General features: G+C 72.7%; 44 protein-coding genes and 2 pseudogenes (2 of these 46 running past the window's edge). 27 read left to right on the top strand and 19 right to left on the bottom strand.

Going from position 1 to position 57,671, the window contains the following annotated elements:
* Together ACH4B3_RS01200 and ACH4B3_RS01205 are read left to right on the top strand one after the other, a co-directional pair.
* Positions 1-1,818: the 3' portion of an ABC transporter ATP-binding protein gene (locus ACH4B3_RS01200; RefSeq protein ID WP_398460621.1), read on the top strand. It extends 141 nt beyond the left edge of the window; 1,818 of the gene's 1,959 nt are visible here — the last part of the coding sequence; its start codon lies beyond the left edge, outside the window; its stop codon occupies positions 1,816-1,818.
* 163 nt (positions 1,819-1,981) lie between these two features.
* A complete protein-coding gene (locus ACH4B3_RS01205) occupies positions 1,982-2,857 on the top strand; it encodes an alpha/beta fold hydrolase (RefSeq protein ID WP_398460622.1) in 876 nt (291 codons plus the stop codon).
* A gap of 198 nt (positions 2,858-3,055) precedes the next feature.
* Here ACH4B3_RS01205 and ACH4B3_RS01210 read toward each other — a convergent pair whose 3' ends face one another.
* On the bottom strand, positions 3,056-3,631 hold the full coding sequence (locus tag ACH4B3_RS01210) for a DinB family protein (RefSeq protein WP_398460623.1): 576 nt from the start codon (positions 3,629-3,631) through the stop codon (positions 3,056-3,058).
* A 406-nt stretch (positions 3,632-4,037) separates the two neighbouring features.
* On the opposite strand from ACH4B3_RS01210, the gene ACH4B3_RS01215 reads away from it, so the two are divergent.
* From ACH4B3_RS01215 to glgB, 8 genes are all read left to right on the top strand, one after another.
* Entirely contained in the window at positions 4,038-6,320 is a 2,283-nt protein-coding gene (locus ACH4B3_RS01215) for a M4 family metallopeptidase (protein WP_398460624.1), read from the top strand.
* A gap of 386 nt (positions 6,321-6,706) precedes the next feature.
* Positions 6,707-8,371 (top strand): M4 family metallopeptidase, encoded by a 1,665-nt coding sequence (locus ACH4B3_RS01220; RefSeq protein WP_398461543.1) that lies wholly within the window; start codon positions 6,707-6,709, stop codon positions 8,369-8,371.
* A 293-nt stretch (positions 8,372-8,664) separates the two neighbouring features.
* A complete protein-coding gene (locus tag ACH4B3_RS01225; RefSeq protein ID WP_398460625.1) occupies positions 8,665-10,338 on the top strand; it encodes a M4 family metallopeptidase in 1,674 nt (557 codons plus the stop codon).
* 210 nt (positions 10,339-10,548) lie between these two features.
* On the top strand, positions 10,549-11,748 hold the full coding sequence (locus ACH4B3_RS01230) for a serine hydrolase domain-containing protein (RefSeq protein WP_398460626.1): 1,200 nt from the start codon (positions 10,549-10,551) through the stop codon (positions 11,746-11,748).
* 270 nt (positions 11,749-12,018) lie between these two features.
* Positions 12,019-14,022: a maltotransferase domain-containing protein gene (locus ACH4B3_RS01235; RefSeq protein WP_398460627.1), complete on the top strand. Its 2,004-nt coding sequence runs from the start codon at positions 12,019-12,021 to the stop codon at positions 14,020-14,022.
* On the top strand, positions 14,019-15,812 hold the full coding sequence (gene treS / locus ACH4B3_RS01240) for a maltose alpha-D-glucosyltransferase (RefSeq protein ID WP_398460628.1): 1,794 nt from the start codon (positions 14,019-14,021) through the stop codon (positions 15,810-15,812). Before ACH4B3_RS01235 ends, treS begins: the two co-directional genes overlap by 4 nt.
* 451 nt (positions 15,813-16,263) lie before the next feature.
* Positions 16,264-17,802 (top strand): phosphotransferase, encoded by a 1,539-nt coding sequence (locus tag ACH4B3_RS01245; protein WP_398460629.1) that lies wholly within the window; start codon positions 16,264-16,266, stop codon positions 17,800-17,802.
* A 177-nt stretch (positions 17,803-17,979) separates the two neighbouring features.
* Entirely contained in the window at positions 17,980-20,460 is a 2,481-nt protein-coding gene (glgB, locus tag ACH4B3_RS01250; RefSeq protein WP_398460630.1) for a 1,4-alpha-glucan branching enzyme, read from the top strand.
* Between the two features lie 120 nt (positions 20,461-20,580).
* Here the strand turns inward: glgB and ACH4B3_RS01255 are convergent, their stop codons facing one another.
* Positions 20,581-21,351 (bottom strand): DUF3515 domain-containing protein, encoded by a 771-nt coding sequence (locus tag ACH4B3_RS01255; RefSeq protein WP_398460631.1) that lies wholly within the window; start codon positions 21,349-21,351, stop codon positions 20,581-20,583.
* 326 nt (positions 21,352-21,677) lie between these two features.
* The gene (locus ACH4B3_RS01260) at positions 21,678-23,126 is read right to left on the bottom strand and encodes a cation:dicarboxylate symporter family transporter (RefSeq protein ID WP_398460632.1); all 1,449 of its coding nucleotides are present in this window, start codon (positions 23,124-23,126) and stop codon (positions 21,678-21,680) included.
* Between the two features lie 142 nt (positions 23,127-23,268).
* On the opposite strand from ACH4B3_RS01260, the gene ACH4B3_RS01265 reads away from it, so the two are divergent.
* From ACH4B3_RS01265 to ACH4B3_RS01290, 6 genes are all read left to right on the top strand, one after another.
* Positions 23,269-25,194, top strand: coding sequence for an ATP-binding protein (locus tag ACH4B3_RS01265; protein WP_398460633.1), 1,926 nt, complete (start codon positions 23,269-23,271; stop codon positions 25,192-25,194).
* A 230-nt stretch (positions 25,195-25,424) separates the two neighbouring features.
* Positions 25,425-26,111, top strand: a complete 687-nt coding sequence (locus tag ACH4B3_RS01270; RefSeq protein ID WP_398460634.1) for a response regulator — start codon at positions 25,425-25,427, stop codon at positions 26,109-26,111.
* 135 nt (positions 26,112-26,246) lie between these two features.
* The gene (locus ACH4B3_RS01275; RefSeq protein WP_398460635.1) at positions 26,247-27,605 is read left to right on the top strand and encodes an ABC transporter substrate-binding protein; all 1,359 of its coding nucleotides are present in this window, start codon (positions 26,247-26,249) and stop codon (positions 27,603-27,605) included.
* Positions 27,602-28,552 (top strand): carbohydrate ABC transporter permease, encoded by a 951-nt coding sequence (locus ACH4B3_RS01280; protein WP_398460636.1) that lies wholly within the window; start codon positions 27,602-27,604, stop codon positions 28,550-28,552. Before ACH4B3_RS01275 ends, ACH4B3_RS01280 begins: the two co-directional genes overlap by 4 nt.
* A gap of 62 nt (positions 28,553-28,614) precedes the next feature.
* Positions 28,615-29,451 (top strand): carbohydrate ABC transporter permease, encoded by an 837-nt coding sequence (locus tag ACH4B3_RS01285; RefSeq protein WP_398460637.1) that lies wholly within the window; start codon positions 28,615-28,617, stop codon positions 29,449-29,451.
* Between the two features lie 84 nt (positions 29,452-29,535).
* Positions 29,536-30,237 (top strand): helix-turn-helix domain-containing protein, encoded by a 702-nt coding sequence (locus tag ACH4B3_RS01290; RefSeq protein WP_398460638.1) that lies wholly within the window; start codon positions 29,536-29,538, stop codon positions 30,235-30,237.
* Between the two features lie 92 nt (positions 30,238-30,329).
* Here ACH4B3_RS01290 and ACH4B3_RS01295 read toward each other — a convergent pair whose 3' ends face one another.
* On the bottom strand, positions 30,330-31,460 hold the full coding sequence (locus tag ACH4B3_RS01295; protein ID WP_398460639.1) for a hypothetical protein: 1,131 nt from the start codon (positions 31,458-31,460) through the stop codon (positions 30,330-30,332).
* Positions 31,451-32,686, bottom strand: a complete 1,236-nt coding sequence (locus tag ACH4B3_RS01300; protein WP_398460640.1) for a hypothetical protein — start codon at positions 32,684-32,686, stop codon at positions 31,451-31,453. The genes ACH4B3_RS01295 and ACH4B3_RS01300 overlap by 10 nt, the downstream gene beginning before the upstream one ends.
* A gap of 138 nt (positions 32,687-32,824) precedes the next feature.
* On the opposite strand from ACH4B3_RS01300, the gene ACH4B3_RS01305 reads away from it, so the two are divergent.
* Positions 32,825-33,505 carry a helix-turn-helix domain-containing protein gene (locus ACH4B3_RS01305; protein WP_398460641.1) on the top strand — a complete coding sequence of 227 codons (681 nt, stop codon included), beginning with the start codon at positions 32,825-32,827 and terminating at the stop codon, positions 33,503-33,505.
* 346 nt (positions 33,506-33,851) lie between these two features.
* Here the strand turns inward: ACH4B3_RS01305 and ACH4B3_RS01310 are convergent, their stop codons facing one another.
* Complete coding sequence (locus ACH4B3_RS01310) at positions 33,852-34,862, bottom strand: quinone oxidoreductase family protein (RefSeq protein WP_398460642.1); 1,011 nt, start codon at positions 34,860-34,862, stop codon at positions 33,852-33,854.
* A 173-nt stretch (positions 34,863-35,035) separates the two neighbouring features.
* Here ACH4B3_RS01310 and ACH4B3_RS01315 point away from each other — a divergent pair.
* A pseudogene (locus tag ACH4B3_RS01315) lies at positions 35,036-35,215 on the top strand (DDE-type integrase/transposase/recombinase); the annotation flags it as partial.
* Positions 35,216-35,455: 240 nt separating this feature from the next.
* On the opposite strand, the gene ACH4B3_RS01320 reads toward ACH4B3_RS01315, so the two are convergent.
* Together ACH4B3_RS01320 and ACH4B3_RS01325 are read right to left on the bottom strand one after the other, a co-directional pair.
* The gene (locus tag ACH4B3_RS01320) at positions 35,456-36,301 is read right to left on the bottom strand and encodes an alpha/beta fold hydrolase (RefSeq protein ID WP_398460643.1); all 846 of its coding nucleotides are present in this window, start codon (positions 36,299-36,301) and stop codon (positions 35,456-35,458) included.
* A gap of 91 nt (positions 36,302-36,392) precedes the next feature.
* Positions 36,393-37,418, bottom strand: a complete 1,026-nt coding sequence (locus tag ACH4B3_RS01325) for an ATP-dependent 6-phosphofructokinase (protein WP_398460644.1) — start codon at positions 37,416-37,418, stop codon at positions 36,393-36,395.
* 296 nt (positions 37,419-37,714) lie between these two features.
* Here ACH4B3_RS01325 and pta point away from each other — a divergent pair, with 296 nt between their 5' ends.
* The 3 genes from pta (at position 37,715) to pyk (ending at position 42,699) form a co-directional block, all read left to right on the top strand.
* Complete coding sequence (gene pta, locus ACH4B3_RS01330; protein WP_398460645.1) at positions 37,715-39,859, top strand: phosphate acetyltransferase; 2,145 nt, start codon at positions 37,715-37,717, stop codon at positions 39,857-39,859.
* A gap of 199 nt (positions 39,860-40,058) precedes the next feature.
* Positions 40,059-41,213, top strand: a complete 1,155-nt coding sequence (locus ACH4B3_RS01335; protein ID WP_398460646.1) for an acetate kinase — start codon at positions 40,059-40,061, stop codon at positions 41,211-41,213.
* A 61-nt stretch (positions 41,214-41,274) separates the two neighbouring features.
* The gene (gene pyk / locus ACH4B3_RS01340) at positions 41,275-42,699 is read left to right on the top strand and encodes a pyruvate kinase (RefSeq protein WP_398460647.1); all 1,425 of its coding nucleotides are present in this window, start codon (positions 41,275-41,277) and stop codon (positions 42,697-42,699) included.
* A gap of 242 nt (positions 42,700-42,941) precedes the next feature.
* Here pyk and ACH4B3_RS01345 read toward each other — a convergent pair whose 3' ends face one another.
* The 4 genes from ACH4B3_RS01345 to ACH4B3_RS01360 all read right to left on the bottom strand — a co-directional run bounded on the left by ACH4B3_RS01345 (position 42,942) and on the right by ACH4B3_RS01360 (position 47,115).
* Complete coding sequence (locus tag ACH4B3_RS01345) at positions 42,942-44,315, bottom strand: hydrogenase expression protein HypF (RefSeq protein WP_398460648.1); 1,374 nt, start codon at positions 44,313-44,315, stop codon at positions 42,942-42,944.
* Positions 44,290-44,862, bottom strand: a complete 573-nt coding sequence (locus ACH4B3_RS01350; protein WP_398460649.1) for a DUF6114 domain-containing protein — start codon at positions 44,860-44,862, stop codon at positions 44,290-44,292. The genes ACH4B3_RS01345 and ACH4B3_RS01350 overlap by 26 nt, the downstream gene beginning before the upstream one ends.
* A gap of 117 nt (positions 44,863-44,979) precedes the next feature.
* Positions 44,980-45,597 (bottom strand): DUF6230 family protein, encoded by a 618-nt coding sequence (locus tag ACH4B3_RS01355; RefSeq protein WP_398460650.1) that lies wholly within the window; start codon positions 45,595-45,597, stop codon positions 44,980-44,982.
* A 558-nt stretch (positions 45,598-46,155) separates the two neighbouring features.
* Entirely contained in the window at positions 46,156-47,115 is a 960-nt protein-coding gene (locus ACH4B3_RS01360) for a tetratricopeptide repeat protein (RefSeq protein WP_398460651.1), read from the bottom strand.
* A 261-nt stretch (positions 47,116-47,376) separates the two neighbouring features.
* On the opposite strand from ACH4B3_RS01360, the gene ACH4B3_RS01365 reads away from it, so the two are divergent.
* Positions 47,377-48,015: a TetR/AcrR family transcriptional regulator gene (locus ACH4B3_RS01365; RefSeq protein WP_398460652.1), complete on the top strand. Its 639-nt coding sequence runs from the start codon at positions 47,377-47,379 to the stop codon at positions 48,013-48,015.
* 127 nt (positions 48,016-48,142) lie between these two features.
* Here ACH4B3_RS01365 and ACH4B3_RS01370 read toward each other — a convergent pair whose 3' ends face one another.
* From ACH4B3_RS01370 to ACH4B3_RS01385, 4 genes and pseudogenes are all read right to left on the bottom strand, one after another.
* Positions 48,143-49,843 (bottom strand): methylmalonyl-CoA mutase, encoded by a 1,701-nt coding sequence (locus ACH4B3_RS01370; protein WP_398460653.1) that lies wholly within the window; start codon positions 49,841-49,843, stop codon positions 48,143-48,145.
* Between the two features lie 74 nt (positions 49,844-49,917).
* Positions 49,918-50,250: a DUF3817 domain-containing protein gene (locus ACH4B3_RS01375; RefSeq protein WP_398460654.1), complete on the bottom strand. Its 333-nt coding sequence runs from the start codon at positions 50,248-50,250 to the stop codon at positions 49,918-49,920.
* A gap of 200 nt (positions 50,251-50,450) precedes the next feature.
* A pseudogene (locus tag ACH4B3_RS01380) lies at positions 50,451-50,948 on the bottom strand (MarR family winged helix-turn-helix transcriptional regulator); the annotation flags it as partial.
* 159 nt (positions 50,949-51,107) lie between these two features.
* Entirely contained in the window at positions 51,108-52,424 is a 1,317-nt protein-coding gene (locus ACH4B3_RS01385) for an MFS transporter (protein ID WP_398460655.1), read from the bottom strand.
* Between the two features lie 80 nt (positions 52,425-52,504).
* On the opposite strand from ACH4B3_RS01385, the gene ACH4B3_RS01390 reads away from it, so the two are divergent.
* A complete protein-coding gene (locus tag ACH4B3_RS01390; protein WP_398460656.1) occupies positions 52,505-53,488 on the top strand; it encodes a DUF5937 family protein in 984 nt (327 codons plus the stop codon).
* Positions 53,489-53,586: 98 nt separating this feature from the next.
* On the opposite strand, the gene ACH4B3_RS01395 is transcribed toward ACH4B3_RS01390, so the two are convergent.
* Positions 53,587-53,880, bottom strand: a complete 294-nt coding sequence (locus ACH4B3_RS01395) for an MTH1187 family thiamine-binding protein (RefSeq protein WP_398460657.1) — start codon at positions 53,878-53,880, stop codon at positions 53,587-53,589.
* Positions 53,877-54,221: a DUF3817 domain-containing protein gene (locus ACH4B3_RS01400; RefSeq protein ID WP_398460658.1), complete on the bottom strand. Its 345-nt coding sequence runs from the start codon at positions 54,219-54,221 to the stop codon at positions 53,877-53,879. The genes ACH4B3_RS01395 and ACH4B3_RS01400 overlap by 4 nt, the downstream gene beginning before the upstream one ends.
* A gap of 222 nt (positions 54,222-54,443) precedes the next feature.
* Between ACH4B3_RS01400 and ACH4B3_RS01405 the strand changes: the two genes are divergently transcribed.
* From ACH4B3_RS01405 to ACH4B3_RS01420, 4 genes are all read left to right on the top strand, one after another.
* On the top strand, positions 54,444-55,076 hold the full coding sequence (locus tag ACH4B3_RS01405) for an AIM24 family protein (protein WP_398461544.1): 633 nt from the start codon (positions 54,444-54,446) through the stop codon (positions 55,074-55,076).
* A gap of 115 nt (positions 55,077-55,191) precedes the next feature.
* The gene (locus ACH4B3_RS01410) at positions 55,192-55,842 is read left to right on the top strand and encodes an AIM24 family protein (RefSeq protein WP_398460659.1); all 651 of its coding nucleotides are present in this window, start codon (positions 55,192-55,194) and stop codon (positions 55,840-55,842) included.
* Entirely contained in the window at positions 55,839-56,561 is a 723-nt protein-coding gene (locus tag ACH4B3_RS01415) for an AIM24 family protein (protein WP_398460660.1), read from the top strand. The genes ACH4B3_RS01410 and ACH4B3_RS01415 overlap by 4 nt, the downstream gene beginning before the upstream one ends.
* Positions 56,562-56,655: 94 nt before the next feature.
* Positions 56,656-57,132, top strand: a complete 477-nt coding sequence (locus ACH4B3_RS01420) for a MarR family winged helix-turn-helix transcriptional regulator (RefSeq protein ID WP_398460661.1) — start codon at positions 56,656-56,658, stop codon at positions 57,130-57,132.
* 10 nt (positions 57,133-57,142) lie between these two features.
* Here ACH4B3_RS01420 and ACH4B3_RS01425 read toward each other — a convergent pair whose 3' ends face one another.
* Positions 57,143-57,671: the 3' end of a sensor histidine kinase gene (locus ACH4B3_RS01425; RefSeq protein ID WP_398461545.1), read on the bottom strand. Its footprint extends 812 nt past the window's final position; only the last 529 of its 1,341 coding nucleotides appear in the window; the start codon falls outside the window, past its right edge; the stop codon is at positions 57,143-57,145.

A 57,671-nucleotide genomic window follows, 5' to 3' on the forward strand; every position in this document is an offset into this window, starting at 1 on the left:
CCGGGCTCCTCCCCGGCCTCCGGGCCGGACGGCGCCTTCGACCACGATGTGCTGCCCGCGCCCGAGGGCGCCTCCCGCGACCTGCTCCGGTCGCTGCTGGCCCCCCGGCACGGCCGGGTCTGGCTGGCCGCGGTGCTGCTGCTGCTCCAGCAGGCCGCCGTGCAGGCCGGTCCGCTGCTGGTGGCGTACGCCATCGACAGCGCGGTGCCCGCGCTCCGCCGCGACGACAACGGCCCGCTGATCGCGGTCGGCGTGGTCTATCTGGGCTGCGCCGCGGCCTCCGGCGCGCTCCAGTACACGTTCATCCGCGTCTGGGCGGGCATCAGCCAGGACGTCCTGCTCGACCTGCGCGGACGCATCTTCCGGCACGCGCAGGCACTCAGCGTGGACTTCCACGAGCGGTACACCTCCGGGCGGCTGATCTCCCGCGCCACCACGGACGTGGAGTCGCTGCGCGAGCTGCTCAACGAGGGCCTGGAGGAGCTGCTCGCCGTCGGCCTGTCGGTGGTGTACATCTCCGCCATGCTGCTGTACCTGGACTGGGGGCTGGGCGCCGCGGCGGTGCTGTCCTTCTGGCCGCTGCACCTGCTCATCCGGCGCTTCGACCGGCGCTCGAACCGGGTGCACCGGAAGAAGTCCACCGCGATGGCCGCGGTGATCGTGAAGTTCACCGAGACCATGAACGGCATCCGCCCGGTGCAGGCGTTCCGCCGGGAGCGGGCCAACGACGCGCACTTCGACGAGCTGAACCGGAGCCACGAGCGGGTCAACGGCGACGCGATCCTGGAGATGGCCCGTTACGTGGTCGGCTCCCGGCTGGTGGCGAACACCGGACTGGCGGTCATCGTGCTCTGGGGCGCCCACCGGGTGGCCTCCGGCGACCTGGCGCTGGGGGCGCTGGCCGCGGCGGCCCTGTACCTGCGCCGCCTGTACGACCCGATCGACCGGCTCGGCATGTTCCTCAACTCCTACCAGGCGGCGGCCGCCTCGCTGGAGAAGATCGCCGGCCTGCTGGCCCAGCGGCCCTCCGTACCCGAGCCCGCGGAGCCCCGTCCGCTGCCGGAGCGGCCCGCCGGCCGGCCGGGCCGGGAGGTGGTGTTCGAGGACGTCCGGTTCGCGTACCGGACCGGTGGCGAGGTGCTGCCGCGGTTCGGGCTGACGGTGCCCGCCGGGCAGACGGTGGCGGTGGTGGGTTCCACCGGTGCGGGCAAGTCGACGCTGGCCAAGCTGCTCGCCCGGTTCTACGACCCCTCCGGCGGCCGGGTGCTGCTCGACGGGGTGGACCTGCGGGAGCTGGCCACCCCGGAGCTGCGGCGGGGGGTGGTGATGGTGACCCAGGAGGCGTTCCTGTTCTCCGGCACGGTGGCCGACAACATCGCCATCGGCCGGCCGGACGCCACCCGGGACGACATCGAGCGGGCCGCGAAGGCGATCGGCGCGCACGACTTCATCGCCGCGCTGCCGGACGGGTACGACACCGACGTCCGCAAGCGCGGCGGCCGCATCTCGGCCGGGCAGCGCCAGCTGGTCGCCTTCGCCCGGGCCCTGCTCGCCGACCCGGCCGTCCTCATCCTCGACGAGGCCACCTCCTCGCTGGACATCCCCGGTGAGCGGGCGGTCCAGCAGGCCATGCACACGGTGCTCAGGGGCCGTACCGCCGTGGTGATCGCGCACCGGCTGTCCACGGTGGAGATCGCCGACCGGGTGCTGGTGATGGCGGACGGGCGGATCGTCGAGGACGGCGCCCCGGACGAACTCGTCCGCGGTGAGGGGCGGTTCGCGGCGCTGCACCGGGCGTGGCGGGACAGCCTGGTGTGAGGTTCCTCCTGGTGTGAGGGTCCCCGGCCGCCGCGAAGGCCGGCCGGGGGCCCCAGCCCGCCCCAACCCCAACCCTAACCCTTGAACCTTCGTTGACAAGTTAGACGGAGGTGGTGTTGCCTTGCCCTCGGCCAACCACTCAACGCATCTACAGGGGTTAGACATGCCGGTACATCCGGTCCACCACCGCACCGTCACCGTGCACGGGCACGAGATCTTCTACCGGGAGGCGGGTGCCCCGGACGCCCCGGCACTCCTGCTGCTGCACGGCTTCCCGACCAGCTCGCACATGTTCCGGGACCTCATCCCGCGACTGGCCGGCCGCTTCCGGCTGATCGCCCCGGACCACCTCGGGTTCGGCTATTCGGCGGCGCCTCCGGCGACCGAGGCGGACTACTCGTTCGCGCACCTCGCGGAGATCACCGCCGAGTTCACCCGGCGGCTGCGGCTGGAGCGCTTCGCGCTCTACGTCCAGGACTACGGGGCCCCCATCGGTCTGCGGCTGGCCCTCGCGCACCCCGAGCGGGTGACCGCGATCATCACCCAGAACGGCAACGCCTACCGGGAGGGACTGGCGGCGCAGGCGTGGGCCCCGGTCCTCGCCTACCTCGACGACCCGTCACCGGAGAACGAGGCGGCCGTCCGGGGGTTCCAGAGCCCGGAGAGCATCCGCTGGCAGTACACCCACGGGGTGACCGACCCGAGCCTGCTCAGCCCGGACGCCTGGCACCACGACACCGCGCTGATGGCCCGGCCCGGCCAGGACGCCGTCCAGCTGCGGCTGATCGGCGACTACGGCAGCAACCTCGCGCTGTACCCGGAGTTCCAGGAGTACTTCCGCGGCAGCCAGGTGCCCCTCCTCGCGGTCTGGGGCGCACATGACGAGATCTTCCTCCCCGAGGGGGCGACCGCCTTCCGGCGCGACCTGCCGGAGGCGGAGGTCCATCTGCTGCCGACCGGGCACTTCGCACTGGAGACCCACGGGGCGCAGATCGCGGACCTGATCGGGGACTTCCTGCACCGCCGGGTGGCGGCCTGAGCCACCGGACCGGGCCCGCGCGACCGACCCGGCGCACGACCGACCGTGCGCGACCGGCCCGGCGCGCGACCGGCCCCGGCGCCCGGCTGACCCGGCGCCCGGCCGGCCGGCCGGGCGCACCGGAGTCGGGCCGGCGGGCGCGCCGGAGCCCCCGGCCGCGCCCCATCCCGGACGGGGACCGGGGCGCGGCGGGCGGGGTCACCCGCCCGCGGGGCCGGGGCCGCCGTCGCGCCGCGGCGGGGTGGCCGCCGCCTCGCCGACCCGGCCGTCCGCCAGTTCCCGCACCACGTCGAGGTGGCCGGCGTGCCGGGCGTACTCCTGGAGGACGTGGAAGAGGATCCAGCCGAGCGGGGGTGCGTCCGCCTCGGCCGGGAAGCGGCCGCCGACCGCCGACCGCCGTTCCGCGGGGATCCCGGCGACCAGCGCACGGGAGTGCGCGCAGGCCTCCTCGAAACGGGCCGTCAGGGTGGCGAGGGTGTCCTCCTCCGAGACGTGCCAGCGGCCGTCGGGCCCCCGGTCGCCCCAGGGGTCCGGGAATGGGCGGGCGGCGAAGCCCCACTGGAACCAACGGCGCTCGACCCACGTCAAATGCCCCAGCAGTTCGAGGGGGGTCCAGCCGGACGGCAGTCTGCTGTGGCGCAATTCGTGCTCCGACAGCCCGTCCAGCTTCCGCAGCACCACCGCCCGGTAGTAGTCGAGGTAGGCATCGAGCAGCTCACGCGGGTCGCCGAGCGAATGCGGCGGCTCGGTCAGGGATTTGGCGTCTTCCGTCATGGCCGGATCCTACGGATGCGCGGTCCTGGCGGGGGCCGCCGCGGGCCCGCACCGGACTCCGCAATACGAACACGACTGGTCCGTCAACGGACAGATTCCGGCCAACTTCCGGCAGCACTCCTGACACGTACATGGCGGAGATGGCACTCTTCCGGGAACCGATGCGCGGCTCCCCCACAGCACCCGCCGCGTCCCGGGGAACGTTCCGTCAGGTGCCGGTCGGCACCCGCACACTCCCCCACGCCTCGGGCCCTTCGGCCCGGACCGCTCCGGATCGCCTCACCGGAGTGCTCCGGCCGCGTGCCCGGGATGCACCGTGTTCTGCCTCGCTCTGCCCGGACGGCGAACCAACCGCCCGGTCTGATCCGGTCCGCGTAACCCGCGCGGCCACGCAGAAGGAGACAGCGTGAGATCCACCCCCCATCGGCGTACCGTAGCCACCGGCGCGCTGGTCGCCGTGACGGCCATGCTCGCCGTCGGCATCCAGTCAGGTTCCGCCTCGGCCCGCCCCGACACGCCGCCGGCCACCGCCGGCAAGGTCGTCGCCAAGGCCCGCGCCGGCGCGCTGCCGGTGAAGCTCACCCCCGCGCAACGGGCCGAGCTGCTCCGGGAAGCCAACGCCACCAAGGCCGACACCGCCAAGACGCTGGGCCTCGGCGCCAAGGAGAAGCTGGTCGTCCGGGACGTCACCCGGGACGCCGACGGCACCACCCACACCCGGTACGAGCGGACCTACGACGGGCTGCCGGTGCTCGGCGGCGACCTGATCGTCCAGGAGACCCGCGGCGGCACGGTCGAGACCGTCGCCAAGGCCACGAAGACCCGGGTCAAGGTCGCCACCACCAGCGCCAAGGTCACCCCGGCCGCCGCCGAGAAGGCCGCGGTGAAGGCCTCCGTCGCCGAGGGCTCGAAGAAGACGGCGGCCGAGCGGGCCCCCCGCAAGGTGATCTGGGCGGCCGACGGCACCCCGACCCTCGCCTGGGAGACGGTCGTCGGCGGCCTCCAGCAGGACGGCACGCCGAACGAGCTGCACGTCATCACCGACGCCGCCACCGGCAAGAAGCTCTTCGAGTACCAGGCGGTCCACAACGGCACCGGCAACAGCCAGTACGGCGGCCAGGTCACCCTCGGCACCGCGGGCAGCTCCGGTTCCTACACGCTGACCGACTCCACGCGCGGCAGCCACAAGACCTACAACCTGAACCGGGGCACCTCCGGCCAGGGGACGCTGTTCTCCGACGCGGACGACGTGTGGGGCGACGGCACGCCGTCCAACACCCAGACCGCGGGTGTCGACGCCCACTACGGCGCCGCCCTCACCTGGGACTACTACAAGAACGTGCACGGCCGCTCGGGCATCCGGGGCGACGGCGTCGGCGCGTACTCCCGGGTCCACTACGGCAACAACTACGTCAACGCGTTCTGGCAGGACTCCTGCTTCTGCATGACGTACGGCGACGGCGAGGGCAACGCCAAGCCGCTGACCTCGATCGACGTCGCGGCGCACGAGATGACGCACGGCCTCACCTCGGTCACCGCCAAGCTGGTGTACAGCGGCGAGTCCGGCGGTCTCAACGAGGCGACCTCCGACATCTTCGCCGCCGCGGTGGAGTTCGCCGCGAACAACAGCAAGGACGTCGGCGACTACCTCGTCGGCGAGAAGATCGACATCAACGGCGACGGCACCCCGCTGCGCTACATGGACAAGCCCTCCAAGGACGGCTCGTCCAAGGACAGCTGGTACTCCGGCATCGGCAACATCGACGTCCACTACTCCTCGGGCGTCGCCAACCACTGGTTCTACCTCGCCTCCGAGGGAAGCGGCCAGAAGGTCGTCAACGGCGTCAGCTACGACAGCCCGACCTCGGACGGGCTTCCGGTCACCGCCATCGGCCGGGCCAACGCCGAGAAGATCTGGTTCAAGGCGCTGACCCAGCGGATGACGTCCAACACCAACTACGCGGGCGCGCGGGACGCGACGCTGTGGGCGGCGGGCGAGCTGTTCGGCGTGGGCAGCACCACGTACAACAACGTGGCCAACGCCTGGGCCGGGGTGAACGTCGGTGCGCGGATCTCCGACGGGGTCACGGTGACCCCGCCCGGCAACCAGACCAGCATCCTCAACCAGGCCGCCAGCCTGCAGATCCAGGCGACCAGCAGCAACCCGGGCGCGCTGGGCTACACGGCGACCGGGCTGCCGGCCGGCCTGTCGATCAACTCCTCCACCGGCCTGATCTCGGGCACCCCGACCGCCACCGGCACCAGCAACGTGACGGTCACGGTGACCGACTCGGCCGGCAAGAGCGGCACCGCCTCGTTCACCTGGACGGTCAACACCAGCGGCGGCAACGTCTTCGAGAACACCACCGACGTCCAGATCCCGGACGCGGGCGCGGCGGTCACCTCGCCGATCAACGTCACCCGGGCGGGCAACGCCCCGAGCAACCTCCAGGTGGGTGTGGACATCGTGCACACCTGGCGGGGCGACCTGGTCATCGACCTGGTGGCGCCGGACGGTACGAGCTACCGGCTGAAGAACTCCAGCTCCTCGGACTCGGCCGACAACGTCAAGACGACGTACACCGTCAACGCCTCCTCCGAGGCCGCGAACGGCACCTGGAAGCTGAAGGTGCAGGACGTCTACTCGGCGGACACCGGCTACATCAACAGCTGGAAGCTGACCTTCTGACACTCCGCCGGGAGGCAGCGCGCTGACCGGCCGAACTGAACCAGGCGCCGCCCGAGGCGTGGTACCGGCCGTCCGGAGAGGGACACTCCCGGACGGCCGGGCCCCGGGCGGCGCCTTCGCGTCCGCTCAGGCCGGCTCCGGGCCGGCTCCGGGCCGGCTCCCCGGGGGCGCCGGCCACCGGGCCGGGCGCCCGGTATCCGGAATTCCGGCGGCACCCAACGGACAATTTCCGGCCTACCTCTCGCAATTCACGTGACATGTACGCAGCTTGTGTGACAGTCTGCCCACGCTAATCGCACCTCTTGTTCCGGACCGGACGGCACCCGCTGCCGCCCGGCCCAACCCCCCACAGCAACGAGGAGTACAGCGTGAGCAAGTCCTCTCGCATGCCCATATCCGGCACGGCGTCCCACGCGAGCGGCAAGCGCCGCCGCACCGCCGCGGCCGCCGGGGCGGCGGTCGCCGCCGCCGCGCTCATCGCCACCGGCATGACCACCGGCTCCGCCGGTGCCGCCCCCTCCGGCACGGACGGTGTCGACACCGGCGCCCTGTCCGTCAAGCTCTCCGCCTCCCAGCGGGCCGAGCTGCTCCGCGGGGCCGACGCCACCACGGCGCGGACCGCCGAGGCGCTGCGGCTCGGCGCCAAGGAGAAGCTGGTCGTCAAGGACGTCGTCAAGGACGCCGACGGCACCCTGCACACCCGCTACCACCGCACCTACGACGGCCTGCCGGTGCTCGGCGGCGACCTGATCGTGCACCGGTCCGGGGCCGGCAAGATCAAGGGCGTCACCAAGGCCACCAAGGCCACCGTCGCCGTCGCCTCCACCACCCCGAAGCTGGCGCCGGACACCGCCGCCCGCTCCGCGGTGAAGCTGGCCAAGGCCGACGACACCACCCAGGCCAAGCCCACCCGCAGCCCGCGCAAGGTGATCTGGGCCGCGACCGGCAAGCCGGTCCTGGCCTACGAGACCGTGGTCGGCGGTGTCCAGCAGGACGGCACCCCCAACGAGCTGCACGTCATCACCGACGCCGCCACCGGCAAGAAGCTCTTCGAGTACCAGGGCATCGAGAACGGCAGCGGCGAGAGCCAGTACAGCGGCAAGGTGGAGCTGGGCACCAGCAAGGAGGGCGCCGGCTTCACCCTCACCGACGCCGACCGCGGCGGCCACCGGACCACCAACCTGGACCACGGCCAGAGCGGCGAGGGGGCGGCGTTCTCCGACGAGGACGACGCCTGGGGCAACGGCAAGGGCGACGACCCGCAGACCGCGGCCGTCGACGCCCACTACGGCGCCGCCCTCACCTGGGACTACTACAAGAACGTGCACGACCGCTCGGGCATCAAGAACGACGGCAAGGGCGCCTACTCCCGGGTCCACTACGGCGACAACTACGTCAACGCCTTCTGGGACGACAGCTGCTTCTGCATGACCTACGGCGACGGCCAGGGCAACAGCCACCCGCTGACCTCGATCGACGTCGCGGCGCACGAGATGACGCACGGCGTCACCTCCAACACCGCGGGCCTGGAGTACAGCGGGGAGTCCGGCGGCCTCAACGAGGCGACCTCGGACATCTTCGCCGCGGGCGTGGAGTTCGCCGCGAACAACAGCACCGACACGGGTGACTACCTGGTCGGCGAGAAGATCGACATCAACGGCGACGGCACCCCGCTGCGCTACATGGACAAGCCCTCCAAGGACGGCCAGTCGCTCGATTCCTGGGACGAGAACGCCGGCGACGTCGACGTCCACTACTCCTCGGGCATCGGCAACCACTTCTTCTACCTGCTGTCCGAGGGCAGCGGCCAGAAGGAGATCAACGGCGTGCAGTACGACAGCCCGACGGCCGACGGGTCCAAGGTCGAGGGCATCGGCCGGGACAAGGCCGAGAAGATCTGGTACAAGGCGCTGACCACCTACATGACGTCGACGACGGACTACCACGCGGCCCGTGAGGCCACGCTGAAGGCCGCCACCGACCTGTTCGGCGCCGACAGCGCCGAGTACAAGGGCGTGGAGAGCGCCTGGGCCGGCGTCAACGTCAAGTAGCGGCCGGACCGTCCCAGGAGCCGGCGGTGCGCCCTGGGCCACGGAACCGCTGAACCGCTGATCCGACGAGCGGTGTCCGGAACTTACCCTTCCGGGCACCGCTCGTCGTGTTTTCGCGGATTTGATCAGCCCTTTACCGGACGTTTCCGGCGGTTTCGAAAATATCGCCCGTGACATGAACGTGTGTTTGATGGCAAGGTCTGGCTCCATGCGGCACCGCCGCATCTTTTGTTTTGGTTGGGGGGGCCGACCAAGCCCGCCCAACTCCCCACACAAAAACAGGGAGTCCTCGCGTGCCTTCCGGTTCCATATCCGGTCCGAGACACCGCCGCACCGCCCTCGTCGCCTCCGCGGCGACCGTGGCAGCAGCCCTCATCGCCGCTGCCGCCGCCACCGGCTCCGCCGGCGCGGCCCCCGCCGAGTCCGCCGCGACCGGCGCCTCGGCCACCACGCTCTCCGCCTCGCAGCGCGCCGAGCTGATCCGCACCGCCGGCGCCGGCACCGCCGACGCCGCCCGCTCGCTGCGCCTCGGCGCCAAGGAGCGACTGGTCGTCCGCGACGTCGTCAAGGACGCGGACGGCACCACCCACACCCGCTACGAGCGCACCTACGACGGCCTGCCGGTGCTCGGCGGCGACCTGGTCGTCCAGCGCTCGGCGGACGGCGAGACCGAGGACGTCACCAAGGCCACCTCGGCCGCCATCAAGGTCACCGACACCAAGGCCGCCGCCTCCGCGGCCGGTGCCGAGAAGACCGCCCTGGGCGCCGCCAAGGCCGCCGGCGGCGAGCAGGCGGACGCCGACCGGGCGCCGCGCAAGGTGATCTGGGCCGCCACCGGCAAGCCGGTGCTGGCCTACGAGACCGTCGTCGGCGGTTTCCAGGAGGACGGCACCCCGTCCCGGCTGCACGTCATCACCGACGCCGACACCGGCAAGAAGCTGTACGAGTACCAGGCGGTGGTCAACGCCACCGGCACCGGATACAGCGAGTACAACGGCACGGTGTCGCTGACCACCGAGAAGAGCGGCAGCCGGTACGTGCTGAAGGACACCGCCCGCGGTGGCCACCTCACGTACAACCTGAAGAACATGGGCAGCGAGGACGACTACCTCGACGTGCCGAAGTGGCGGTACTACGACGCCGACAACAAGTGGGGCAACGGCTCCCCCGCGAACGGCCAGACCGCCGCCGTCGACGCCCACTACGGCGCCGCGATGACCTGGGACTACTACAAGAAGGTCCTGGGCCGCAACGGCATCAAGAACAACGGCAAGGCCGCCCCGTCCCGGGTCCACTTCGGCAGCGAGTACGTCAACGCCTTCTGGGACGACGAGTGCTTCTGCATGACCTACGGCGACGGCGTGGGCAACCGCAACCCGCTCACCTCGCTCGACGTGGCCGCGCACGAGATGACCCACGGGCTCACCTCCGCCACCGCCGGCCTGGTCTACAGCGGTGAGTCCGGCGGCCTGAACGAGGCCACCTCCGACATCTTCGGCACCGCGGTGGAGTTCTACGCCAAGAACACCAAGGACGTCGGCGACTACCTCATCGGCGAGAAGATCGACATCAACGGCGACGGCACCCCGCTGCGCTACATGGACAAGCCCTCCAAGGACGGCGCGTCCTACGACTACTGGAAGCGCGGCATGGGGGCGGACGACCCGCACTACACCTCCGGCCCCGCCAACCACTTCTTCTACCTGCTGGCCGAGGGCAGCGGGCGGAAGGTCATCAACGGGGTGACCTACAACAGCCCGACCGTGGACGGCCGGACCGTCAAGGGCATCGGCCGGGACAAGGCCGTGAAGATCTGGTACAAGGCCCTGACCTCGTACATGACCTCGTCCACCACCTACGCCCAGGCGCGCTCCGCGACGCTGAAGGCGGCCAAGGCGCTGTACGGCCTGAACAGCACCGAGTACAAGGCGGTCAACAACGCCTGGGCCGGGATCAACGTCAAGTGACCCCGGCGGCCGCGGCGCGGTAGCGCCGCGGCACGGCCACCGCACCACGGGGGTGTCCGGACCGACGCGATCGGTTCCGGGCGCCCCCGTCCCGCTTCCCGCCCGGCCGGCCACGCCGGCCCCGGGGCCCGGGTCGGGCGGCCGTCCGAGCGTCCCGGGCCGGGGTGTCGCTCGCGGACCCGGCGGGCGGGGCGGTGCCATGATGCGCAGATGGGTCGCCGGATGGTCGTCGATGTGCAGACGCGGGTCAGTGGGCTCCTCGCGGAACTGGTGGACTCCGGCCGGGAGACCGGCCTGCAGGCCGCCGCCTACCTGGACGGCGTACCGATCGTGGACGCCTGCGCGGGCGCGGCCGGCCCGCCCGGTGGCGGCCCGCTCGGCCCCGGCTCCCTGATCCACAGCTTCTCCACCGGCAAGGGCTTCACCGCCACCCTGGTCCATGTGCTCGCCGAGCGCGGGCTGATCGGCTACGACACGCCCGTCTGCGACTACTGGCCGGAGTTCGCCGCCCACGGCAAGGACCGGATCACCGTTCGTCATGTCCTGACCCACACGGCCGGCGTACCGCAGCTCCCGGCCGGGGTCACCGCGGCCGAACTGTGCGACTGGGACACCATGTGCGCGCTCGTCGCGGGGCAGGAACCGCTGTGGGAGCCGGGCACCGCCACCGGATACCACGGCTGGACCTTCGGCTGGATCCTCGGCGAGGCCGTGCGCCGGGTCACCGGGCTGACCCCGGGTCAGGCCCTGCGCAGGTACGTCGGCGAACCGCTCGGCGTGTCCGGCGAGCTCCACTTCGGCCTGCCGGCGAGCGCACTGGACCGTACCGCTCCGCTGGTGGAGGGCAACTGGGCGGCGTGGCTGGCGTCCCTCCCCGCGTCCGCGCCGTTCCGCCGGCTGGTGGTGCCCAACCCCGAGGTGTGGACCACCGCCGAGCTGGCCAACCGCCGCGCCTACCTGCTCGCCGACCTGCCCGCGTGCGGCACCACCACCGCGCGGGCGGCCGCGCGCATGTACGCCGCGCTGCTGGGCGAGGTCGACGGGGTGCGCCTGCTCACGCCGGAGCGGCTGGAGGCCGCGGCGGGCGTCGCCGTCGACGGCAGGGACCGGATGCTCCTCGGCCGGTACGCCAAGGGCCTCGGCTACTTCCTGGGCCTGCCCGAGATGGCCGGTGAGGTGACGGCCTTCGGCCACCACGGCAGCGGCGGCAGCATCGCCTTCGCCGACCGCCGGCGCGGGCTGGCCTTCGCCCTCACCCGTACCCGCCTGGTCGGTGGCGCGGCGGACACGACGGCCCGTCTGGTGGCCGACGAGATCCGGTCCCTGCTGCCCGCGCCCGGCTCCCGGCGCACCCCCGCGGGGCGGCGGCGCGGCGGCCCGTCCTCCGACCGGGGCCCCTCCGGCGGCTGACCCGCGCCCCGGCCGCCTCTGGCGGAATCCGCACGGCCGGCCCGCCACGAAACGCGCGGGTCCCGGATTGCCCTCCCGCGCCCCGTGGAAGGCTTTCCTCCTGACCGCTTGAGGAAGAGGGCCGGAACTCTCATGGCCCACCCCATCCGCCCACCAGAGTGAACGCGGACAGGAGCAGTCATGCCCGCAACCTGTCGTCGGACAGTTGAGCAGATACAAAGGACAAACGCCTTCAAAGACCATAAACCCGCGACGCCGCCAGGTGATCCCATGATCGGACGTATCCCCGTCCTGGACATCCGCCCGCTCATCGACTGCGGGCGCCGCCCCGCCAAGGCGGTGGCCGGCGAGACCTTCCAGGTCAGCGCCACCGTGTTCCGGGAAGGCCATGACGAGGTCAGGGCCAATGTCGTGCTGCGCGACCCGTCCGGGCGGTCCGGCCCGTGGACGCCCATGCGCGAGCTGGCGCCCGGCACCGACCGCTGGGGCGCCGACGTCACCCCCACCGCCGAGGGCCACTGGACCTACACCGTCGAGGCGTGGAGCGATCCGGTGGCGACCTGGCGGCGGCACGCCGGGATCAAGATCCCAGCCGGGGCCGACACCGGACTCGTCCTGGAGGAGGGCGCCCGGCTGCACGAACGGGCCGCCGCCGGGGTGCCCAAGAGCGACGGGCGGGAGGCGGTGCTGCGCGCGGTCGACGGGCTGCGCGACGAACGCCGCACGGCCGCCGACCGGCTGGCCGCGGCGCTCGCCGCCGACGTGGTGGAGGCGCTGGACCGGCACCCGCTGCGCGAACTGCTCACCGCCTCCCGCGCGATGCCGCTGCGGGTGGAGCGGGAGCGGGCGCTGTTCGGCTCCTGGTACGAGCTGTTCCCGCGCTCGGAGGGCGCGGTGGTCACCGCCGGCGGGCCGCCGGTGAGCGGCACCTTCCGCACCGCCGCCGAACGGCTGCCGGCGGTGGCCGCGATGGGCTTCGACGTGGTGTACCTGCCCCCCGTCCACCCCATCGGCACGACCTTCCGCAAGGGCCCCAACAACACGCTGACCGCCGGTCCGCACGACGTGGGGGTGCCGTGGGCGATCGGCTCCGCCGCGGGCGGCCACGACGCGGTCCACCCCGACCTGGGCACCCTGGAGGACTTCGACCACTTCGTCACCCGGGCCCGGGAGCTGCGGATGGAGGTGGCACTGGACTTCGCGCTCCAGTGCTCCCCGGACCACCCGTGGGTGACCGCCCATCCGGAGTGGTTCCACCACCGGGCGGACGGCTCGATCGCGTACGCCGAGAACCCCCCGAAGAAGTACCAGGACATCTACCCGATCGCGTTCGACGCGGACTTCCGGGGCATCGTCCGGGAGACCGAGCGGGTGCTGCGGTTCTGGATGGACCACGGAGTGCGGATCTTCCGGGTGGACAACCCGCACACCAAGCCGGTGGTGTTCTGGGAGAAGGTCATCGGCGACATCAACCGCACCGACCCCGACGTGATCTTCCTCGCCGAGGCGTTCACCCGGCCCGCGATGATGCACACCCTGGCCGCGATCGGGTTCCAGCAGTCGTACACCTACTTCACCTGGCGTAACACCAAGCGGGAGCTGACCGACTACCTGCTGGAGCTGACCGGGGACGCGGCCTCGTACATGCGGCCCAATCTCTTCGTCAACACTCCGGACATCCTCCACGCCTATCTGCAGGAGGGCGGACGCCCCGCGTTCGAGGCGCGGGCCGTGCTCGCCGCCACCCTCTCCCCCTCCTGGGGCGTGTACGCGGGGTACGAGCTGTGCGAGAACACCCCGCTGCGACCGGGCAGCGAGGAGTACCTCGACTCGGAGAAGTACCAGCTACGGCCGCGTGACTGGGCGGCGGCCGAGCGCGAGGGGCGCACCATCGCCCCGCTGATCACCCGGCTGAACCGGATGCGCCGGCGCCACCCGGCGCTCCGCGGACTGCGCGGTCTGCACTTCCACCACGCCGACAACGACGCGGTCATCGTCTACTCCAAGCGGGCGCCCGGGCCGCGCGGCGACTGCGTGCTGACGGTGGTCAACCTCGACCCGCACCACACCCAGGAGACCACGGTCTCGTTGGACATGCCGGAACTCGGCCTGGACTGGGACGAGTCCTTCCCCGTGCGCGACGAGCTCACCGGGGAGACCTACCACTGGGGCAGGGACAACTACGTGCGCCTGGACCCGAGCCGGGAGCCGGCTCCGGCACACGTGCTGTCGCTGCGACCGTCCTCACCGATCGGAGGGTCACCCACCGCATGATCGTCAACGAGCCCGTCCCGGACAAGTTCGAGGACACCCCCGCCAAGGACCGGGACCCCGAGTGGTTCAAACGAGCCGTCTTCTACGAAGTGCTGGTGCGCTCCTTCCAGGACAGCAACGGCGACGGCATCGGGGACCTCAAGGGACTCACCGCGAAGCTGGACTATCTGCAGTGGCTGGGCGTCGACTGCCTGTGGCTGCCCCCGTTCTTCGCCTCGCCGCTGCGCGACGGCGGCTACGACGTCTCGGACTACACCGCCGTGCTGCCGGAGTTCGGCGACCTGGCGGACTTCGTGGAGTTCGTGGACGCCGCCCACCAGCGCGGCATGCGGGTGATCATCGACTTCGTCATGAACCACACCAGCGACCAGCACCCGTGGTTCCAGGAGTCGCGCAGCGACCCCGAGGGCCCCTACGGCGACTACTACGTGTGGGCCGACGACGACACCGGCTACCCCGACGCCCGGATCATCTTCGTCGACACCGAGGCGTCCAACTGGACCTTCGACCCGGTGCGCAAGCAGTACTACTGGCACCGTTTCTTCTCCCACCAGCCCGACCTGAACTTCGAGAACCCGGCGGTCCAGGAGGAGGTGCTGGCCGCCCTGCGCTTCTGGCTGGACCTGGGCATCGACGGCTTCCGGCTGGACGCGGTGCCCTACCTGTACGCCGAGGAGGGCACCGACTGCGAGAACCTGCCGCGCACCCACGAGATGCTCCAGCGGGTGCGGGCCGAGATCGACGCCCACTACCCGGACACCGTGCTGCTGGCCGAGGCCAACCAGTGGCCCGAGGACGTGGTGGACTACTTCGGCGACTTCGAGTCCGGCGGCGACGAGTGCCACATGGCGTTCCACTTCCCGGTCATGCCGCGCATCTTCATGGCGGTCCGCCGGGAGTCCCGCTACCCGGTCTCGGAGATCCTCGCCAAGACGCCCGCCATCCCCTCGGGCTGCCAGTGGGGCATCTTCCTGCGCAACCACGACGAGCTGACCCTGGAGATGGTCACCGACGAGGAGCGCGACTACATGTACGCGGAGTACGCCAAGGACCCGCGGATGCGCGCCAACATCGGCATCCGGCGGCGGCTGGCCCCGCTGCTGGACAACGACCGCAACCAGATCGAGCTGTTCACGGCGCTGCTGCTGTCGTTGCCCGGGTCGCCGATCCTGTACTACGGCGACGAGATCGGCATGGGCGACAACATCTGGCTGGGCGACCGGGACGCGGTGCGCACCCCGATGCAGTGGACGCCGGACCGGAACGCGGGGTTCTCCTCCTGCGACCCCGGCCGGCTGTACCTGCCGACCATCATGGACCCGGTCTACGGCTACCAGGTCACCAATGTGGAAGCGGCGATGAGCAGCCCGTCCTCGCTGCTGCACTGGACCCGGCGGATGATCGAGATCCGCAAGCAGAACCCCGCGTTCGGCCTCGGCAGCTACACCGAACTGCCGTCGAGCAACCCGGCGGTGCTCGCCTTCCTGCGGGAGACCCCGGCGACCGGCGGCGGGCCGGACGACCTGGTGCTGTGCGTGAACAACTTCTCCCGCTTCGCCCAGCCCACCGAGCTCGACCTGCGGTCCTACGCCGGCCGGCATCCGGTGGAGCTGATCGGCGGGGTGCGCTTCCCGGCCATCGGGGAGCTGCCGTACCTGCTGACGCTGGCGGGCCACGGCTTCTACTGGTTCCGGCTGCGCCGCAGCGATCCCGCCCCGGCGGTCGCCGCGGCTCCGGCGGTGGTCCGCCCCGGACCGGCCGCGCCGGCCGGCCCCGCCGCCGCCGGCTGACCCGGCGTCAGCCGGTGGCGGCCGCCCGCACGCCTCCGCCCGGGGCGCGTGCGGGCACGCCCCGCACCGCCGCCGAGGGCTGACCGCGCGCCACCCGGCGGCCGGCCCCGCCGGGGCGGCTCGATCCGGCTGCCCCGGCGGGCGTTTTCCGCCCCTGGGCGGACGGGGGCGTTTTCCCCCCGGGGCGGGGGGAAGTCTCCCGGTATCACCCCGGGCCGGGCGAACCGTTTCACCGAACGCGCCACGCGCCGTCTCCGAGGTCTTCGCTTCAGGTTCGCCGTACGGATGTTCGGGCGATCCCTCGTCCGGCCCGTTCCCGGACCCCCGTCCGGGAAGACCGCTCCCCGGACTCCGTCCGGGGGTACCGTCACCGCGCCGTCGCACTGCTAATGCCACAATCCGGGACACTTTTCGCTATCTGTCGTGTGCCCCGGGGAAAGGACGCGACGCCATGCCGGAAGCTCCCTTCACCCGGAGGACAGAGCACTCTCAGACGGTCGCACCGCGGGCCGCCGCAGTGACGCACGCCCATGGCCCGGCCGGGCTGCTGCCCTCGCTCGCACCGCTGCTCGCCGAGTGGCTGCCACGCCAGCGCTGGTTCGCGGGGAAGGGCCGTCCGGTCACCGGCTTCACGCTCGTCTCCGCCACCGAGCTGCTGCCGTGCCCCGCGGGCGGCGCCACACCGGGCCTGCTCCATCTGCTCGTCCGGGCCAAACAGCCCGGCTCCCTCGCGGGGGAGCCCTCCGCGGACTGCTACCAGATCCTGCTGGGCGTGCGCGCCGCCCTGCCGCCGCGGCTGGCACCCGCCCTGATCGGCCGGCCCGTCGGCGGCCCGCTGCACGGCTACACCGTCTACGAGGGGCTGTGCGACCCCCGGCTCGCCGCGGTGCTGCTGGAGCGGCTGCGGGTGCCGGGCCGGCTGGGTCCGCTGCTCTTCGTCCGCGAACCGTCCACCACCATCCCCTCGGTGCTCACTCCGAGGATGATGACGGCGGAGCAGTCCAACTCCTCCGTGGTCTTCGGAGAAACGTACATCCTCAAGGTGTTCCGCCGGGTCAGCCCCGGCGAGAACCCGGACCTGGAGCTGCCGCTCGCCCTCGCCCGCACCGGCTGCTCCCGGGTGCCCTCGCCCGCCGCGTGGTTCGAGACCGCCCCGGCCTCGGGCGGGTCCGCGCCGTACACCCTCGGGGTGCTCCAGCCGTATCTGGCGGGGTCGACCGACGGATGGCAACTGGCACTGGGCGCCCTGGCGCGGCACGCCGACTTCGGCTCCGCCGCGCACGCCCTGGGCCGGGCCACCGCCGAGGTGCACCTGGCGATGGCGGACGCCCTGCCGACCGCCGTGCTGCGGCGCCCCCAGATCGAACGCCTGGCGGCGGCCATGTCGGCGCGGCTGGACGCGGCCGCCGCGGCCGTGCCCGCGCTGCACCCCTACCGTCCCCGGCTGCGCACCGCCTTCGACGACCTGGCCGGGCTCGGCCGGGCCGGCCGCACCTGGGCGGCCCAGCGCATCCACGGCGACCTCCATCTGGGCCAGGTGCTGCGGACCTCCGAGGGCGGGCCGTGGTCACTGATCGACTTCGAGGGCGAGCCGTCCCGGCCGCTGGCCGAACGCCGCCGCCCGCAGCCCACCGTGCGCGACATCGCGGGCATGCTGCGTTCGTTCGAGTACGCGGCGGCGGTGGCCGGCCGGGGCCGGGCGGAGCCGGGCGGGAGCCGGCCCGGCTCCGGGCCGGAGGCGGGCCGGAGCGGAGCCGGCCGGGCCGGCGACGACTGGGCCCGGCTCACCCGCGCCGCCTACTGCGCGGGCTACGCCGAGGCGTCCGGCGCCGACCCCCGCGACGAGCCGGAGCTGCTGCGCGCCTACGAGACGGACAAGGCCGTCTACGAGGTGCTCTACGAGGCCCGGCACCGCCCCGACTGGCTCTCCGTCCCGATGTCCGCGATCCGCCGGCTCTCCGGCTTCACCCGTCCGGCCGGAGACCGCTGAACCGTTCCGCCACCCCTCTCGCTCCCCCGCCCCACCACTCCTCTCACTCCCCCGCCCCGTCTCCCTCGCTCCCCCGCCCCGTCTCCCTCGCTCCCCCCGCCCCACCCTTGCCCCCCACGTCCGCTTCCGCCACCGACCCCCGGCCCCGCCCGGCCGGGCCCCAGGAGGACCACCCCCGTGACCGCACCCCCGCCGTCCCCCGACCCGTCCGACGAGGTCACGGCCCCCGAGGCCGCCGCGTCCGGAGCCGACGCCGTGGCCGTGGCCCGGCCGGCCGCGCGCCACCGCTCCTCCTCGTACTCCGAACCCCCGGCCCCGCGGGCCCCGCGCCCGCCCGGCGCCGAGGTGCCCGGCGCCGAGGTGCCCGGCCCCGCCCCGGCACCCGGGGCCCGCCCGCTCACCGGGCGCCCGCCCGGCGCCGGCGCCGCCGCCCCGGCCCCGGCGCCCGCCGGGCACGGTCGCGGCACCCGGCCCGCCCCGCCGCTGGCCCCCGCCGACCGGGACCGGCTGCTCGACGGCTCGCACCACGACCCGCACTCCCACCTGGGCGCCCACCCGGTACCGGGCGGGGTCGCCTTCCGGGCGCTGCGGCCGTTCGCCCGTTCGGTCGCGGTGACCGCCAAGGGCCTGCGCGCCGAGCTGCGCCCGGAGGGCGACGGGTTCTTCGCCGCGGTGCTGCCGCTGAGCGAGGTGCCCGACTACCGGCTGCTGGTCGGCTACGACGGCGCCGAACTGGAACTGCACGACCCGTACCGCTTCCTGCCCGCCCTCGGCGAGTTCGACCTGCATCTGATCGGCGAGGGGCGGCACGAGCAGCTGTGGCAGGCGCTCGGCGCCCGGCCGATGACCCACCAGGGCGTCACCGGCACCCGTTTCACGGTGTGGGCCCCCAACGCCCGGGGGGTCCGGCTCATCGGGGACTTCAACTACTGGGACGGCACCGCCTTCCCGATGCGGTCGCTGGGCCGCAGCGGGGTGTGGGAGCTGTTCCTCCCCGAGGTCGGCGAGGGGGCGCTGTACAAGTACGAGATCACCGGCCGGGACGGCGGACGGTCCCGGCGGGCGGACCCGATGGCCCGGCGGACCGAGTGCCCGCCGGCCACCGCCTCGGTGGTCTACGCCTCGCACCACCGCTGGCAGGACGACGCCTGGCTGGCCGGCCGTACCGCCCGCCGGGTGCACGAGTCGCCGATGTCGGTCTACGAGGTGCACCTGCCGTCCTGGCGCCCGGGGCTGAGCTACCGGCAGCTGGCGGAACAACTCCCCGCCTACGTCCGGGACCTGGGCTTCACCCACGTGGAGTTCATGCCGGTCGCCGAGCATCCGTTCGGCGGCTCCTGGGGCTACCAGATCACCGGCTTCTACGCCCCCACCGCCCGCATGGGCGGCCCGGACGACTTCAAGTACCTGGTGGACGCGCTGCACCGGGCCGGCATCGGCGTCCTGGTGGACTGGGTGCCCGCGCACTTCCCCCGCGACGACTGGGCGCTGGCCGGTTTCGACGGCACCCCGCTGTACGAGCACGGCGATCCGCAGCGCGCCGCGCACCCCGACTGGGGGACCCTGGAGTTCGACTACGGGCGCACCGAGGTGCGCAACTTCCTGGTCGCCAACGCGGTCTACTGGTGCGAGGAGTTCCACATCGACGGCCTGCGGGTCGATGCCGTCGCCTCCATGCTCTACCTGGACTACTCCCGCGAGGAAGGGCAGTGGACGCCGAACGCCCGCGGCGGGCGGGAGGACCTGGACGCGGTCGCCTTCCTCCAGGAGATGAACGCCACCGTCTACCGGCGCTGCCCGGGCGTGGTCACCATCGCCGAGGAGTCCACCGCGTGGAACGGCGTCACCCGCGCCACCCACCATGTGGGGCCGGACGGCTTCGGCGGGCTCGGCTTCGGGCTGAAGTGGAACATGGGGTGGATGCACGACTCGCTCGGCTACGTGGCCCACGAGCCGGTGCACCGCAAGTACCACCACCACGAGATGACCTTCTCCATGGTCTACGCCTACAGCGAGAACTACGTCCTGCCGATCTCGCACGACGAGGTGGTCCACGGCAAGCAGGCGCTGGTGTCGAAGATGCCCGGCGACTGGTGGCAGCGGCGGGCCACGCACCGCGCGTACCTGGGCTTCATGTGGTCCCACCCCGGCAAGCAGCTGCTCTTCATGGGGCAGGAGTTCGCCCAGGGGGCGGAGTGGTCGCACGAGCACGGACCCGAGTGGTGGCTGCTGGACGACTCGTACCACTCGGCGGGCGACCACCGCGGGGTGCGCCGGCTGGTGCGCGACCTGAACCGGCTCTACACCGCGAACCCCTCGCTGTGGCAGCGCGACACCGTGCCGGACGGCTTCGCCTGGGTGGCCGGCGACGCGAGCGAGGACAACGTGTTCGCCTTCCTCCGGTTCGACGCCCAGGGGTCGCCCCTGCTGTCGGTCAGCAACTTCTCCCCCGTCGTCCGCCACGAGTACCGGCTCGGCGTGCCGGAGCGGATCGCCGCCTGGCGCGAGGTGCTGAACACCGACGCCGAGGAGTACGGCGGCGGGGGCGTGGCCAACACCGAACCGCTGAAGGCCGAACCGGTGCCCTGGCACGGCCGCCCCACCAGCATCCAGGTGGTGCTGCCGCCGCTCGCCACGCTCTGGCTCCGCCCGGGCTGACGGAGCCGGCCCCGGAAGCGGCCGGCGCGGGCCCCGGTCACCGAGGCGGCTCCGCGCGGCGGCCGCGCGGAGCCGGGGCCGGACCGGACCCGGGAGCGACCGCCACCGGGGGCGACCCGCTCAGAGCCCGGCGGGGATGGTCGTCCGTACCGCGTCCCCCAGCTCCACGAGCGCTTCGACGTCGCGGTACGCCGCCGGGATCGACACCTCGACGTAGACGCTGCGGAGGGCGGTGGTGCAGCGGTGGCTGCCGTCGTCCGGGCTCTCCAGCATCCAGTCCACGCCCTTGAGCCGGGCGCCCGGCGCACGGGGGTTGTTCATCTCGTCGGGCCGCGGGATACCGCACCGCAGGACGATGGCCGGATCGCCCCAGGCGGCGGTGTACCGCGTCGCCGGCCGGGTCTCGCGCCGCTCGGCACCGCCCAGTTCGTCCGGCACCGCGTCGATCAGCTCCGCGCACCGCCCCTCGGTGCCCGCCTTCGGCACGGGGGCGGCCACCCGCACCGCGTCGTCGGCGAACAGCCGGTTCCGCACCGCGTCACCGAAGGCGACGTACCCCGCCGCGAGCAGCAGCAGGGCCACGACGGGGGCGCCGCGTACCGCGAGGCGGCGCCGTCGCACCGCCCCGGCGTCCCCGGCCCGCGCGGTCGTCCCGGCGTCGGCGGCGCCCCCGCCCTTGGTGGGTTCTCCGGTGTCCCCGGTGTTCCCGGTGTTCCCGGTGTTCCCGGCGGTTCGGGCTTCTCCGGCGCTTCCGGTGCTCCCGGCCCGGGTGGTGTCCCCGGCGTCCCCGGCGGCTCGGGCTTCCCCGGCGTCCGCGGCCGAGGTCGGGGCGTGGTCGTCGGGCGGCCGCCCGGGCTCGTCGTCCGCCGGACCGGACTCACCGCGCGTCATCTCTGCTCCCTCCCCGGGCCGTGGTGGGGCGACCGTCCCCCGGGACGACTCGGCTGCCCGCGGCTGATCGTAGCCACCGTCCGGGAGCCGCCCGGCGCCCGGTCCCGCGGCCCGCGGCCCGGCGCTCGGGACGGCCGCGGGGACGGGGGACGGGCGGGCGGGGACGCGAGGGGCGAGCAGGCCCCCGGTGCGGTGGACACCAGTGGCCTGCCCGCCCTCGGTCGGGCCGGCCGGCTGCCTCGTCGTGAGCGGCCAGGCAGCCGGCCGGCCGGGCGGCGGGCATGTGCCGAGTGGGGCGGCGCACACCCGCGTGGCAGGGGTCGCGGTCAGAGGGCCGCGGTCGTCTCCTTGGACGCCGCGCCGCCGCGCGCAGTTCCGTTCCCGTCGCTCTTGATGATCTCCGGAGGGCCGTCCTGACCTGCGGCGCCGTCGTACGCCGAGGTGGCGTGGACGTCGTCCACGAGCGTCGTCTCGTCGAACGGCAGCCGGCCGGCGAGGACTTCGCCCATCCGCTCCTTGTCGATCTCCTTGGTCCAGGTTCCGACCAGGACCGTCGCCACCGCGTTGCCGGCGAAGTTGGTCAGGGCGCGCGCCTCGCTCATGAAGCGGTCGATGCCGACGATCAGGCCGACGCCGTCGACCAGTTCGGGCCGGTGCGACTGCAGGCCGCCGGCCAGGGTGGCCATGCCCGCACCGGTGACCCCGGCCGCCCCCTTGGACGCGATGATCATGAAGAGCAGCAGCGAGATCTGCTGTCCGACGGAGAGCGGGTCGCCCATCGCCTCCGCGATGAACAGCGAGGCCATCGTCAGGTAGATGGCCGTGCCGTCCAGGTTGAAGGAGTAGCCGGTGGGCACGGTGATGCCGGCCACCGGCTTGCTGACGCCCGCGTGCTCCATCTTGGCGATCAGGCGCGGCAGGGCCGACTCGGACGACGAGGTCGACAGGATCAGCAGGAACTCGCGGCCGAGGTACTTCAGCAGCGCGAAGATGTTGATCCCGGCCACCAGCCGCAGCACCGCGCCGAGCACCAGGAAGACGAAGAGGGCGCAGGTGACGTAGAAGCCGATCATGATGACGGCGAGGGACTTCAGCGCGTCCGTGCCGGTCTGGCCGATCACCGCCGCGATGGCGCCGAACGCGCCCACCGGGGCGGCCCACATGATCATCGACAGGACGCGGAAGACCAGCCGCTGGATGTGGCCGATTCCGCGCAGCACCGGCTCACCGGCCGGGCCCATCGCCTGCAGGCCGAAGCCCGCCAGCAGCGCCACCAGGAGCGTCTGCAGCACCTCGCCCGTGGTGAAGGCGGAGACCAGCGTCGTCGGGATGATGCCGAGCAGGAACTCCTCGGTGGACTCGCTGGCCCCCTCGGCCTGGCCCTGCCCGGCCTTCGCCGTCTCGGCGGTCAGGTGCAGGCCGCTGCCCGGCTCCAGGAGGTTGCCGACCAGCAGGCCGATGGCGAGCGCGACGGTGGACATCAGCAGGAAGTAGCCGAGGGCGAGGCCGCCGACCGCGCCGACCTTCGCGGCCTTGCGGACCGAGCCGACGCCGAGCACGATCGTGCAGAAGATGATCGGCGAGATCATCATCTTGATCAGGTCGACGAACCCGGTGCCGATGGGCTTGAGCTCGACGGCTGCGTCAGGAGCGGCGAAGCCCACCACTATGCCGAGCAGCACCGCGCCGATGACGGCGAGGTAGAGGTAGTGGGTCTTGTCCCGCTGGGCGCGCCCCGGGTGTTTCCGGTCCGGGGGCGGGGTCTGCGCAGCCACGGCTGCCTCCTCGAGTGTCCTGGGCGCAGTACGTGCGGCTCACACGTCCTGGACGTCCCGGTGACTATGCACTCCCGCTGTGACGGCGGTCACCCTTCCGTTCATTTCGTTCACGCGACCGCCCCCGGGCACACTGATCCGCATGCGCGTTCCCCGCCCCCGCAGCCTGGCCGGACAGCTGTTCGCGATGCAGGTCGTCCTGGTCGCCGTCGTCGTGGCGGGCTGCGCGGTGTTCGCGTACATCACCGACCTGAACCAGGCGGAGGCCGCGGCGCGGCGCCAGGTCACGGCGGCGGCCACCGCGGTCGCGGACTCCCCGTCCGTGGTCCGCGCGGCGCGCTCCGCCCACCCCCCGGCGGTGCTGCAGCCGTACGCGGAGCGGGTGCGCAAGGACACCGGCGTCGCCTTCGTCACGATCATGTCGCCGGCCGCGATCCGCTGGACGCACCCGGACCCGGCGCGGATAGGGGAACGCTTCCTCGGTCACACCCGTCCGGCGCTGGACGGCACCACCTTCACCGAGACCTACACCGGCACCCTCGGCCCCTCGGTGCGGGTGGTGACCCCGATCCGGGACGGCGACCGGATCGTCGGCCTGGTCAGCGCGGGCATCACGGTCGACGAGATCAGCGAACGCATCCGCAGTCAGCTGGTCGCCCTCATCGGCGTGGCGCTCGCCGCGATGGCGCTCGGCGGCGTGGGGACGTACGTGGTCAACGCCCGGCTGCGGCGGCACACCCACGGCATGAACGCGGCCGAGCTGAGCCGGATGCACGACTACCACCAGGCCACCCTGCACGCGGTGCGCGAAGGGCTGCTGATGCTGGACGGGCGGCGCCGGGTCGCGCTGGTCAACGACGGGGCGCGGGAGCTGCTCGGGCTGCCGCCGGACGTGGTCGGCCGGGTGGTGTCCGACCTGGGGCTGCCGACCCGGCTCACCGGGGCCCTGCTGGCCACCGAGGAGCGGGTGGACGAACTGCACCTGACCGCCGACCGGGTGCTGGTGGTCAACACCTCGCCGGTGAGCAGCGGGGAGCAGCGCGGCACGGTGGTCACCCTGCGCGACCACACCGAGCTGCAGGCGCTCTCCGGTGAGCTGGACTCGGTGCGCGGTTTCGCCGAGGCGCTGCGCTCCCAGGCGCACGAGGCGGCGAACCGGCTGCACGCGGTGGTGTCGCTGATCGAACTGGGGCGCGCCGAGGAGGCGGTGGACTTCGCCACCGCGGAGCTGGAGCTGGCGCAGGCGCTCACCGACCAGGTGGTGGCGGCGGTGGCCGAGCCGGTGCTGGCGGCGCTGCTGCTGGGGAAGGCGGCGCAGGCCAACGAGCACGGGGTGGAGCTGGTCCTGGCCCCGGACAGCCGGATCGACGACGGTGTGCTCCCGGCCGGGCTGCCGGCGCGGGACCTGGTGACCATCCTGGGCAACCTGATCGACAACGCGATGGACGCCGCGGCCGAGGACGCCCACCAGACGCACCGCGGCGGCGGGCCGGGCGGGGAGCCGCGGCCGGGGGACGGGGCCCTGCCCCGGCCCGGCGACGCGGCACTGCCCGGGGAACCTCCGCCCGGCGAGGGGGACCTGCCCGGGAGACCCCCGCCCGGCGACGCGGACCACGACCTGCCCGGGGAGCCCCCGACCGGCGACGCGGACCTCCCCGGGGGACCCCCACCCGGCGACGCGGACCACGACCTGCCCGGGGAGCCCCCGACCGGCGACGCGGACCTGCCCGGGGAGGCGGCCGGTCCCCCGGCCGCGGCGGCCCGCCGGGGGCGGGTGACGGTGACCGCCCGCGTCGCCGACGGCGAGCTGCTGCTGCGGGTGGAGGACACCGGGAGGGGGGTGGACCCGGCGGCGGTGGAGGAGGTCTTCGTCCGGGGCTGGAGCACCAAGGCCGAGCCGTCGGCCGGCCCGGTGGGCGCCGGCCGCGGCCTGGGGCTGGCCCTGGTACGGCAGGCCGCGCGGCGCAACGGGGGCACGGTGGAGGTCGCCGACTCCGCCTGCGGCGGCGCGGCCTTCACGGTGCGGCTGCCGCTGGGTGCCGGGAGCAGGCGACCGGCGCCGGTGTGACCCGTATGATCTGCGTCCCCCTCGGCACCGTCCGGCAGTCGGCGGCCGGTGGGCCGCCCCGCACCGGGCCCCGGTGCGGGCGCGACGCCCGCCGGCTGCCCGGGGCCGGCCGCCCGGCGGGTGTCCCCGGTGCCCTCGGTGCCCTCGGTGCCGTCAATGTCCCGCACGGCCGCCGCCACGGCGGACGCCACAGACCCTGAGCAGCCTCCCAGCCGCTGGAAAGGACCCCCATGAGCGGGCAGGCCGAGATCCGCGTGCTCGTCGTCGAGGACGATCCCGTCGCGGCGGACGCGCACGCCCTGTACGTCTCCCGGGTCCGCGGTTTCCGGGTGGCCGGTGCGGTCCACTCCGGGGGCGCGGCGCTGCGGCAGCTGGAGCGCACGGCGGTGGACCTGCTCCTGCTGGACCTCTACCTTCCCGACGGTCACGGGCTGCGGCTGATCCGCTCGCTCCGCGCCGCCGGCCACACCGCGGACGTGATCGCGGTCACTTCGGCGCGGGATCTGGCAGTGGTCCGGGAGGGGGTGTCGCTGGGCGTGGTGCAGTACGTGCTGAAGCCGTTCACCTTCGCGACGCTCCGCGACCGGCTGCTGCGCTACGCGGAGTTCCGGGCCAGCGCGGGCGAGGCCAGCGGCCAGGACGAGGTGGACCGGGCGCTCGCCGCGCTCCGCGCCCCCCAGCCCGCCGCGCTGCCCAAGGGCCTGACCCAGGCGACCCTGGACGCGGTGACCGGCACCCTGCGCGCCGCCGTGGAGGGCATGTCGGCGGCGGCGACCGGGGAGGCGGTGGGCATCTCCCGGATCACCGCCCGCCGCTACCTGGAGCACCTGGTGACCTCCGGGCGGGCCGCCCGCGCCCCCCAGTACGGGCAGGTGGGGCGTCCGGAGCTGGTGTACCGCTGGCTCGGCGCCCCGTGACGGCGGCCGCGGCGCCGGCGCCGCGGCCACCCCACGCGGGTTCGAGTCCCTTCAAGGTCACGGGGATTGATTTTCACTCACCGCGACCCTACGGTCACCGCACAGCCATCCGAGGCTCGTAGGAGGTTCGTGCCCGTGCGCCCCACCGCCCCACTGATCCTCGCAGCCGCCCTCGTCGCCGCCACCGGTCTCACCGCCTGCGGCGGTTCCGGTGGCGACCCCGACACCGTCAAGGTCGCCTACAACCGCAGCACCGACAACGCGAACCGCTTCAAGGACGAGTACCTCGCCGGCATCAAGGAGGAGTTCGAGGAGGCCAACCCCGGCAAGAAGATCAAACTGGTGCCCATCCAGGCGTCCGACAACGACTACGCCACCAAGATCCAGCAGATGATGCGCTCCGCGAAGACCGCGCCGGACGTGGTCTACGAGGACACCTTCCGGATCAACTCCGACATCGCCGCCGGGTACCTCCGCCCGCTCGACGACTACCTGGAGAACTGGCCGGAGTGGGACCAGTACCTGGAGACCGCCCGGCAGGCGGCCAGGGCCGAGGACGGCAGGACCTACGGGGTCCCGGACGGCACCGACACCCGCGCCCTGTGGTTCAACAAGGAGATCTTCGCCAAGGCCGGGCTGCCCGCCGACTGGCGGCCGCGGAACTGGGCGGACGTCCTCGACGCGGCGCGGACGGTGAAGCGGAAGGTGCCCGGTGTGGTGCCGCTGAACGTCTACACCGGCAAGGCCGCCGGCGAGGCGGCGGTCATGCAGGGCTTCGAGATGCTGCTGTACGGCACCGGGGCGGACCCCCTGTACGACCCGGAGGCGAAGAAGTGGGTCGCCGGCAGCCAGGGGTTCCGGGACGCGCTGGAGTTCGTCCGGACCGTCTACGCGGAGAAGCTGGGCCCGGACGTGTCCGACGCGCTGGACGCCAACGTGGGCACCAACGTGGCCAACGAGTGGCTGCCGGAGGGCAAGCTCGCCATCTCCCTGGACGGCTCCTGGATGGGCCAGCACTGGATCGAGTCCGGCGGCAAGCCCTGGCCGGAGTGGTCGAAGATGCTGGGCCAGGCGCCGATGCCGACCCGGGACGGCGATCCGCCGGGCAAGGTCAGCATGTCCGGCGGCTGGGTCTGGTCGATCTCCGCCAAGTCCGGCAAGCCGGACCTCGCCTGGAAGGTCATCGAGACCCTCCAGCGGAAGGACAACGCTGTCAGGTGGGACGTGGTCGGGGCGCAGATCGCGGTCCGCAAGGACGTCGCCGCCGACCCGGAGTACCGGCGGTCGATGCCCGGCATCGCGTTCTTCACCGGCCTGGTGCGCCACACCCACTACCGCCCGGCGCTGCCGGTCTATCCGCAGGTGTCGTCCGCGATCGGTGAGGCGATGGAGGCGGTGACCACCGGCGACGCCTCCCCGGCCGAGGCCGCCCGGGCCTACGACGAGCAGCTCGGCGACCTCACCGACGGCGCCGTGGTCGAGCGGGACCGATGACGGCCGCCGCCCCCACCGGCCCGGCGGCCGGGAAGGCGGCGGCACCGGAGGGCCGGCCGCGGCGGCGCCCGCCGTCCCGCGCGGCCGCCCGCCGGCGACGGCCGCTGCGCTGGCTGCCGCTCGCCCCCGCCACCGTCCTGCTGCTGCTCTTCCTCGGCGGGCCGATCTGCTACTGCGTCTACATCGCCTTCACCGACATGCAGCTGACCGGCTCCGCGACCACCGAGTTCGTGGGGCTGGACAACTTCCGGCGGGCCTTCGGCGACCCGGACTTCCGCAACGCGGTGGTGCTGACCCTGGTGTTCACCTTCGTCTCCTCGGTGATCGGCCAGAACACCCTGGGGCTGGCGCTGGCCCTGCTGATGCGGCGCGCGTCCCGCCCGGTGCGCACCGTGACCGGCTCGGTGGTGATCGCGGCGTGGGTGCTGCCGGAGATCGTCGCGGGCTTCCTGCTGTACGCGTTCTTCCGCCGCGAGGGCACCTTGAACGCGGTGCTGGACTGGGCCGGCCTGCCGTCCCAGAACTGGCTCTACACGCTGCCGATCCTCGCCGTCTCCTTCGCCAACGTCTGGCGCGGCACCGCGTTCTCGATGCTGGTCTACTCCGCGGCGCTGGCCGGCATCCCCAAGGAGGTGGAGGAGGCCGCCGAGGTCGACGGCGCGAGCGGGCCGCGCCGGCTGTGGTACGTCACGCTGCCGATGATCCGCCGTTCCATCGGCACCAACCTGATGCTCAACACCCTCCAGACGCTGTCGGTGTTCGGGCTGATCTGGGCGATGACGCGCGGCGGGCCGGGCAACCGCAGCCAGACGCTGCCGGTGTTCATGTACGACCAGGCGTTCCTCAAGAGCCTGATCGGCTACGGCACCGCGGTGGCGCTGCTGTTGCTGCTGGTGGGCGCGGTGTTCTCGGCGGTGTACCTGCGGCTGCTGCGCGAGGACGTCTGACGGCACCGGCCCCCGCCGGTGCACCGGAGCACGACCGGTCGAGTGTCGAGTACGGAGGTGGCATGTCCTCATTGACCGACCGCCGCACCCGCCGGCGGCTGGCGGCGGACGCCGCGCTGCTGGCGGTGGCGGCGGCCTTCGTGGTCCCGCTGCTGTGGCTGGTGCTGGCCTCGGTGGACCGGGAGGCGACCCTGCGGGTGGCCGCGCCCGGCTCCCCGACCACGGACAACTTCTCGGCGGTGTGGACGGACGAGATCACGTTCACGCCGATGCTCAACAGTCTGCTGCTGTGCGGCGGGGCGGCGGTGGTCACGGTGGGCTGCGCCGCGCTGGCGGCGTACCCGCTGTCCCGGTACCGGTCCCGGCTGGTCCGCCCCTATCTCCTGACGGTGCTCTTCAGCACCTGCCTGCCGATCACCGCGATCATGGTTCCGGTCTACGGTCTGTTCGTACAGGCCGATCTGATCGACACCGGCTACGGAACCGCGCTCTTCCTCGCCACGTCACAACTTCCGTTCGCGATCTGGTTGATGAAGAACTACATGGACGGGGTGCCGGTGGCCTTGGAGGAGGCGGCCTGGACGGACGGCGCCTCCTGGCTCCAGTCGCTCACCCGGGTGATCCTCCCGCTGATGGGACCGGGAATCGCGGTGGTGTCGATCTACAGCTTCATCATGATGTGGGGGAACTTCTTTGTCCCCTTCATGCTGCTGCTGTCTCCCGATCAACTCCCGGCCTCGGTCAGTATCTTCACTTTCTTCGGCAACTACGGCTCCATCGCATACGGGCAGCTCGCCGCGTTCTCGATTCTGTACTCGACACCCGTGGTTCTGCTGTACGTCATGATCGCGCGGCGGCTGGGCGGCGGTTTCGCGCTCGGCGGGGCGGTGAAGGGGTGAGGCCGGTCACCGGACGGTGGCAGGGTCATGACGTTGTCATAGCGTGATCAGACAAACATACGGTTCTGCCGATACGGTTCGCCTGTGCACCCGTCCTATACGGCCGAGCCCCGCAACCCGTCATTTGATCCCAATGCCGCGCGCCAGCTCCGCGAGGCACTGGGAATGACCCACGCCCACGTCTCCTACGGCATTCACGCCGCCTACGGACTGCAGGTTCCGCCGGCCGTGGTGGCCGCCTGGGAACTGGGTGAGGCATTTCCCAACGAGACGGAGCTGATGGCCCTCGCCGGGGCCCTGTGGTGTTCGCCGGGTGATCTGCTGGGCGCCCCCAGCACCCTGCGCGAACACCGGGTGGCCCAGGGCCTGGCCCCCATCGACGTCGCGATGCGCATCGGCATGGACGCCCAGGAATACGAGCGCATGGAACAGTCCGGCAAGTGGACCGGCAACGACAACCAGGCCGGCAAACTCGCCGAGGTCCTCAATCTGCCGCTGCGCCCGTTCTTCCAGGTGACCGGGCGGGACAAGCGCCTGGCCGAACTGCTGCAATCGGCGGTCGACACCCGCTGGCAGGCGTATGTGAAGAAGATCGGCAAGCTGGTCCCGCTGCCCAAGCCGCAGCTGGAGGCCGCCCTGAAGTCCCTGCACTCCGACTACCAGTCCAGGATCGCCGCGACCCTCAGCCGGGGCGCGGTGGCGGACAACGCCGCGGCCGACGCACGGGAGTTCCTGGAGCACATCGTGGACCACTTCTGGGAGCGGGCGGAGCGCGCCGGCGGGTGACCGCCGCGCCCCGGCGGGCCCGCCCCCCGGGGCGGCGGCCGTCGTCGCGCACCGCCGGCCCCGGGGGTCCGGCGCACCGGCCCGCCGGGCGGTCACCCGGCCGGCACCACCGGCACCGCGCAGCCGCGGGCCTTCGCCGAACGCTCCGCGAACGCCCGCAGGGCGGTCCGCTCGTACTCCAGGTCCAGCGGCCTGGTCTGCCGGTCCTTCCCGTCCAGCTCGATCATGTACAGGGCGGGCTCGCCACCGCCCGGGCAGTCGGCGCTGGTCCAGTAGCCGCTCTTGCCCAGCCGCCCGGCGGGCTTGTCGGCGGGGGTGACGTTCTCGTAGTCGTAGTCGCGGGTGTAGCGCGCCCTGGCCTCCTCGGCGAACGGCCCGTAGAACGCGTGCGCCTTGAAGCGCGGGGAGCCGTCCCGGGTGCCGAGCGCGCACACCTCGTGCAGCCCCCGGTCCCGGTCGGTCTCCCGGGCGGTGGAGATGCCCAGCCGCCGGGCCCCCGGCGGCACGCCCCGGCAGGTGCCCTCGGCGTCCAGCAGCGGCTCGTACTCGTCCGGGCCGACCGGCAGGCCGACGGACGGGGCCGGGTCGCCCAGGCGGGCGCCGCAGCCCCAGTGTCCGTCGGCGCCGGCGGCGGTGGCCGTCGCGACCCGGACGAACGCCGGGCGGGCGGCCGGGTCGTCCACGGTGGCGTCCGTCAGCTCCGTCTCCACCGTGACGAGCAGCCCGCCGCGGCCCTTCGCGCAGTCCAGCGCCAGGGTGGTGGTCGCCTTCCCGTCGTCGTCACCGGGGCGCAGTGACGGGGAGCGGAAGGTGCCGGACCAGCCGTGGCCGACCGGCGCGGGCAGGACGTCCTGGTAGAGGCTGTCGGTGTAGAGGGTGTCCACCCCGTGCTCGCGCTGCGGCCTGGGGACGCCCCGGATGGTCACCGCCACCCGGCCGGTGCCCGCGGCGGTCACGGTGCAGCGGACGGACAGCTCGTTGCCCTCCGGGTCGCCGAACGAGCCCTGGGCCCCGCTCCCGTCCTCACCGCCGTCCACCACCTCCACCTCGCCGTCGCCGAGCACCTTCCGCACCTCGGCCACCGGGAGGACCCCGGCGCACGCCTCGTCCAGTGCGCGGTCGTCGCTGCCGGAGAGCCACACCAGGGCGCCGGCCACCGAGGCGGCGGCCACCGCCAGCGCGCCGGCGCCCTGCCACCGCCGCCGGGTCATCGTCAGTGCCATTCCTCGACCTCCCCGAGCAGCGTGGTGTCCCGGCAGTGCGCGGTGCGCGGCCAGCCGTGCTCGGCCGCCAGGTAGCGGTCCAGCACCGTGCGGGCCGTCTGCGACAGCCGTTCGCGGTCGGCCCGTTTCAGCACCACCCGCCCGACGACGCCGATCTCGGGGCTGACGGACACCCGGTGGTACGTCGGGCCGCCGTCGCACACCGAACGGGCCCACAGGGCGAGCCGGGGGTCCGAGGCGGCGCCGTCGATCTCCTCGTCGCCGCTCGAGCCCGGCCGCTCGCCGCCGGCCGGCAGGTCCCAGCCGGGTACCGCGCCGGATCCCTCGTACTCGTCGTACGCGCTCCGGCCGAGCGCCCCCGACCAGCTGGCCGCGCTGACCCCGGAGACCTCCCAGCGCTCGGGGCGGCCGGGGTCCTCGCCCTCCGTCCAGTGGCTCTCGCAGGCGTTGAGCACCGGGGAGTCCTGCTGGTCCCCGACGGTGGTCCAGGCGCCCTCGGCGACCGGCAGCGAACCGGCGACGCCGATCCAGTCGCAGCTGCGCTGGCTCCGTCCGCGGCCGTCGTCGTCGGAGACCGCGACGATGCTCTCCGGGCGGGGCAGCGGGTCGCCGCCGCAGCCCTGTTCGCGGGTGATGGTGTTCGCCACGTGGACGGCGGTGCGCAGGGTGGTGAGCGCGGACCGGTCCCAGCCGCGGTCGGTGCCGGGGGCGACGGTGGCGGTGACGTACAGGTCGGTGGTCTCCCGGGCCCGGCCGCGCAGTCCGCCGAGGCACTCGGTGACCAGCCAGCCGCCGTGCGGGCCGTACTGGCCGGTGATGCCGGGGGCGGCGTACAGGTGGGGTCCGCCGAGTCCGGCGAGTTCGTCCGCCCGCAGCTTCTGCGGGACCTCCGACAGCAGTGCCTCCGCGTGCACCGCGATCCTCCGCCCGTCGCCCCAGTCGAGCGTGCAGTCCAGCAGGGAGCGGCTCTGCCGCCCGGGGTCGAGCATGGTGCCGTACTCGCGGACCCGGCCCGGGCTGTCGCCGGGCACCAGTCCGCTCAGCTCGCGAGCCGGCAGCGCCCCCTTGCAGGCCCGCTGTACCTGACTTCTGTTCTCAGCCAGATGCCCGCTTCCTCCGCTTCCTCCGCCGTCCCGCAGCGTGAGCCAGCCGCCTCCGGCGACCACGGCGACGAGCACGCCTAACGCCGTGTTGCGCAATCGGGTACGGGCCCAGAACCGTCGCATCCCCGCTCCTCGTTACCCTTCAGTTCAGGCCATGATCAGGCCGTGGAGGGTACACCAGGTCCGTACGTTCGTACGACTCGAGGGCTTGGTTGTTCGGCGACTGTTCCGAGGATCGGTACCGCACCTACGGTGTGCCGCGTGCACCAGCCTCCGCCGCCCTTCGACGCCACCGCCGCCCGCCGTATGCGCGAGGCACTCAACATGACCTGGGCGCATGTCGCGCACGGCATGTGGGCGGCGTACGGCCTGCGGGTGCCGCCGGCCACCGTGGCGGCCTGGGAGAACGGCGAGTCGGCGCCCGGCACCGCCGAACTGGCCGCGCTGGCCGGAGCGCTGTGGTGCGCCCCGGGCGATCTGATGGCCGCCCCGACCAACCTCCGCGAGCACCGGATGGCGCGCGGGCTGGCCGCCGACGACGTCGCCCGCCGGATCGGCATGGAGCCGGCGGTCTACCAGGAGGCGGAGCGGACCGGCCGCTGGCGCGGCGGCGAACGGCACGACGCGCTGCTCGGCGAGGTGCTGGGACTGTCGCTGCCGGAGCAGTTCCGGGTGACCGGCCGCGGCGAGCGGCTGGCGGAGATGCTGCGCGGCGCGGTGACCACCCGCTGGCAGGCCTACGCCCGGCCGGTCGCCAGGCTGGTGCCGCTGCCCAGGAAGCGGATCGACACCGCCCTGGAGCGGCTGCACGCCGAGTACCAGTCGCGCATGGTGGCCTCCCTCAACTGGGGCGAAGGGGGCAGTGCGGCGGCGTCCGGGGACTCCGGCAAGCGGTTCCTGGGCGAACTGGTGGACCGGTTCTGGGAGCAGGTGCTGCCCTAGCCGGCTCCGCGCCGGGCCGGTCGGCCGTTCGGAGCCGCCCCGGAGCGAACCGGCGGACCGCCCGCCCCCACCACGCCGTATCGCGCCCCGCCGTGCCCCCTGCCAGCCACCGGCGGCGGACGGCGGGCCGGTGCGCCAGGGGTGTTCTGTCCCGGGAGGTCATGGACGGGTGAGCCAGGTCTCGGCTGAGGGATCTTGAAGGGGTGTGACCCGGATACGCCGGAAACCTGCCAGAACTTGACCTCGGCCTGCTTGAGTGCCTGACGCTGTCGGGGATCTCGGCGATGACGGTCGGCCCCGCCCTCGACATCTCAGTCTCCAAGATCCCCGACCTCGTCACCCGCGATCAGCTCTGCGTCTCCTCGCGGCGTCCAACAGCGGCCGCATCGGGTACGACGAGCAGCTTGCCGGTGGTACGCCGAGCCTCCAGATCGCTGTGGGCCTGGACGGCCTCGGACAACGCGTAGCGGCCCGTCACGGTGACCTCAAGCGCCTTGGAGCGCACCCACTCGAACACATCGGCGGCCCGTCGGAGCAGTTCGGACCGATCGGCGATGAAGTCCCCGAGGCTGGGCCGGATCAGGGTCAGCGAACCGCCTTGGGCGAGCCGAATCGGATCAAACGGCGGCACGGCACCACTTGCCGCGCCGAAGAGCACGAGATGGCCGCGGGTTCGCAGGCTGGCGAGGCTCGCCTCGAAGGTGTGCGCGCCGACACCGTCGAAGACAACCGGCAGTCCCTCACCGCCGTTGAGCCGCCTCACCTCGGCCGCGAGATCGTCGACCGCGGAGGAAAGGATCACCTCGGCGGCCCCGGCACGCTTCGCCAGCTCGGCCTTCGCCGTGGTCGACGTCGTGCCGATCACCCTGCCGCCGAGATGGGTGATGAGCTGGGTCAAAAGCAGCCCCATGCCACCGGCAGCCGCATGCACGAGCACCGTGTCGCCCCCCTGAACCGGGTAGGCGTCCTTGACGAGATAGTGCGCGGTCATGCCTTGGAGGAGCACGGCGGCGGCTGTCTCGAAGCCGATATCGTCGGGCAGCGGCACCAGCCGGGAGGAGTCCACGACGGCCCGCTCGGCATACGTGCCGGGAATCTCCACCCAACCGACCCGATCCCCGACTGCGACGTCAGCGACGCCGGGTCCGACTTCGACGACCGTGCCGGCGCCCTCAGAGCCCGGGGTGAAGGGCAGCGGGAGGCTGTACCGGCCCTCGCGGTGGTAGACGTCGAGGAAGTTGACCCCGGATGCGGCGACCTCCACGACCGCCTCGCCCGGACCCGGCCGCGGCTGGTCCACCTCGGCCTCCTGCAGCACCTCGGGACCGCCCACTTCGTACACCTGAATCGCTCGCATGACCCCTCCAATAACGGCTCATCCCCCACCAACCCCGTTGATGGCGATCCGATTCCCGGCAAGCAGACCAGCCCACCGCCCCCGCCGAGAGCCGAGACGCCTGCTGCGCACCCGGGTCTGGGACAGGAGACCGAGGCCGTCAAGGGTCCAGGACCCGCAGGAACGCCGGCTACAGCTACCTGCACACCGCCGTCGACGACCACTCCCGCCTCGCCTACAGCGAGATCCACGCGGACGAGGAGAAGGAGACCGCCACCGCCTTCTGGCGACGGGCCCACGCCTTCTTCACCGGCGCTGGGATCACCGTCGAACGGGTTCCGACCGACAACGGCTCCTGCTGCCGCTCACGCGCAGCGCCCGGGCGAGGGCGTTCACGCTGCGCTGCAGCGGCGTCGCGTCCTCCGCGTCCTCGTGGAACGAGAGCCATCCTTCGTCGGACGCGCCACGCTGACGCGGCCGGCGAGGCGCTCGATCTCCCGGAGGTAGTCCGGTTCGCCCAGCTCGGGTGAGGTCATGACCCGAGTCCCGCACCTCGCCGGCCGGCGCCGGCACCGGTTGCCGGTCCGCCCCGCGGCACGGTGCGCACCGCGGGATCACGGTGCCAGGCCCCGGCCCGCCGCGCCGGCGGGGACCCGGCCGGCGGCGGCCAGGAAGCCGAGGATGATCTCCAGCCACTCCGCGGGCCGCTCCGCGAAGGGCAGGTGGCCGCTGGCCAGCCCGGTCAGCCGGGCCCCCGGGATGGCGTCCGCGAGTTCCCGGTGGAGGGCGGGGGTGACCAGGCTGTCCTGGGTCGTGGAGACGACGAGGGTGGGCACCGTGAGGCGGGGCAGGTCGTCGCGGACGTCGACCGCGTCGATCAGGTCCAGGTGGTCCGCCGTACCGGCCGGGACGCCGGCCGCGGCACCCCGCAGGGCGGCGTCGACGTCGTCCGCGCCGAGGCCGTCCAGGGTGGGCGCGCCCATGCCGACCAGGAGTCCGAAGGCGGCCAGGCGCCCGGCGTCCCCCGAGTCCAGGAGGTCGCGCCACAGCCGCACCGCGAGCCGCAGCCGGGGGTTGGGCGCGGCGAAGCTCGCGGTGAGCACGAGCGCGGTGACCCGGTCCGGGTGGCGGGTGGCCGCGCGGACGGCCACCGGCCCGCCCAGCGAGTACCCGGAGACGGCGAACGTCTCCAGCCCTTCCTCCACGGCGGTGGCGACCAGTGCGTCGGCCAGCCCGTCGAGGGAGAGCGGGGAGGTGGCGCGCGGGGTGCGCCCGGTGCCGGGGAAGTCCGGGCCGACCACGGTGTGGTGGGCGGCCAGACCGTCCATCAGCGGCCCGTAGTTGGGGTCGATACCGCCGCCCGCGCCGTGGGCGAGCAGCAGGCCGGGTCCCGCGCCGCGGACCACGCGGCCGAGCGAGGAGACGGGCGGGACGGACGGGACGGTGGTGTGTGAGGTCATGCCGCGACGCTAGGACCTGACACGGGTGTCAGGGTCAAGGCGGCCCGGCCGCTGCCGCGCCGGGGGCCGCGGACGCCGGTGCGGCCACCGGTCAGAAGACCGACTCCGCCTCGTACATCCGGTCGGCGGGCACGGTCTTCAGCTCGGTCACCGCGTGCGCGATCGGCACCAGGTGGATCTCCGTGCCGCGCAGCGCCGTCATCATGCCGAAGTCGCCGTTGTGCGCGGCCTCCACGGCGTGCCAGCCGAAGCGGGTGGCGAGGACCCGGTCGTAGGCGGTCGGCACGCCACCGCGCTGGACATGGCCGAGGATCACCGGGCGGGCCTCCTTGCCCAGCCGCCGCTCCAGCTCGACCGCGAGCCGGTTGCCGATGCCGGCGAAGCGCTCGTGGCCGTACTGGTCGATCTCGCCCTTCTGGTAGTCCATCGACCCCTCGGCGGGGTGGGCGCCCTCGGCGACGCAGATGACCGCGAACTTCTTGCCGCGGGCGAACCGCTCCTCGACCATCTTCACCAGGTCGTCGACCTCGAAGGGCCGCTCCGGCAGGCAGATGCCGTGCGCGCCGGCGGCCATCCCGGACTCCAGCGCGATCCAGCCCGCGTGCCGTCCCATCACCTCCACCACCATCACCCGCTGGTGGGACTCGGCGGTGGTCTTCAGCCGGTCCATCGCCTCGGTGGCCACGCCGACCGCGGTGTCGAAGCCGAAGGTGCGGTCGGTGGAGGAGATGTCGTTGTCGATGGTCTTCGGCACGCCGACCACCGGCAGACCGGAGTCGGAGAGCATCCGGGCCGCGGTCAGGGTGCCCTCGCCGCCGATCGGGATGAGTACGTCGATCCCGTAGTCGCGGGCGAGTTCCTTGGACGCGTCGCACGCCTCGCGGAGCCGGGCCCGCTCCAGCCGGGAGGAGCCGAGGATGGTGCCGCCGCGGGCCAGGATGCCGCTGACCGCTTCCAGGTCGAGCCTGCGGTGGCGGCCTTCCAGCAGACCCCGGAAGCCGTCCTCGAAGCCGATGACCTCGTCTCCGTGTCCGGCCACCGCCCGGTGCACGACGGACCGGATCACAGCGTTGAGGCCCGGGCAGTCGCCGCCTGCGGTGAGAACTCCGATGCGCATCGTGCTGTGTCTCCTGCTCCCGACTGGTACCTGTGAGCCAGTCCGATTGTTTCACGGGCCGGAGTGTGCCGCGTCACCACACTGGCGAGCGCACTATCCGGGGGCGCGGGTATTGTCAAGAGGAAACAAGAGCGAAGAAGCATTCTCGTGGCGCATTCCGGTGGTGTCATGTTCGGCTCGGCCGCGGGCGGCCTCCGGGATGCCCGCGGTGCGCGCCGACCGGGGGCCCCACGCGTGCCCGCGCACAGCCCGGGAACCATCCACTTCACCAGCAGTCAACGGATCGGAGAGCACGCGTGACACGCAGCGTGTACGTGACCGGGATCGACCGTGGCGACGGCCGTCAGGTCGTCGAGCTGGGGGTCATGGAGCTCCTGACCCGCCATGTCGACCGGGTGGGCGTCTTCCGCCCCCTGGTGCACGACAACCCCGACCGCCTCTTCGACCTGCTGCGGGCCCGCTACCGGCTCAGCCAGCCGCCCGAGACGGCGTACGGCATCAGCTACGAGGAGGCCGCCGCGCTGCAGGCCGAGCGGGGCACCGACGAACTGGTCGCGGAGCTGGTCGACCGCTTCCACGCGGTCGCCCGGGAGTACGAGTACGTGCTGGTGCTGGGCAGCGACTACGCCGCCACCAGCCTCCCCGACGAGCTGGGGCTCAACGCCCGGCTGGCCAACGAGTTCGGCGCCTCGGTGATCACCGTGGTCGGCGGCCAGGACCAGACCGAGGAGTCGGTGCGCGCCGAGGCCCGCAACGCCTACCGCGCCTACCGGGCCCAGGGCTGCGACGTGGCGGCGCTGGTGGTGAACCGGGTCGCCCCCGAGGACCGGGCGGCGATCGCGGAGCGGCTGGCCGCCCGGCTGCCGGTGCCCTGCTACGCGCTGCCCGAGGACGGCTCGCTCTCCGCCCCCACCGTCTCCCAGGTGGTGCGCGCGCTCGACGCGGTGGTACTGCTGGGCGACGACGCGGGGCTCTCCCGCGACGTCCGCGACTTCGTCTTCGGCGGCGCCATGCTGCCCTCCTTCCTGCCCGCGCTGACCGACGGCTGCCTGGTGGTGACCCCCGGCGACCGGGCGGACCTGATCATCGGCGCGCTCGCCGCGCACAGCGCCGGCGCCCCGGCGATAGCCGGGGTGCTGCTCACCCTCGACGAGCGGCCCGGCCCGGACATCCTGGCGCTCGCCTCCCGACTGGCGCCGGGCACCCCGGTGGTGTCGGTGCCCGGCCGCAGCTTCCCCACCGCCGAACAGCTGTTCTCCCTGGAGGGCAAGCTGCACGCGGGCACCCCGCGCAAGGCCGAGACCGCGCTGGGGCTCTTCGAGCGCCACGTCGACACCGCGGAGCTGACGAACCGGATCGCGGTGGCCCGCTCCGGCCGGGTCACCCCGATGATGTTCGAGCACGAGCTGATCGAGCGGTCGCGCTCGGACCGCCGCCGGGTGGTGCTCCCGGAGGGCACCGAGGAGCGGGTGCTGCGCGCCGCGGACGTACTGCTCCGCCGCGACGTGTGCGAGCTGACCCTGCTGGGCGCGGAGGACACGGTCCGCAAGCGCGCCGCCGAACTCGGCATCCAACTGGGTGACGCGCAGATCGTCGACCCGCAGACCTCGCCGCTGCGGGAACGGTTCGCCGAGCGGTACGCCGAGTTCCGCGCCCACAAGGGCGTCTCCTACGAGCTGGCGTACGACGTGGTCGCCGACGTGTCGTACTTCGGCACCCTGATGGTCCAGGAGGGGCTGGCCGACGGCATGGTCTCCGGTGCGGTGCACTCCACCGCGGCCACGATCCGTCCCGCCTTCGAGATCATCAAGACCGCGCCGGGCGCCCAGATCGTCTCCTCGGTCTTCTTCATGTGCCTGGCCGACCGGGTCCTGGTGTACGGCGACTGCGCGGTCAACCCGGACCCGAACGCCGAACAGCTGGCCGACATCGCCATCCAGTCGGCGGCCACCGCCGCCCAGTTCGGCGTGGAGCCGCGGATCGCGATGCTGTCCTACTCCACCGGGACCTCCGGGTCCGGCGCGGACGTCGACAAGGTGCGCAAGGCCACCGAGCTGGTCCGGGAACGGCGACCGGACCTGCTGGTGGAAGGGCCGATCCAGTACGACGCGGCGGTCGACCCGGCGGTCGCGGCGACCAAGCTGCCGGGCTCGCGGGTCGCGGGCCGGGCCACGGTGCTGGTCTTCCCGGACCTCAACACCGGCAACAACACCTACAAGGCCGTGCAGCGGTCGGCCGGCGCGGTGGCGGTCGGCCCGGTGCTCCAGGGGCTGCGCAAACCGGTGAACGACCTCTCGCGCGGCGCGCTGGTCCAGGACATCGTCAACACCGTCTCGATCACCGCCGTGCAGGCACAGAGCCAGGAGCGGCCGCGGCAGTCGCAGGCCCACCCGTCTCCCACCACCACCCTCAATCGAGACCCTTCGGGCCACCCCCGATGACACCCGTCTCCCACCACCACCCTCAATCGAGACCCTTCGGGCCACCCCCGATGACACCCGTCTCCCACCACCACCCTCAACCGAGACCCCTCGGGCCACCCCCGGTGAACCCGGCGCCCGCCCGATGACACCCGCCGACCCGTCCCCGTCCCCGGCCGCGCCCCGCGGCTCCGTCCCTGAACCAGAAGGACACCTCCGCGTGAACGGCTCCCGAGTCCTCGTCCTCAACTCCGGCTCCTCCTCCCTGAAGTACCAGCTGCTGGACATGGCGGTCCCCGAGGGGGCGGACCGGCTCGCCTCCGGCATCGTGGAGCGCATCGGCGACGGCCCGGTCGCCGACCACGAGGCGGCGCTGAAGCAGGTCGCCGAGGAGCTGGGCCGGCAGGGCCTGGGACTGGACTCCCCGGCGCTGGCCGCGGTCGGCCACCGGGTGGTGCACGGCGGCACCCGGTTCGCCGCGCCCACGCTGATCGACGACGCGGTGCTCGCCGAGATCGAGAAGCTGGTGCCGCTGGCACCGCTGCACAACCCGGCGAACATCTCCGGCATCAAGGTGGCCCGGGGGCTGCGTCCGGACCTGCCGCAGGTCGCGGTCTTCGACACCGCGTTCCACTCGACCATGCCGGAGGCGGCCGCCCGGTACGCCGTCGACATCGACACCGCCGACCGCTTCGGGGTGCGCCGCTACGGCTTCCACGGCACCTCGCACGCCTACGTCTCCCGGGCCACCGCCCGGCTGCTGGGCAAGGACCCGGCCGAGGTCAACACGATCGTGCTGCACCTGGGGAACGGCGCCAGCGCCTCCGCCGTACGCGGCGGGGTGTGCGTGGACACCTCCATGGGCCTGACCCCGCTGGAGGGCCTGGTGATGGGCACCCGCTCCGGCGACATCGACCCGGCCGCCATCTTCCACCTGGCGCGGGTCGGCGGGATGTCCACCGACGAGATCGACACCCTGCTCAACAAGCGCAGCGGGCTCGTCGGCCTGTGCGGGGACAACGACATGCGGGAGATCGGCCGCCGGATGGGCGAGGGTGACGAGGCCGCACAGCTCGCCTTCGACATCTACGTCCACCGGCTGCGCAAGTATGTGGGCGCGTACACCGCGGTGCTCGGCCGGGTGGACGCCATCGCGTTCACGGCCGGTGTCGGGGAGAACTCCGCCGCGGTGCGGGAAGCCGCGCTGCGCGGACTGGACGCGCTGGGCGTCGAGGTGGACGCGGTGCGGAACGCCATCCGGGGTTCCTCGGCCCGGCTGATCTCGGCGCAGCGCAGCCGGGTGGCCGTGGCCGTGGTGCCCACCGACGAGGAGCTGGAGATCGCCACTCAGACGTTTGCCCTGGTCAACCGCTAGGCATTGGTTCTTCGCACAGCTCAAAAATTCCGCTACGAAACAAACCGATAGGATCTGCCTCATGCGCCGTTCCAAAATCGTCTGCACCCTGGGCCCTGCCGTCGACTCCTACGAGCAGCTGAAGACGCTGATCGAGGCCGGCATGAACGTGGCCCGTTTCAACATGAGCCACGGCACCCACGCGGAACACGCGGAGCGCTACCACCGCCTCCGCAAGGCGTGCGAGGAGACCGGGCACGCGGTCGGTGTGCTCGCCGACCTGCAGGGGCCCAAGATCCGCCTGGAGACCTTCGCCGAGGGCCCGGTGGAGCTGGTGCGCGGTGACGAGTTCACCATCACCACCGAGGACGTGCCCGGGGACCGGACCATCTGCGGCACCACCTACAAGGGGCTGCCCGGCGACGTCACCAAGGGCGACCAGGTCCTCATCAACGACGGCAACGTGGAACTGCGGGTCACCGCGGTCGAGGGCGCCCAGGTGCGCACCATCGTCATCGAGGGCGGGGTGATCTCCGACCACAAGGGCATCAACCTCCCCGGCGCGGCGGTCAACGTGCCCGCGCTGTCCGAGAAGGACATCGAGGACCTGCGGTTCGCCCTGGAGCTGGGCTGCGACATGGTCGCGCTGTCCTTCGTCCGGGACGCGGCCGACGTGCGCGACGTGCACCGCGTCATGGACGACGTGGGCCGCCGGGTGCCGGTGATCGCCAAGGTGGAGAAGCCGCAGGCGGTCGCGAACATGGAAGAGGTCGTGGCGGCCTTCGACGGCGTGATGGTGGCCCGCGGCGACCTGGCCGTGGAGTACCCGCTGGAGAAGGTCCCGATGGTGCAGAAGCGCCTGGTGGAGCTGTGCCGGCGGAACGCCAAGCCGGTGATCGTGGCGACCCAGATGATGGAGTCGATGATCACCAACTCGCGTCCCACCCGCGCCGAGGCGTCCGACGTGGCGAACGCGATCCTGGACGGCGCGGACGCGGTGATGCTCTCCGCCGAGTCCTCGGTGGGCCAGTTCCCGATCGAGACGGTCAAGACGATGTCGAAGATCGTCCAGGCCGCCGAGCAGGAGCTGCTCTCCAAGGGCCTCCAGCCCCTGGTGCCCGGCAAGAAGCCGCGCACCCAGGGCGGTTCGGTGGCCCGCGCCGCCGCCGAGATCGCCGACTTCCTGGGCGGCAAGGCGCTGATCGCCTTCACCAAGTCCGGTGACACCGCCCGCCGGCTCTCCCGCTACCGCGCCACGCAGCCCATCCTGGCCTTCACCACGGACGCGGCCACCCGCAACCAGCTCACCCTGAGCTGGGGCGTGGAGTCCTTCGTGGTGCCCTACGTCGACAACACCGACGCGATGGTGGACCTGGTCGACGCCGAGCTGCTCAAGCTCAACCGCTACGCCGAGGGCGACACCATGGTCATCACGGCCGGCTCGCCCCCCGGCGTCCCCGGCACCACCAACATGGTGCGGGTGCACCACCTGGGCGGCGAGGGCTGAGCCCCGCCCGGCGACCACTCACGGCATGACGGCCGTGGCCCGGCGCCCCCGCGAGGGGACCGCCGGGCCACGGCCGTTCCGCGCCGCCGGGCGGGGCGGCCGTCCGGCGTGCGGATCCCGCGAGGCGCGGGGCGGGGACGCCGTCGGGCGCCACCCCGGTCCCACCGGTGTGGCGCCCGACGGTACCGCCCCCGCGCGGGGGGCGGTACGGCTCCCGAACGGGTCCGTGGCGGCGGCCGGTGTCAGCCGCCCGTCTTGTACAGGTGCATGCCCGGTATGGTCAGGTCGCCCCCGAACTGGCCCGCCTGGACGACCTTCACCTTGGTGAAGAACAGCTCCGGCAGGGTCAGCGGCGGCGGGCTCTTCGGGCTGAAGGTCACCGGGATGAGGCCGAGCAGGTTGCCGCTCAGTTCCTCGGTGTACATCGTCACCGTGCCGTTGTCGATGGTGGAGGTGCTGCCCTTGCGGGCCTCCACGTGCGAGGTGGTGCCGCCGGGGCCGACGACCAGCTGGTGCAGGTCCCTGATGTCGATGCCGGTGGCGGTGAACTTCAGGACCTTCTTCACCTTGCCGCTGTAGGTCTTCACCTCGACGATGCCGTGGTAGTCCAGACCGTGCAGGTCGAGCCGGGAGCTCTGCAGGATCCACGGGTCCTCGGGCAGCAGCGCCTCGGTGGCCTCGCCCTTGGCGTTCTCGTACGCCTCGGCGTCGAACTCCGGGCAGGGGTAGCCGGCCGGGTCGTCCGCGTCCGGGGTGGCCGGGCCGGAGGGCTCGGGGTCCGCCTCGTCGGCCGAATCCTCGGCCCCGGCGGCGTCCTCGGTGTCCTCGGCGGCGTCCTCGGCGTCGGCGACCGCGTCCTTGGCCGCGTCGGTGGTGTCCCGGGCCGTCTCGTCGGTCTTCGGGGGCGCCTCCTCGGCGGTGCCGTCCGGCTCGGGAGCCTTGGTCGTGGGCTCAGCGGTGGCCGTCGGGGTGGGCTCCGGGGCCGGCTGCTGCGTGGCCGTCCCGCCGCCGGTGAAGAGGTCCTCGATCTTCTGCCCGAGACCCAGCGGGTCCCACGGGTCGTAGGTCTCCTCGGGGGCCGGGGCCGGGTCCGCGGGCTTCTCGGCGGCCGGCTCGCCGGCCGGGGCGTCCGCCTGGTCGCCGTCGTCCGGCCGGCCGGACGGCGCCGGCTCGGGCGTGTCCTTCCCGGCCGGTGCGTCCGGGGTGGAGCTGGGACCGGGGGACGGCTCGCCGCCGTCCTTGCCGCTGTCCCGGGACGGGGCGTCCTTGCCGTCGTCGGTGCCCTTGCCGTCCTTGCTCTTGTTGCCGTCCTTGCTCTCCTGGACGGCCTCGGCGTCCTGCGCGACCTCGTCGGAGCGGCTGACGCACGGACCGGCCTTGAACCGGTCCTCGGCCCGGGGGTTGGCGTTGGCGAGCTGGGGGGTGAGCCCCATGCCCATCAGCACGGCCGTCGGCATGGCGGCCAGGGCTATGGCCTTGCCCGCGGGCACCTGGAGCCGGGTGAGTACCGACTTCCGCGGAGCCGCGTGGCGCGGTCCCGACTTCGCACGGCGCGGGGCATCGGCCTCCGCTTCCCGTGCGCCCGGCTTCTCATCGCCCCGCACGGTGCCTCCCATTCGTGGTGTCCTGGTCCGCCGCGGCTCCGGCGGCGGCCGGCTCCGGCGCGTCCTCGGCGTCCATGTCGTCCAGGCCGTCCATGTCGTCCGCGCCGTCCCCGGCGGCCGGCGCCGTGGGGTCCGCCTTCTCGGCGGGCTTCGCCTTCGGCGCCTCGCCCGGCCCCCAGGCGGTGCTCATACCGCCGCCGAACAGCGCGAGCAGGAAGCCCAGCAGGAAGCCCCCGAAGTTGGAGACGACCAGTGAGACGAGTCCGAGCAGGATCGCGGCGACGCCCGCGAAGACCCGCACCGCCGGCTGGAACCACATGCTCACGCCCAGCACCATCAGCAGCACGCCGATGATCAGGGACGCCGATCCGGTGGTGGTGGCCATGCGGAGGGTCAGCTGACCCATGGTGAGGTTGGCGTAGGGGAAGTAGGCGATCGGCACCCCGGCCAGGAGCGTCAGCAGCCCCGCCCAGAACGGTCGCTGCCAGCGCCAGTTTCTGAAGCCCAGACGCCAACTGGTCAATCGGTTCACTCGCGCCCCCGGCGACACGGCACTCATCGAAAACAGCTCCCTGGGGCTGGCCGATCTTCTCGATCGGAAGTCTTCCTGCGTAGTGACGGCTCTGAGCGAGTACGGGTGAGGGGCGGAATGGGCCCCCCACCCTCACTCAGCGCGTCAGTAGCACTCGTGCTTGCCCTTCTTGACGCTCAGCGAGAGGCCAGAGAGCTTGAACGTTCCCGCGCTGGTCGCCCAGGCGGTCTGCTTGACGTCGGTCAGGGTCGCCGAATCGGCTTCCTGGGCGAAGCCGCCCTCCACGATCCGGTCGCCCTTCTTGACGCCGGGGCCCTTGGTGGACGACTCGGCCGCCACACCGATGTTGATGTCGCGGAACACCGCGTCGGCGTCCAGCTGGTCAAGGTCGATGTAGAGGTTCTTCGCCGTGACCTTCTTGCCGTTCTGGCCGGCCTTCAGGTTCAGCGACACATCGCCGAACAGCGGCACCGGGATCACCACGGACTGGCACATGCCCTGGATGGTGGCGCTCTTGAAGGCCGACACCGCCACCGGGATGTGCTTCCCGTTGTGCTGGACCTCCATCGCTCCGTACTGAACGAAGCCCTTACCGTCGAGCCGCTCAGCGGTGACCTTGAACTGCTGGCCGGACACCGCGAACGACGCCGCAAGCGCACCCTGGGACAGGGCTACGCCGATCGCGGCCGTAGCAGCGACGCTCGGCACCATGACAACGGCGAACCGCTTCCATCTGGTCCCGCCACGAGCCACGGACTCCATGACTTTCCTCCTTCTCGGACGTACATCTCCGGCCGGGGCCACTGACCTCGAACCTGGGATGGGAGAAGTGCTACGTCCTCGGGAAGGAGAGCGCCCCGCCTCGGCCGGACAGCGCACCGAGACACCGACGATCACCCCCGAGCGACAACCACTGGCCACGCTCACGCGCGGACCTCCTGGACAGGCCCTGCCGATGGCAGAGACCCCCCTGTCCAAGGCCGGCGTCAGGCCGCCGACCTGCTCGGTGGGGACCCACGGCGGGCTGGAGCGCCGACCGGCTGCCGGGCTGTTCGCTGATGGACCGAGCTTGGCCGATCGTGGTCCATTCACGGCCGAGGCACAAGGGGTTCGTTACCAGCGAGTAACGGCCGGATAACCGCCGTGCTGCGGAGGGATTGAGGGCAGGCACTCAGGGTCGCCGCAACACCACCGGAAAGAAAGGGACATGTGGCATCATCAGCTCCGATGTCCCCCATGAATTGTTACCGGACGTAACAACGGCCGCGTTTACCAAGTTTTGGTAAAGCGCGGCCGCCGTGCCGTTTGGGTTCCGGAGGGTCAGAACAGGACGCGGGCCAGGGCGCCGCGGGCCGCGATCACCCGGGGGTCATCGGCTCCGACGACCTCGAAGAGGTCCAGCAGGTGCACCCGCGCGGCCTCCCGGTCGTCGCCGACCGTCCGCTTCACCGTGTCCACCAACCGCCCGAAGGCGTCCTCCACATGCCCGCCGACCAGGTCCAGGTCGGCCACCGTGATCTGCGCCGCCACATCGGCGGGCGCGTCCGCCGCGGCCTTGCGGGCCGCCTGGGCGTCGACGCCCTGCACCCGCTGGAGCAGCTGGGCGTGCGCCAGGCCCACCTTGGCCTCGGTGTTGCCCGGGTCGTCGGCGAGCACGTTCCGGTACGCCTGCACCGCACCGGCCAGGTCGCCCGCGTCCAGCGCGTCATGCGCGGCACCGAGCGCGGTGTCGTACGGCGTGGGGGCGGCGGCGGGCTGTACGTCCTCCGCGGCGGCCGCCGGGTCGACCGGGGCGCCGACGATGCCGAACTGCTGCTCCGCCGCGAGGATCAGCTGGTCCAGCACCCCGCGGATCTGGGCCTCCGGAGCGGCCCCCTGGAACAGCGGGATCGGCTGCCCGGCCACCACGGCGAACACCGCGGGGATGCCCTGCACGCCGAACTGCTGGAAGAGCATCTGGTTGGCGTCGACGTCGATCTTCGCGAGCACGAACCTGCCCGCGTACTCGGTGGCCAGCCGCTCCAGGATCGGCCCGAGCTGCTTGCACGGCTCGCACCACTCGGCCCAGAAGTCGATCACGACCGGCACTTCGGTGGAGCGCTGCAGGACGTCCTGCTGAAAACCCGCCTCGTCGACGTCGATCACCAGGCGGGAGGGCACGGGCGCGCCGGTCCGCGCCGCCTCGGCGCGGGCTCGCTCGGCCTTCTGCTTCGCTTCCCCGGCCGCCTTCACCGCGGCGAGGTCGACCACTCCACTCATGGACATGTTCCGTGGCTGCATGGCCCTATCCTCCCCCCTGCGCGCGGCAATCGGAAAAGCGCGGTACGGGATGCGCCCACCCCGGTGTGTACTGCGTGTATTTATCTGTACGGACTGCCTGTGCTGCTGCGAGAATCGCGCCGGGTCCCCACCTGGCGCCAGTGGTCATCACTCTTTCGCTACGCGTCGTAGCGTAACTGCACAGGGGGCTCCGGTGCGAGGTATCGGCGGTGATCTGCCTCACTCGCACCATCTTCCTTACTCGCGGGTATCGTCACCGGCATGAACCCGCCCACCCGCCGCACCGGCCGACCGCGCAGCGCCGAGGCCGACCGCGCCATCCTCGACGCGACCCGGGCCGCGCTGGTGGAGACGGGCTGGTCGAAGCTGACCATGGGCGATGTCGCGGCCCGCGCCGGGGTGGCGAAGACGACGCTCTACCGGCGCTGGGCGAACAAGAACGAACTCGTCGTGGACACCGTCGCGGCGGTCTTCGACGAGCACCTGGAACTGCCCGACCTCGGGGACCTCCAGGCCGACATCGAGGCGGTGGTGCTCCAGTTCGCCGGACTGCTGGAGCTGCCCGAGATCCGCGCCGCGCTGATGGCCGTGGTCGCCGAGTCCACCCGCGACGAGGGGCTGCGGCGGCGGATCCGCGCCGAGATCGTGGACCGCCAGAAGCGGCTGGTCCTGCTCGGCCGGGCCCGGGCCCAGGACCGCGGGGACCTCCCGCCGGACACCGACCCGGTCCTGGCCACCCGCACCACGGACATGATCTTCGACATGGTGGCGGGCGCGGTGGTGCACCGGGCCCTGGTCAGCGGAGAGCCGGTGGACGCGGAGTGGACCCGCGGCTTCACCACCGTGCTCCTGCACGGGCTGGCCGCCGCCACCATGGGCGACTGGCCGCCGGCGCCCTGAGCACCGTGCCCGCAGGCACCCCGAGCGGGCCCCCGCCACCGGACCGCGGCGGCCCGGACACGCAGGACCGCGGCCCCGGCCGGCCGGAGGACCGGCCGGCCGGGGCCGCGGTGCCGCGGACGGCGGGTCAGAAGCCCGCCGGTTCGGTGTAGACGCCCCACTCGTCGCGGAGGGCGTTGCAGATCTCGCCGAGGGTGGCCTCGGCGCGAACCGCCTCCAGCATCGGGGCGATCATGTTCGAGCCGTCCCGGGCGGCGGCCAGCATCGCGTCCAGCGAGGCGCGGACCCGGGCGTCGTCGCGGGCGGCCTTGCGGGCGGCCAGCTCGCGCACCTGCTCGCGCTCGACCTCGTGGCTGACCCGGAGGATCTCCAGGTCGCCGGTGACCGAGCCGGTGTGGCAGTTGACGCCGACGACCTTCTTCTCGTCCTTCTCCAGGGCCTGCTGGTACCGGAAGGCGGACTCGGCGATCTCGCCGGTGAACCAGCCGTCCTCGATGCCGCGCAGGATGCCGGAGGTGATCGGGCCGATCGGGTGCTGCCCGTCCGGCACGGCGCGGCGGCCGCGCTCCTTGATCTGGTCGAAGATCTTCTCCGCGTCGGCCTCGATGCGGTCGGTCAGCGCCTCGACGTACCAGGAACCGCCCAGCGGGTCGGCGACGTTGGCGACGCCGGTCTCCTCCATCAGCACCTGCTGGGTGCGCAGCGCGATCTCCGCGGCCTGCTCGCTGGGGAGCGCCAGGGTCTCGTCCAGGGCGTTGGTGTGCAGCGAGTTGGTCCCGCCGAGCACCGCGGACAGCGCCTCGACCGCGGTGCGGACGACGTTGTTGTACGGCTGCTGGGCGGTGAGCGAGACACCGGCGGTCTGGGTGTGGAAGCGCAGCCACTGCGCCTTGTCGGTCCGGGCGCCGTAGACGTCGCGCATCCAGCGGGCCCAGATGCGGCGGGCGGCCCGGAACTTCGCGATCTCCTCGAAGAAGTCGAGGTGGGCGTCGAAGAAGAAGGACAGGCCGGGCGCGAACGTGTCGACGTCCAGGCCGCGGGAGAGGCCGAGCTCGACGTAGCCGAAGCCGTCGGCGAGGGTGTACGCCAGCTCCTGTGCGGCCGTCGCGCCCGCCTCGCGGATGTGGTAGCCGGAGACCGAGAGCGGCTTGTACGCGGGGATGCCGCGCGCGCAGTGCTCCATCAGGTCGCCGATGAGGCGCAGGTGCGGCTCGGGCTGGAAGAGCCACTCCTTCTGCGCGATGTACTCCTTGAAGATGTCGGTCTGCAGGGTGCCGTTGAGCACCGCCGGGTCCACGCCCTGCCGCTCGGCGGCGACCAGGTACATGCAGAAGACGGGCACCGCGGGCCCGGAGATGGTCATGGAGGTGGTGACGTCGCCGAGCGGGATGTCCTTGAACAGGACCTCCATGTCGGCGGCGGAGTCGATGGCGACACCGCAGTGGCCCACCTCGCCGAGCGAGCGGGGGTCGTCGGAGTCGCGGCCCATCAGGGTCGGCATGTCGAAGGCGACCGAGAGGCCGCCGCCACCGGCGGCCAGGATCATCTTGTACCGCTCGTTGGTCTGCTCGGCGTTGCCGAAGCCGGCGAACTGGCGGATGGTCCAGGTGCGGCCCCGGTAGCCGGTGGGGTGCAGGCCCCGGGTGAAGGGGAACTCGCCGGGCCACCCGATCCGCTCGAAGCCCCGCACGGTGTCGCCGGGGGCGGGACCGTAGACCGGCTCCACGGGGTCGCCGGAGAGCGTGGTGAAGTCGGCGTCGCGCTTGCGGGCGGAGTCGTACCGGGCCTGCCAGCGACGGCGGCCCTCCTCTATGGCGTCAGCGTCCATACCCACGAATTTACTAGGACGTCCTAGTAAATGTCGATGGCTGACCGCCGTACGAGTGAGTACGGCGGCCGGAATCAGACCTTGACGGCGACCGGGGCGGCGTCGGTGATCAACGGCTCGACGTCCCGGGCGACCTTGCGCTCCACGAAGAAGGCCGCGGTCGGGATGGTGCCGGAGACCAGCACCCACAGCAGCCGGGAGAACGGCCACTTCGCCTTGGAGCCCAGGTCGAAGGCGAAGACCAGATAGATGATGTAGAGCACACCGTGCACCTGCGACACCACCAGCGTGGCGTTCTCACCGGTGTCGAAGCCGTACTTGAACACCATGCAGGCGCACAGCACCAGCAGCATGACGGCGGTGACGTAGGCCATCACCCGGTAGCGGGTCAGCACGCTCTTCTTCATGACGTCGAGGGTAACCGTCCGGTTTGGGGGATCTTCGCGCGGGTGCGACCGGACCCGCCGGCCCGCTTCCGCCTCCGGCCGGTCACCGGGCGGCGGCGGAACGTCACCCCGCGGGGAGGCGCGCCGGGTCAGGAGGGGACCCCGGCCCGGCCCTCCGCCTCGTCCCACGCCCCGGACATCGCGCCGGCGTCCTCCCCGTGGAAGTCCTCCGCGGCGATCCGCAGCGGCCGCAGCATGGCGAAGAGCGCCCGGCACTGCTCGTCGTCGTACGCCCCGAGGCCGAAGTCCATCGCCATCAGGTCACGGGTCGCCGCCTCGACGACCTCCCGGCCCGCGGCGGTGATCGAGGCGAGCGTGCCCCGCCCGTCGTTGGGGTTCGGGCGCTTGTCGACCAGGCCGGATCTGACCAGCCGGTCCACGGTGTTGGTGACCGAGGTGGGGTGCACCATCAGCCGCTCACCGATCTTGGACATCGGCAGCTCACCCGCCTTGGCGAAGGTGAGCAGGACCAGCGCCTCGTAGCGCGCGAAGGTCAGTCCGTACGGCTTGACCACCGCGTCGACCTGGCTCAGCAGGATCTGGTGGGCCCGCATGATCGAGGTGATCGCCGCCATGGACGGTGCTGCGCCCCACCGCTGCTTCCAGAGCTCGTCGGCACGGGCGATGGGGTCGAAGGGCAGACTGAGGGGTTTGGACACGTCTCGACCCTACCCGGCGGCCATATAACGAGCGGGCCGGTCTCGGTAATTGGACCGATCCGACGGGGCCACCGGGCGCCCCGGGCCCGGCCCGCCACGCGTCCGTCCGACGCGGGCCGGGAGACCGGCCGCGCACCGCCCGGCCCGCCGCCCGCGATGTCACCCGGCGGCCCGGGCGGTGCGCCGCACCTCGGCGACCACCAGCAGCACGCACACCGTGCCCAGCACCCCGGCCCCGGCCACCACCCGGTGCACCGGCCAGAACTCGGCGGCCACCCCGGCCAGTGCCATCCCCAGCCCCTGGGTCGTCATCAGCCCCGCGGTCATCAGCGTCATCGCGCTGCCCCGGATGTGATCCGGCACCGCCTCGATGAACCACTGGTCCAGTCCGAGCGTGTAGGAGATGCCGGCCCCGGCCAGCATCAGGCAGACCAGCGCCGGAACCAGCGAGGGCCGCGCGAGGAACCCCACGGCGGGCAGCATGGCCGCCACCGCCACCGGCAGCGTCAGCCGGGCCCGGGCCCTGGGGCTCAGCAGCGACCCCACCAGCACCTCGCTGGTGATCGCGCCGACCGGCATGCCGACCATCAGCAGCCCCAGCCCGGCCGGGCCGAGCCCCAGGGCGTCCGCGTACGGGGTCGCCAGCGCCTCGGGCGCCACCACGAACATCGGCGGCAGCCAGCTCAGCAGCAGCAGCGCGCGGATCCGCCGGTCCGCGAGGAGCGCCGCGGTCCCGGCGAGCGAGGAGCCGAGCAGCCGGCCCGGCCGCCCCGGGGCGGCCGCCGCGCGGGCGGGCCGGCGGCGGGTGCCGAACCGCAGCACCAGCGCCGAACCGAGGAAGGTGACCACCGTGATCATCAGCACCGTGCGCGGCGCCACCGCGACCAGCAGCACCCCGCCCACCGCGAACCCCGCCAGTTGGGCGCTCTGCGAGACGATCCGGATGACCGACCGCCCCAGCACGAACAGGTCCCCCTCGCCGAGGATGTCGCCGAGGGTCGCCGCCCGGGTGCCGCTGAAGACCGGGCCGATCGCCGCCGACAGGCAGCGCAGCGCGAGCAGCGCGGCGACCGGCATCCCGGGCACCACCATCGCGGCCGCGAGGCCGGCGGCGAGCAGGTCGCAGACCACCAGCACCCGGCGTGCCGGGTAGCGGTCGGCGATGCCGGCCAGCAGGGTGCCGCCGACCAGGTACGGCAGCAGGCCGAGCGCGAAGGTCAGCGCGCTCAGCAGCGGGGAGCCGCTGATCCGGTAGACCAGCACGGAGAGCGCGATCTGGCTGATCACCTCGCCGAGCATGGACGTCAGGTGCGAGGCGAAGACGGCCCGGAACTCCGGCACCGCGAACACGGCGCGGTAGCCGGACCGGGCCTCGGCGGCGGGCCCGGCGGCCGGACCGGCCCCGGTGCCGGCGGTGACCGGGGCGGCGGAGGCGACGGGGGGTGCGGGGGACGCGGGGTCGACGGGCGTGGACATGGGCGCAGCGTGCCGGGCCACCGGCGGCACCACTATCCTTTCGGGCCCAGCCGAATCCACCGCTGCCCGGGATGGTGGCCTTGCCCCTGCACATGTACTTCGGCCCGAAGGACCTGCTGCGCTGCCGGTTCGCCGTCTCCCCGCTGGGCCAGACGCACGAGGCGGTGCGGATGCTGCGGCGCCCGGAGCGGCACGGGTACCACCTGCCCTGGCTGCGCCGGATCCGGGACGCGCTGCGCGGGCTGGACCTGTCGGAGCTGTGGGCGCTGATGCCGTCGCCGGGGTACACCCCGGACTTCCTCGGCCCGCCGCCGGAGGTACCGTGCCCGTCCTTCGAGGACGAGCTGGCGCGGCTGCGGGCCAGCGATCCGCAGGCCGCCCGGGTGGAGCTGGCCCGGTCCCTGGCCACCGCCCCGGACGCGCCGGGGGCGCCGCTGGTGCGCGCGATGCTGGCGGACCCGGAACGGGCGATCCGGCGGCTGGCCGACGTCACCGAACGGGCCTGGACGGCACTGGTCGCCCCGGACTGGCCCCGGCTGCGGGACCTGTTGGAGGCGGACATCGCGTTCCGGTCGCGGCAGTTGGCCGGCGGCGGGCTGGAACGGCTCTTCGAGGATCTGCGGCCCGCGATGACCTGGGCGGACGGCCGGCTCACGGTCCGCACGACCGGCAACGTCCCACCGTTCCAGCGGCTGGACGGGCGGGGTCTGCTGCTGCTGCCCAGCGCCTTCGTGTGGCCGGACGTGGTGAGCGGCTTCGCGCCGCCCTGGCAGCCGACGGTCATCTACCCGGTGCGGGGCATCGGGGGGCTGTGGCAGCGCTCGTCGCCCGGCGCGCCGGACGCGCTGATCCGCCTGCTGGGGGCGAGCCGGGCCGCCATCCTGAGCGGGCTGACCGAGCCGGCGTCGACCACCGCGCTGGCCCAGCGGCACGGGCTGGCGGCGTCATCGGTGTCGGAACACCTGTCGGTGCTCCGCGGGGCCGGGCTGCTGACCGCCCGCCGCCAGGGCCGGCAGGTGCTCTACGAACGCACCCCGCTGGGCGTCACGCTCGCGGCGGGCTGACCGCGCCCGGCCGCCGGCCCGCCGCCGGGCCGGACGCGGACCTCCGGTGGCGCGGACGGAGGGCGGCGCCCCGCCGGACGGCCGGCGGGGCGGACGGCTCAGCCGCCCAGGTGCCGTTCCACCGTCTCGACCTTGGAGGTCAGGCCGTCGGTGACACCGGGGCGGATGTCGGCCTTGAGGACGAGCGAGACGCGCGGCGCGCGCTCCTCGACGGCGGCCACGGCGCGCCGTACGACCTCCATGACCTCCTCCCACTCGCCCTCGACGGAGGTGAACATGGCGTCGGTGCGGTTCGGCAGTCCGGATTCGCGGACCACCCGCACCGCTTCGGCGACGTACTCCCCCACGTCCTCGCCGACGCCCAGCGGGGTGACCGAGAAGGCGACAATCATGCGTTGACGATCCCTTCCTTGCGGGCGCGGGCCGCGATCACGCTCGCCTCGGCCTCCCGCTTGAGCTTGCGCTCGGCGAAGAAGCCGCCGGTGGGCAGCACGGAGAGCACGAAGTAGACCGCCGCGGTCTGCCAGTTCCACTTGGTGCGGTTCCAGGCGTCCGCCCAGAAGACGACGTAGAGGATGAACAGCACGCCGTGCACCATGCCCATCACCGGTACCGCGTCGAAGTCGGTGGTGCGCTTGAGCACCGAGCAGACCAGCAGCAGCAGGAACGAGACGGCCTCGGGCGCGGAGACCAGCCGGAGCCGGCGGAGCGCGGATGCGGTCTTGAAGTCCATTGCGGGGGCACCTCTTCGGGTGGGCTTCGGGGTACGGACGGGCGGGTCGCGCGGCCGCCGCGGGGCGGCGCCGGAGCACGACTGCTTGTGCTTGTCTTCACAAGCTCCGGTTCATTGTCGCAGGGCCGCCGGTGATCACGGTCGGAGGGGGGTTCGGGGTGCGCGGCGTCCCGCGATCCGGGGTGTGCCGGGCCACCAGCGGGATAACGTCTTTCCGTGGCTCTGTTTCGGCTCCAGGGGAGCAAGGTGCTCGCCGTCGAGCTGACCGGCGACTCCGTCAAGGCCAAGAACGGGTCGATGGTCGCGTACGACGGCGAGATGACCTTCAGGAAGAAGACGGGCGGCGGTGACGGGCTGCGCGGCATGGTCACGCGGCGGCTCACCGGCGAGCAGATGGCGGTCATGGAGGTGAAGGGGCACGGCACCTGCTACTTCGCCGACCGGGCGAGCGAGGTCAACCTGGTCTCGCTGCACGGCGAGACGCTGTACGTCGAGGCGAGCAACCTGCTGTGCACCGACGCCGCGCTGCGCACCGGGACCACGTTCACCGGGCTGCGCGGCTCGGCCCAGGGCAACGGGTTCTTCACCACCACGGTGGAGGGGACCGGGCAGGCGGCCCTGCTCTCGGACGGTACGGCGGTGGTGCTGCGGGTGACGCCGCAGACGCCGCTCCAGGTGGATCCGGGGGCGTACATCGCGCACACCGGGGACCTCCGGCAGCACTTCCAGTCGGGGGTGAACTTCCGGACGCTGATAGGCGAGGGGTCCGGCGAGGCGTTCCAGATCCGCTTCGAGGGCGACGGCCTGGTGTACGTGCAGCCCAGCGAGCGGAACACGATCGGGGGTGAGGTGTGAGCGGAGTGCGGATCGTCGCCGGGCGGCGTGGCCGGCGCGCGGCGGAGACGGACCGGCCGCACCGCCCGGCGACGGCCGGGGCGGCTGCCGGTGAGCGCGGACGGGGGTGCGTCTGATGGCGTTCACGGTGCTCAACTCGCGCATGGTGCGGGCCCGGGTGGCGCCGGGCCGGAAGCTGTTCAGCCAGCGCGGGGCGATGCTCGCGTACACCGGGGAGGTGCGGTTCACCCCGAGCATCACCGGTGGTCAGGGCGGCGTGCTGGGCATGGTCGGGCGGCGGGTGGCGGGTGAGGCGACCCCGCTGATGACCGTGGAGGGGGACGGCACGGTGATGTTCGGCCACGGCGGCCACCACGTCCAGGTGATCGACCTGTGGGGCGACACGCTGTACGTGGAGGCGGACCGGCTGCTGGCGTTCGACGGGACGCTGCGGCAGGGCACCATGTTCCTCGGCTCGCAGGGCGGGGTGATGGGCATGGTGCGCGGTCAGGTGACCGGGCAGGGCCTGTTCACCACGACGCTCGAGGGGCACGGGTCGGCGGCGGTGATGGCGCACGGCGGGGTGATCGAACTGCCGATCGCGCCCGGCCGTCCGGTCCATGTCGACCCCCAGGCGTACGTGGCGCACCGGGGCGAGGTGCGGAACAGGCTCTCCACCGCGCTCGGCTGGCGGGACATGGTGGGCCGGGGCTCGGGTGAGGCGTTCCAGCTGGAGCTGTCGGGCACCGGCACGGTGTACGTCCAGGCATCGGAGGAGAAGCTGTGACCGGACCCGCGGCCCAGGGGCCCGCCGGCGGACCGGGTGTCCACGGGCCCGTCATCCACGACGCGCACTCGCTGCCCGTCAACGACAACGTCAACCCGTACGCCTTCTGTGTGGACCTGGACGGTCAGTGGTTCCTCCAGAAGGGGAAGATGATCGCCTACTACGGGCGGATCGACTTCCAGGGCGTGGGGCTGGGCCGGCTGGACCGGCTGATCGCGGGCAGCTTCCACTCGCCGCTGCACGCGGCGGACTGGGTGGTGGCGGAGGGCCGGGGCAAGATGGTGCTCGCGGACCGGGCCTTCGACGTGAACTCCTATGACCTGGACGAGGGGAACCTGACGATCCGGTCGGGGAACCTGCTGGCCTTCGAGCCCTCGCTGTCGCTGAAACAGTCGATCGTGCCGGGATTCCTCACGCTGATCGGAACCGGGACGTTCGTGGCGGCGTCAAACGGTCCGGTGGTGTTCGCGGAACCACCGATCCGGGTGGATCCGCAGGCTCTGGTCGGCTGGGCGGACTGCCCGTCGCCCTGCCACCACTACGATCACCACTATCTGCGCGGGTTCCTGGGGGGCGTTCGGGCGCACACCGGGATAGGGGGAACCTCGGGCGAGGAGCATCAGTTCGAGTTCGTGGGGGCTGGAACCGTACTGCTGCAGTCGACCGAAACGCTCATGGCCGAGCAAGCCACCGGAGCCACCGGGGGTACCGGTTCGTGAGCGACAAGGTGCGGAGTGTAACGTCGAACGGGTGACCTCTAGCCCGACACATCCATTGGTTCGAAATTCAACTTCTCTAGGTAGAATACATCCTATGGAGACCGAGAACGGCACACGCTGGCTCAGCGACGAGGAACAGCGCGCCTGGCGTACCCACCTGGACGTCAACCGGCTACTCACCTACCAGCTCGAACGCGATCTCCAGCCGTTCGGACTGACCATGAACGACTACGAGATCCTGGTCAATCTGTCCGAATCGCCGGAGCGCAGAATGCGGATGAGCGACCTCGCCGCGGCCACCCTGCAGTCCAAGAGCCGGCTCTCCCACCAAATCACCCGGATGGAGACCGCCGGGCTGGTCCGCCGCGAGCACTGCGAATCCGACCGGCGCGGGCTGTACGCCGTCCTCACCGAGCACGGCTGGGACACCATGGTCAAGGTCGCACCGCACCACGTCGACTCCGTCCGCAGACACTTCATCGACCTGCTCTCGGCCTCCGACCTGGCGTGCCTGCGCAGCTCGCTCGTCCCGGTCGCGGAGCACCTGCGCACCCAGCGCAGCCAGCCCTGAGCACCCCCTCCTAGCGGCCCTCGGGACCGTCCGCCTCCGGCGGCCGGACCGCCGGGAGCCGCACCTCGAACCGGGCACCGCCGCCCGCCGCCTCGCCGACGGTGAGCGACCCGGCGTGCCGCAGGACGACATCCCGCGCGATGGCGAGGCCGAGACCGGCCCCGCCATCGTCGCGGCTGCGCGCGTCGTCGAGCCGGACGAACCGCTCGAAGACGCGTTCCCGCTCGCCCTCCGGCACCCCCGGGCCGTCGTCCTCCACCCGCAGCACCGCCAGGCCGCCCTCGGCGAGCACCGTCACCCGCACCTCGCTCACCGCGTGCCGCACCGCGTTGTCCACCAGGTTCACCAGCACCCGGGCCAGCTGCCCGCGCGACCCGGCGACCGTCACCTCGGCCGGCTCCCCGGCCCGCACCGGCACCCGGTCCGCCGGACGCTGCGCCAGCTCCCGGCGGACCAGCGACCCCAGCTCCACCCGGGCGCCGGACTGCGGCCGCTCCCCCGCGTCCAGCCGCGCGAGCAGCAGCAGATCGGCGGCGAGC

Source organism: Streptomyces sp. NPDC018031 (assembly GCF_044327625.1).
Lineage (GTDB): Bacteria > Actinomycetota > Actinomycetes > Streptomycetales > Streptomycetaceae > Streptomyces.

What these genes read in the sequence shown, in the direction of transcription:
- ACH4B3_RS01205 (WP_398460622.1), top strand. Translation starts at nt 1,982, where the DNA reads ATGCCGGTACATCCGGTCCACCACCGCACCGTCACCGTGCACGGGCAC.
- ACH4B3_RS01210 (WP_398460623.1), bottom strand. Translation starts at nt 3,631, where the DNA reads ATGACGGAAGACGCCAAATCCCTGACCGAGCCGCCGCATTCGCTCGGC.
- ACH4B3_RS01220 (WP_398461543.1), top strand. Translation starts at nt 6,707, where the DNA reads ATGCCCATATCCGGCACGGCGTCCCACGCGAGCGGCAAGCGCCGCCGC.
- ACH4B3_RS01230 (WP_398460626.1), top strand. Translation starts at nt 10,549, where the DNA reads ATGGGTCGCCGGATGGTCGTCGATGTGCAGACGCGGGTCAGTGGGCTC.
- ACH4B3_RS01235 (WP_398460627.1), top strand. Translation starts at nt 12,019, where the DNA reads ATGATCGGACGTATCCCCGTCCTGGACATCCGCCCGCTCATCGACTGC.
- treS (WP_398460628.1), top strand. Translation starts at nt 14,019, where the DNA reads ATGATCGTCAACGAGCCCGTCCCGGACAAGTTCGAGGACACCCCCGCC.
- ACH4B3_RS01245 (WP_398460629.1), top strand. Translation starts at nt 16,264, where the DNA reads ATGCCGGAAGCTCCCTTCACCCGGAGGACAGAGCACTCTCAGACGGTC.
- ACH4B3_RS01255 (WP_398460631.1), bottom strand. Translation starts at nt 21,351, where the DNA reads ATGACGCGCGGTGAGTCCGGTCCGGCGGACGACGAGCCCGGGCGGCCG.
- ACH4B3_RS01265 (WP_398460633.1), top strand. Translation starts at nt 23,269, where the DNA reads ATGCGCGTTCCCCGCCCCCGCAGCCTGGCCGGACAGCTGTTCGCGATG.
- ACH4B3_RS01270 (WP_398460634.1), top strand. Translation starts at nt 25,425, where the DNA reads ATGAGCGGGCAGGCCGAGATCCGCGTGCTCGTCGTCGAGGACGATCCC.
- ACH4B3_RS01280 (WP_398460636.1), top strand. Translation starts at nt 27,602, where the DNA reads ATGACGGCCGCCGCCCCCACCGGCCCGGCGGCCGGGAAGGCGGCGGCA.
- ACH4B3_RS01285 (WP_398460637.1), top strand. Translation starts at nt 28,615, where the DNA reads ATGTCCTCATTGACCGACCGCCGCACCCGCCGGCGGCTGGCGGCGGAC.
- ACH4B3_RS01295 (WP_398460639.1), bottom strand. Translation starts at nt 31,460, where the DNA reads ATGGCACTGACGATGACCCGGCGGCGGTGGCAGGGCGCCGGCGCGCTG.
- ACH4B3_RS01300 (WP_398460640.1), bottom strand. Translation starts at nt 32,686, where the DNA reads ATGCGACGGTTCTGGGCCCGTACCCGATTGCGCAACACGGCGTTAGGC.
- ACH4B3_RS01310 (WP_398460642.1), bottom strand. Translation starts at nt 34,862, where the DNA reads ATGCGAGCGATTCAGGTGTACGAAGTGGGCGGTCCCGAGGTGCTGCAG.
- ACH4B3_RS01320 (WP_398460643.1), bottom strand. Translation starts at nt 36,301, where the DNA reads ATGACCTCACACACCACCGTCCCGTCCGTCCCGCCCGTCTCCTCGCTC.
- ACH4B3_RS01325 (WP_398460644.1), bottom strand. Translation starts at nt 37,418, where the DNA reads ATGCGCATCGGAGTTCTCACCGCAGGCGGCGACTGCCCGGGCCTCAAC.
- pyk (WP_398460647.1), top strand. Translation starts at nt 41,275, where the DNA reads ATGCGCCGTTCCAAAATCGTCTGCACCCTGGGCCCTGCCGTCGACTCC.
- ACH4B3_RS01345 (WP_398460648.1), bottom strand. Translation starts at nt 44,315, where the DNA reads ATGGGAGGCACCGTGCGGGGCGATGAGAAGCCGGGCGCACGGGAAGCG.
- ACH4B3_RS01350 (WP_398460649.1), bottom strand. Translation starts at nt 44,862, where the DNA reads ATGAGTGCCGTGTCGCCGGGGGCGCGAGTGAACCGATTGACCAGTTGG.
- ACH4B3_RS01355 (WP_398460650.1), bottom strand. Translation starts at nt 45,597, where the DNA reads ATGGAGTCCGTGGCTCGTGGCGGGACCAGATGGAAGCGGTTCGCCGTT.
- ACH4B3_RS01360 (WP_398460651.1), bottom strand. Translation starts at nt 47,115, where the DNA reads ATGCAGCCACGGAACATGTCCATGAGTGGAGTGGTCGACCTCGCCGCG.
- ACH4B3_RS01365 (WP_398460652.1), top strand. Translation starts at nt 47,377, where the DNA reads ATGAACCCGCCCACCCGCCGCACCGGCCGACCGCGCAGCGCCGAGGCC.
- ACH4B3_RS01370 (WP_398460653.1), bottom strand. Translation starts at nt 49,843, where the DNA reads ATGGACGCTGACGCCATAGAGGAGGGCCGCCGTCGCTGGCAGGCCCGG.
- ACH4B3_RS01375 (WP_398460654.1), bottom strand. Translation starts at nt 50,250, where the DNA reads ATGAAGAAGAGCGTGCTGACCCGCTACCGGGTGATGGCCTACGTCACC.
- ACH4B3_RS01385 (WP_398460655.1), bottom strand. Translation starts at nt 52,424, where the DNA reads ATGTCCACGCCCGTCGACCCCGCGTCCCCCGCACCCCCCGTCGCCTCC.
- ACH4B3_RS01395 (WP_398460657.1), bottom strand. Translation starts at nt 53,880, where the DNA reads ATGATTGTCGCCTTCTCGGTCACCCCGCTGGGCGTCGGCGAGGACGTG.
- ACH4B3_RS01400 (WP_398460658.1), bottom strand. Translation starts at nt 54,221, where the DNA reads ATGGACTTCAAGACCGCATCCGCGCTCCGCCGGCTCCGGCTGGTCTCC.
- ACH4B3_RS01410 (WP_398460659.1), top strand. Translation starts at nt 55,192, where the DNA reads ATGGCGTTCACGGTGCTCAACTCGCGCATGGTGCGGGCCCGGGTGGCG.
- ACH4B3_RS01420 (WP_398460661.1), top strand. Translation starts at nt 56,656, where the DNA reads ATGGAGACCGAGAACGGCACACGCTGGCTCAGCGACGAGGAACAGCGC.